Below are 57,671 nucleotides of genomic sequence, written 5' to 3'. Positions count from 1 at the left end.
TCGGTAGAGGTTCCTCTGCTCGAGGAGCTGAGAGGAGACGGAGAATACTATAGCGAGGGCGAGGTTCTAGATCTCGTTATGCTTAAGCGCCCCTCAAACCCTGGGAGAGAATCGATGCCTCCAGGCCAGAAGGCGGTTCCCAAGTTCATAATATACGCTGCAGAGGGGCTGCAGAGGATTAACGCGGGTAGCTGGCGCCTGAGGATAGAAGGGAGCGTTGAAAAACCTCTAGATTTTACTTACGTCGCCCTCCTGGAGCTAGCCTCTGACAGGGGCCAGTTCGACTTCCACTGTGTAACCGGGTGGAGCGTCATGGGGAGGCTCTGGGAGGGCATTAGCCTTAAACATCTGATACACATGGCGAGGCCGAATCCTGGTGCCAAGTGGGCTGCATTTGTATCGACAGGAGGCTACTCTACAATAGTTCCTCTAGAGGATGTAATGGAGGATGGAAACATGGTTGCACTCTTGTTAGATGGAAAGCCGCTGCCGAAGGAGAATGGCTACCCCGCCAGAATACTATTACCGTGGCTCTATGGCTGGAAGCATGCGAAATGGGTTGAGAGGATAATCTTGCTAGATAAATATGTGGACGGCTACTGGGAGGCCCTTTCCTACCATGAGAGGGGAAGCGCCATTCTTGAGGAGAGATTCAAGGTTAGGAATGTTGAAATAGCGCAGGAGGGCAGGCTCTTAGGTAAGCCTAGGCCATTAAAACATTAGCACCATATTAATTGTATAGGAAATCAATTGAATCGTATACGCGTTAGGAAATTGTACTTAAAATGTGAAAAATTCTATGAATTAGTATCACGGAGTTTATGACAACATTGGATGCTAGACTAAATAATAAAACTGGTTTATAAGTAATACCGTATTATCAGGGCCTCCATTTGCTTTTAAACTTCAATTCGATACTACAAAAGACTGGGAGGGAAAGGTTAAGAAGCCCAGAGGAGCATCGGCCTCAGAGCCAGCTATTCCTTAAGGGGGTATATTACCATGACAGGCCCAACACCCTCTCACACTGGTGAAAGATCGGAGGAACCAGCAGTGTACAAAGCAGGATTTATAGGCTTCGAGAATCCGGCTCAAGAAAGCTATCTCCTAGACCATTTGAAGCTGTCGAGAAAGTTGTCAGCAGTAGCATGCAACCCCATTATACTGGCCTTGTCAATGATCGAAGGCTCTGTGGTGGCTAGAGTCAAGGGAAAGACGCTAACATCGCTGATACCCCTAGTGGAGAAACAGCTATCACACCCGTCTGGAGAAGCTAATGCCATCCTGATCGTCGTAAACGGAGACTCGGGCAAGCGTCTACATATTATTCTGGATCGCCGTGAGAGAAGGCTCGGTTTATGCCTCAAAGAGCTCGGTAGCTTTATGAACGATCCCAGCATCGAGAAGAGAGCTGCAGTGAAGGGTTTGAAAGCCCTAGCCAACTATCTATCGAACATTACCGGAGACGTTCTAATTGTCACCGTCCCAAAGAGCGTTCTAAAGATATGATTCTTCTGAAACACTCTCGCTACTCTACAAACCCTCGCCCTGATAGTCCCCGGAGTAAATCCAGGTGTTGGGGCCTTCGACCCTGGCCACCACTAGTTGCGCTACCCTGGCCCCTATCTCGATCCTCAGCCCGTGAGGGTTTGCCACGAGAAGCAGGGCCTGACCACGCCCCATATAGCCCGGGTCCCATACTGCACAGCCGAGATATCCCCCCATTCTTATGAGACTGCTGCGAGGATAACAGAATCCCACACTATCTTGCGGTATCGAAACTACCTCATTAAACCTCACCCTGTACACTCCTGGCGAGAGTTCACAAACACCATTGCTGCAGGAAACATTCTCACCTCCAGGCACCGACTTAGCCTCCCTGCCCAGAAACCCCGGTTCGGAGAGCCGCTCTATCTCGCCTAAGCTTAGATCGACCCCTGCAGGTTGAACAGCCCTCTCAGCATGGCCCATAACGACGCCTAGCATTATTAAATCCCAGCCCCTCAAGAACAAAGCTAGTGCACACCCCATGTGAACTGGTATGTCCATGCTTGTTAAGGGGTGTAAAGCAGGTCCATCTACGGCTACAGGCTGTGAAACCAATCAAGTTCGATATAGGGAAAATATGGGGGAAGCAGCAATATGATGCTGGCCTCGCCCCAGGCTAGACCGTCAGGTTCTCCACCTGGCTAGGCTGGTTAAGGCGGCGACCCGCAATTATGGAGTTTTTCTCGCGTTATTCAATCTCGTCGGGATCTACAAGCCTACCCCAAGCGTATACCGAAAGCTCCGGTAGCCTCCCCTCGGAAGCTTTTTCCACGGCTGCTTTCAATACCTCCTCCGCTGGTGTTGAGGGGTCTGCAAACGCTAAGCTAACCCCTTCACCCAGGAAGAATGCTATGCTAGTCATGCATGCGCCGCCAGCTATTATTAGGTTTATATCGCTAAGAACTTTGTCCCTTAGGAACTTGTATTTACTGGGTCCATGAAACCCTCCATGATGGTGGTGGGAGTGCTCGCCTGCATCCTCATCCGGCATTAAGGCAAGAGGGTTCTCCCTCACTTCCTCAAGCTTTGGGGCGCCTTTTTCGAGCTTGTATATGAGGAACAGGGGGGCGTGGGCGAAATGTCCTCCCGCCACCCTATATCCCGTTTCCCCCGCTTTTTCCGATGCTATCGCTATCTTCAAACCGCCAAACCTCCTTTCTGCTATAATTACTAGTGTGCAGGTTCCGCAGGTAAATATGGCCGTTAAAATTTTTCTACGGGGGGATCTGGCCTATTTTCTCCGCCATATAGATGCAGGTGGACGAAGGCCCAGCCTCTCATAAAGGGGGGTTCCTACTGCGAGAAGGATAAGCACCAGAATGTAGGGAATGGCATCTGCGAGAGGTGGTATGCCTGTGGCTGCGGCCATCTGAGTCCTCATGCTGAACACCACTGAGACTGCGGTCGACGCCACTAGGACTCCTAGTGGAGTCCAGTAGCCAAGGATGACTATACCGAGAGCCACCCAGCCTAAGCCTGCAGTTACACCGCTGTACCATTTACCATAGCTAAGGCCGGAGACCATAATATACCCGGCAAGTCCAGCAGCCGCTCCTTGAAGTATAGCCGCTGAAACCCGTAGTCTCTCCACTGGTACTCCTCTTTCAGCGGCTGCTGCAGGATTCTCACCCACGATCCTAAGGGATGCCCCTATGACCGTGTTATAGAGGATAACATGGGTGGTTAGGGCAGCAATGCCTATTATCGCTGCAACGGACTCCAGGCTCCTGAGCACAGGTCCCGGCCGCCCTGCTATATTCGAACCGATGAGATCGCCTAGTCCAACTCCGGCGAAGAAAACCAGGAGGCCAGCCACAATCATGTTCACTCCCAGCCTATCCGTCAATAAAATGTAGGCAAGGCCCCCGACAGCTCCGATAATTGCCCCGGCGGCTAGCCCCGCTGCTAGGCTTCCGGTCTCCACACCCGCTAATGCCCCTGCCGCGGCTCCTAAAGCCATTAAACCATCTACTCCCAGGTTTACCCTGCCAGTACGCTCAAGGATAGCCTCACCCATAGCAGCCAGGCTCAGGGGTATAAGCGTAGTTAGCACGGCTGAGAAGACTATCTCCACCAATATCCTACACCCTCCTAGCTATCATGTAGACTGCTAGGGCTACGCTCTGGAGCAGGAGGACTAGACTCGAGGGCATACCGTAAGCCTGTAGGAGGAAACCTGCTCCCGCTATCCAGGCGAAGAGGAGGCTGACAGGTATGAGTGTAGCTGGCGAGAGCTCCGCCATCCAAGAGACGAGGACGGCTGCATATCCATAACCTTGAGGCTGTTTGAGGGCGGTGAAGCTAGTCTGCAAGCCCCCCAGGAGGATCAGACCTGCGGCGGCTGCCGCCAGGCTCTGTGGCAGGCTTGAGACCAGCATAGCCCTAGCCCTACCCATGGTATAGATATCAGCGGCTAAGGGCGCCGAGCCCGAGGCTCTAAGTGATATGCCTAGGCTGGTGCGCTCGAGCAGAGCCCATGATAGGGCGGCTAGGGCGAGGGCGGCAACTCCGGCCTCAAAAGGGCTGATGAATGCCTCTATGCTCCTCGTCTTCGTGAACGCGCCTTCACGGAGCGGCCCTGAAACAAGACCGTTTACAGTGTAGAGAACTACATAGTTTATCATAAGGCTAGAGAGGATCTCATTGACCCCCAGGTAAATCCTAAGTGCGGCGACCAGAATGCCTATCGCTAGAGATACAACGGAGGCCAGCAGTAGGGCGCCCGGTATGCCTAGGCCCGCGTAGGATAGCGCGTAGAGGGCGGCTACTGCAGAAGCTGTGATCTGGGCCTCAACACCTATGGTGATGAGGCCAGCCCTATAGGAGAGGACTAGGCCAGAGGCGGCTGAAGCTAGTATTGCACCGTAGACTACGCTGTATGATATGAGGCTTGGGGTGGTTGCAGCCTTGAGGAGACCCTCAATAAACGCTGCTGCACCTGGCCCTAGTATGGAGAATATGGCGCCAGCCGCTATTGTGCCAGCTACTGCAGCTGCAATACTAGCTATCCTGTTCACTCGAGCCCACCCATAGCGGTCATTATTCTTTTCTCTTCGCTCGGCATGTAAGGCCCTTTAACAACTCCACCGCTCGCCACGTATATCTTGTCTGCGGACCCGAGTAGGAAATCTAAGTCCTCGTCGATAACAAGTACGCCCCCCTTGCCCGCTGCCTCTCTAAGCAGCTTCGCCACAGCCCGCTGCCCCTCGAGGTCAAGACCTGCAGCCGGGTTCATAGCAACCAGTAGCCTGGGCCTCAGCCACAGCTCCCTAGCTATTATGAGCCGCTGCATATTACCCCCGCTTAACTCGTCCACTAACTGCCACGGACCAACAGCCTTAATACCCATCTTCTCTATCAACACTTCGGCAAGCCTCCCATAGTATCCCCAATCAACCAAGAACCCGTCCCGGGCTGTGTGTATTGAGAGGGCTACATTGAATGCTATGGACTCTCCCGGCACGAGCGCCTGGCCAAGCCTCTCTTCCGGAACAACCCCCATTCCCATCCTCCTACGGGCCAGGGATGAAGCCCGGGTCACGTCGACGCCGGAAAGAATTATCCTCCCGCTCACAGGCTTCTTAAGGCCTACTATTACTTGGAAAAGCTCTTCCTGGCCGTTTCCAGCAACACCGGCCACTCCAACTATCTCGCCCTGCCTAACCTCCAGCCTAGCCCTCTTCAGCCTAGGCGGAAGCGAAATATCCTCAACACCGAGGACAAGCCTCCCACCGGCCCTAACAGACCTATGTACACTAGGTTGCCGGGCTTTGAGGACCTCGCCGAACATAAGCCTTGCAACCTCCTCGGTGGACTTTGGTGGAGGACCTTCATACACCTTGACGCCCTTCCTCAGCACAACAAGCCTGTCTGCATGCACCATAGCCTCGGCTATCCTGTGGGTAACCAGGACTACAGCCGCCCCCGCTGAAGCCAGACGCCTGGCAGCATACAGCATCCGCGCGGCCTCATCAGGGGTGAGATGCGTGGTGGGCTCGTCCATTAGGACAGCTTTTGACCCTAGTGCTAGAGCCTTGATAACCTCGAGTCTCTGCCTCTCGGAGAATCCCATGTCACCCAGATACCCGTCGGGGTCTATACTGAGACCCAGCGCCTCGGAGGCCTCAGCCAGCATGGCTCTAGCCTGCTTGAGGCCAACCTTTCTTCCTGCTACCATGGAGGTTACGGCGAGGTCCTCGTAAGCCTTTATACCGGGGTATACTGGTGGGTTCTGGCTCGCCATGTATATGCCGTTTCTCAGGGAGTCCGCCGGGCCCCTGGGACGTAGCTCCGAGCCGTCAAGCATTATTCTGCCTCTTCGGGGTTTAACGATACCCATTATGGTCTTGAGTAGCGTCGTCTTTCCAGCTCCATTCTCGCCGAGAAGGGCGGTCACCAGGCCCGCTGGGAAGCTGGCCGTTACCCCCTTTAGGGCCTGTACTCCTCCAGGGTAAACTACGTGGAGGTCCTCGACAGCCAGGCCTTTCAACACCCTATTCACACCCTAGCCTCCGACCAGCATTCCTCGCTTCAGTGTGTAGACACAGTCAAAGTGGTTTGGGGCTGGAGGATAAAACGGTGGAGCCTGTGAGAGGCTAAAGCGTCTCGGCGTTCTCGTGTAGCCAGTCCATGGTCCACAATGGGTTCCTCCCTAGCCTCTCGCCCTCCTTCACCTTCATCCTAGCCTCCTCCTGCGGCCTTCCCTGGGCGTCTATCTTATATCCTCTGATAGGCCCGGTGAAGGGCTCGAAGAGAAGCTCCTTCATCTGCTCGTACCTGAGTTTGATGTGCTCCAGCATCCTCGGCGGTATTGCTTCGGTGTTTAGCGGGGCCAGATAGACAGCGCCCTCCGGAGAGCCTGCGCGGCTCTCGCTCGGGCTTCTCGCCCACCTTATGGGCGTGTAGTCGCCTAGTCTGGCCCACACATCCACCTTCTCATACACGCCCGCCGCTTGCTTGACCAGCAGATCAACGTAGATGGGCGCCCAGTTGGATATCTGGCCTGTTAGGTGGCTTCTAAGGGTCTTGCCCTGGCTCTTGAAGTATGCGTACATGTCCGTGTAGTGGCTGAAACTATAAACCTTCACCCCCTCATCCCAGTATGACTCTGCAGTTTCTAGCACTGCAGTCGTATCCTCGGTGTAGGCTATCACGTCTACATCATAAGTCTCCACTAGGAGCCTGGCAGCTTCTCTAGCCTTATCAGGGGCGAACCAGCTGTTGAGGGGCGGCGTCACAAGAACCCTTATCTTCCGCCCGCCGTCACACTTGCCCATGACGCGGGCACCTTCAACAGCGCCAATCACGTAGGCGTTTATGTGCCTAACAACCTCCGGGATGAGGAAGGCTGGTATGTAGCCTAGGTTGCAAGTCTCAGTCGCTCCAGCGGCGGCGAGCCCGTTGAGATAATAGAGCTGGTAGAACTCCGCGAAATATGTCGAGACATTGGGCAGATCCTTGAACTCCTCCCACGGCCCGCTGCAATGGTAGAACCTAACCTCCGGATACTCCGCGGCAAGCCTCTTAAGGGCATCCATGTATCCGTAGCTTGTGGCGAACACGGCATTATAACCCTCCGCATCAAGCTGCGCCTTGATAATGTCGTAGGCCTTGTCCTCTGACACGCTCTCAACGTATGAGGATTCTAGCCAGGGGAGCTTGCCGCGAGCTCCCATATGACCGTCGTGGTGGGCGCGGGTCCACCCGTAATCTTCCACCGGGCCCACGTATATCCAGAGGGCTTTGAGCCTTATACCCTCTCCTCCAGCACCCTCTGCCTGCTGCCTCCCTGCATTGGAGAGCAGGTACCCCCCGAAGCCTCCGACAACCAGGCCAGCGCCCGCGGCGCCGGCTAGCTTAAGGAAATCCCTTCTGTTCATGCTCAAACGGTGGCCCCCTCCAATATAACCTGCATTGTATGTAAAACCTTTATTGTCTTCTTACAACTGGATGCCCAATATTTTTACATTTTCTGTAAAAGGAGGGTTGGCTAACGAGCTATCTCAAGGATAGGTACAACCCTGCTTCTAACGAACCGCCTCCACTCACTGCCGACGGTAACCACCGCTGCTATAGCGGCAACCCTCCCTCCAACCGCCTCTACGATCTTCTCCATAGCATGCAGTGTCCTGCCAGTCTGGACTATATCGTCTACTATAAGTATCCTTTTGCTCCCCTTAAGGAGGTCCTTTCTGGCATAGAATATCATGCTCCTACCGCTCGCGGGATCTTCGAACCCAGCCTCAACGTACTCTGCCCACGTATACTCCTTGGTTCTCCTAGCAACTACAACATTGACTCCGAAGGCCAGACCCAAGGCCGTGGCGAGCCCGATACCAGCGGCTTCTGGCACGAGAATAGTGTCTATCCTCTCCCTAATCCTATCCAGGAAGAAAAGCTGGGCCATGAGGATAAATAGGGGGTCTCCAAGGGCCGCTTCAACGTCGAGCTTCCCCTTTTCCAGACTCTCCGCCAGGAGCCTGGCAGGACCTACTATTCCGAGGAGGCCTTTCCAAATCCTCTCCGCCTGTCTAACCCCGGGCACTACTTTCCCAGATACATACCTAGCTAGGAGCGTCTCGTCAACACCCGTAGAATCCGCTAGCTCCCTATAAGTGACTCCACGTGACCTTGCTCTCCTCAGTGCTTCAACAACAATCAGCCTCAGCGCTTCCTCCCGGTATCTGTACAAACCCTCCCACCCCTCCTAGCCCTCATCAAGACACACGTCCCCGGAGAAGCATGTACCCTAGGAGGCCGGCGATCACGGCTGCTAAGGCAGCAGCGACAGCCCATGGTGCGGTCGATCGGGCTTCTACGGTTCTAGTCTCCCACTGCGTGTATGTGACTGTGCTCTCTAGAGTCCTCTCAACCGTCTTTTCGATAGTGCTTTCCAGAGTCTCAGTGGTGGTTGACAATATGAACTCGGAGGTTGTTGTCGTCCTCACCAGTGTTTGAGTATGACTAATAGTCTCGGTTAAGGTCTGTGTGGTCGTTACTGTGGTTGTAGTTGTGTAGGTAACCTTCTCGACGTCTGGCTCGAGGTATTCCAAGGCTAAGAACAGCCTCGACGGCGTCTCCAAGACTAGACTTGAGGTTAACAGGCATCCACCGTCCTTTTCGATAGCCTTACCCACTCCTACCACATTGCCGCTTAGAGGATCCGCTATAAGTATATCTTTGCAATCCGTCGATGGGATCTCAAGCTCGAGGACCACATTGCTGCTGGGGGTTGAAACTAGAGCGACATATATATACCACCCTCCCACAGCGACATAAGATACCATATATTCTGGCCCTTCAGCTATTCTTAACAATAGCTCGCCCGAGGCTTCTTCGCTGGATCCCAGCCTCACGCTCCATCCGGTATAGTCGACAGTCTCCAGTGGAACGTTCACGCTGCAGCCATTGTTTACATCGGATGCCACAGACTCGATGATAGAGCCTTCTGCTATCTCGCATTCCCCAGCATTGAAAGTGCTTGATAAGAGTTCTAGCGACACTCCTCCAGAGACTATCGAGAGTTTATTGTCTATGTTTACTCTGGACGAGAGTGATACTAGATCCAGCGCCCCCTCCTGGCTGGCTGAGATTGTAAGGCTCTTCGACTCTAAAGTCGACGACACCAGGCTCAATATAGAATATGAGGCGCTTTCTACCTGGATCGAGGAAAGGCTTAGCGTCGACTCTACCGATATTGTAGTAAAACCGCTCCTGAAGTCAAGGATCATCCCAGGGCTCTCGGGCTGGCTGCCCAGGCTTGAATCAACGGCCACTACGAGGCCAGCTCCATATTCTATATCATACTGTATGTATAATTCTTCTGCCTTTACATCGGAGCTTACAAGATAAATCAGGGGCGACGCTATTGTAATTGCTGTCTCAGCATTCAACACCCCGGAGGATACTGAGACCTCATCCCCCTCCATCCAGAGTTCGCCCGCGTTGAGACTGGCGTTATAGATAAATACTTTTCCTCCGAGAAGCCTGATACTATCAGAAGTTACAATGCCATCCCTCACGGTTAAATAGCCAGTGCTCACCACCTCAAGCTGTAGGCCATGCGATGCTGAAGAGTCTTGAGGGAGCGTTATGACCGTGTCTCCACCGGTGTTAATAGACAAAGATACGTTGTAAACGTCGCTAAGGTTTACATCCAGCCCTCCTGTAGAGCTGATCTGTAGAAAGCCTTCGACTGGAGTTGATGCGATGGTTAAGTGCTGTGTTTCGAGCTTTCCATCGACGTTGATGTAGAGAGACACATATACGCCACTCACCTTAACGGACGCTGGAGAGGGTCCTTTTATGTATAGGTTGACAACGCCGTTGACTGTGGCGCTGCCGCTACCCCAAATGTTTAAGCTATTGCCGTTGACCTCAAGGTATCCAAGATCAAGTTGTGAAGCCTCTGAAAGCTCTGCCTCGAACCCGCCCTCTATACGGCCTTCGATAGTGAATGCCCCGGTTATTATAGCCGAGACTACATCGTCCTCACCGCCACAAGACGCGTTAAGATCTATATACCCTTCAACAGCCTTGGCCTCCATCGTGGTGCAGCCATCTACGTAAAGGCTCCTAGCTTCAAGGGTGCCGTCTCCGGCGTTGAAGGCGGCTACAGAGACGTCAGCTATCGAGACGTCTTTTAATGATAACCCCCGATCTGCGTCTACCTCTAGCATACCACCTTGTATAGCCACTCCCGTAAGGCTGATTGTCTGCCCTCCAATCTGTATATGGGTGCTCGTGAGGGTGGTTGAAGAGAGCGTTACCTCGACTCCATTAACAGCTATAGTCGAGTTTTCGCCCCCCAAAACTGTAGTGTTGTATGCTTCAAACTTCTCCGGAATATCTTCGGAAGTGTCTACCACAAGCTCACGGATGCCTGCCAACATGGCTTCCTCTAGTGCTATTCGACCCTCTGGAGCTGAGAGTGTAATGCTCGGAACCGAGAGGCGGCTACCGTTTCCTATAATCTCCAGTGTGGACCAGTAGGACGCCTCGACTACAGCTTCCTTTAATATTAAAACATCGCCAAGTATTTCAAGGCTTAGGTCGTCTCGCGTTGTCTTTATGGTGAGACTCGTTAGGGAGGATTTTTCTAACGATAGTGAACCGCCCCAGATGATTATGTTGACGTTTAGTCTACTCTCCGGAGCACTAACCTCCATGTTAGCCCAGCCATCACGCGCTATAGTAATTGATCCTCTAGCTTCGTAGGCTTCTAGCCTGAACTTGCTTGTAGTGGTTACCAGGTTTAGGTTTTCAATGTCAAGGCTGTAGAGCTTGAGCTCTTCCGCTATACTTAGAATTCCCGAGATTACAGAGGAACTGTTGGATTTCCCGTGGATTTCAAGCGGGGCCTGCGATACTGTTGCTATAAAGGTTATATTGGCGTCTCTCGCAAGGCCTATTCTACCGATAGCCGATGGGGCTATCATTACTGACGAGAAGAAGGTGGTGGAGCTTGAGGGAAGGTATAGCTCATTAATGCTCAGTATTGATGCCCCGATGCTGACTACAAGTTCATATGTCTTCCTACTAACTGAGAGTGCACCAGCCTTTATTGAGGACCCAGTTATTTTTACGCCACCAGCCCCCGCGTTAACGAAGATCTGATCTGTTATTATGCTTGAATCGTCTACTAGTAGCTCGTCGGCTTCAACTTGTAGACTGCCAACTCTTATGCTCGTAGGCCCCTCGGGGAGCTTGACAGGTAGAAGGCCCTCGGGGGGCTTTCCGATGATCACTCTTGAGCCTCCAACATCGAGGCTATCCGCATCTAGGTTAACGTATGATAACGCTGCTATAGACAGCTTTTGCTGGGACCCTATTGACACGTAGTCAGACTCGAGCTTAACGCCAGCAATGGAAAAGCTGCCGCCCGTGCCGCTATTCGAAACTACTTCCAACTCAGGTGTGAGTATTAGGGGCTGGTCCTGGGGTATTGATGTTGAGGCCGGAACTATTGCGGCTACGGGGAGCTGCGAGACTAGGTAGCTGCCCTCTAGTATGACATTCAGCGGCGTGTCAACCCTGAGAACAGAGCCGGGCTCGACTGCAAGAACTCCAACACCCCTTATGCTCAACTGTTGTAGGCGTGCATAGGGCCCTTCTACAATATACACCGGGACATTATGGTGCGTGGAGGCGAGTTCGAGGCCCGGCCATGGAGGGCCCGACAGTCCAAGCCTAACCGCCAGAACCTTCCCCAAATCAGAGTTAGTCTGCCTAACTCTGACTAGGCCATTGACACTATCAAGATTTATGTAGATGCCTGTTGAGAGAGCCTCTGAGAGCGAGCTGTATGAGGGTAGGTAGGCTTCAACAATGCCATTTGAGCCTGAGAGCACTGAGGAATCCTGTATCTCAAAGCCTTGTATGGCTCCAAGCTTTATCCCGAGTTTGCTATCTAGTGTTATGTCTAGGCTTGCTAGCTTAACTACAAGGCCTGCCTCCCCCTCACCTTCGAACCTTAGTACCGCTCCCGCGTTTATTATGAGGTTTACACGCTCGGCTGGAACTCCCCCGGAGGCGCCCATTATTATAAGTTTCTCTACACCTCTTTCTCGGGTGATTGTTGTGTCTACATTTATGATCACGCTGTCCTCTATGGTAATGCTGGTTTTCAAAAGAACTATTGCCTGGCCGTTGGAGGCCGGGGCCAAGGTCGTTAGGACCTCGACCCCCGTAGGCTGCTGGGAGCCTGTGAGTAGAGCTATAGCTATGAGCAGCTCCGTGGAGTCGTCTACAATCAAGCCTAACGGCGTATCACCTGATCTGCTTGGCTGTTGAACTTCTAACTGTGCCTGTGCAACGGTCTGAGAGCCTTGGTAGAGGGTGGCAGCATAAACTCCGGCCTCGACCGGGTATATGTAGAAAGTTGCGGAGGCATCTCTAGCCACGAACTCGACGGTTTTTCCGCTATAGCTCTCCACAATAACGTTGCCAGCCACGGCAGCGACGACGGCCTCACTACCCTCAACTTGCAGAGTGTATCTAGAGCCAGGCTCCAGGTTGCTTATAGAGGCCTCCACCAGTTCTCCGGGCTGGGCTAGGTCCTCAAGCTGTATCGCCGATTCAGAGGCTGCAGCCGATGCAGCGCCCGCCAGGGAGATTAGGATCATGGCGGAGAGTGCCACTGCAAGGTGAAAACTTCTAGCACCCAAAACCAAACAGAAGCACCCCTGAAAAAATTGTCGCCTAAATAGTCTTTATGAAGGAGTGGAGAGCAGGATAGTATAGACGTATACAGCTCTTTATTAACATATCCACCGTCGCACTATTAAGCTAACATCTGGTGTTCTGTTTGGAGCAGGCCCCTGTTGTTTATGAGGAGGTTAACGATGTTGCATTTATACGGTTTAATAGGCCTGAGAAGCTCAACGCCTTGAATGCTGAGGCATGGAAGCTGCTTGGAGAGTATTTTAGACGGGTGTGCAGGACCGGGATTAAGGCTATCGTGCTGACTGGGAGAGGGAGGGCATTCAGCTCTGGCGACGATATCTACAGTATGCATGCTCTGGACACTCCAACCTCCTCAGTCTCCTTCTTCAAAACACTCTACACCGCCTTAGAAGCCATGGCAACATGTAGAAGGCCGATAGTTGCGGCTGTCAACGGGCTGGCGGTAGGTGGAGGAGCCGAAATTCTCCTGCTGGCCGATGTTGTTATAGCATCGAGGAATGCTTGGTTCGCGTTCCCAGAATCTCACATTGGCCTCATCCCGCCCCTCCTCTCAACCATAGGTAGAAGCGTGTTCGGCCAGAGGAAGGCTAGAATGCTAGGTATAACAGGTGCAAGGCTCGATGTTGAGGAGGCTAAGGCTCTAGGTCTTATAGACGATATAGTAGACCCGGAAGACCTCGAATCCCGGGCGCTTGCCGTGGCTGAATCGCTGGGAAGCATACCCGACCAGTCGGTAATAGAGATTCGTAGGGCTACTCTCGAACACTACCGAGTCGAGCTTGAGAAGATGGTGGAGAAGCTGGCGGAGCTCGTGCTGACGAGAGAAGCTAAAGAGAGGATGGCCGCTTTCATAGAGAGCCGCAGGAAAAAGCAATAGGTTAGACTTAAATAGCTTGACACCATCACCGCCCCCAGGGAGCTGCTATGGACGTTCTGGCTGCTGCAGTATTCGCGGTCACCATAGCTCTTATAGTGTCAAGGTATGTGGACGAAGTGGCCGCTTCGCTTGCTGGAGTGACGGCGATGGTTCTTCTAACGGCCTACACTCCCGAGGAGGCTTTCAACTTCGTAGAGTGGAATGTCATAGCCATCCTGCTGGGGATGTGGATTATAGCGGGCTACATGATTGAGGGGGGCTTTACCGAGGCTACTATAAGGCTTGTGTCTAGAGGTGCAGGATCCTACAGGAGGTTTCTACTTTACATGGCTCTCCTATCCGGGTTTATCTCAATGTTCATCGACAATGTCCTCGTAATACTCCTGGTAGGGTCGCTGACCATAGCAGCCGCAAAGAAAGCCGGAGGAAACCCTGTACTGGCAATACTTCTAGTGGGATTCTCGGCAAACTTCATGGGCACCGCCCTGCTAATGGGAGACCTACCTCCCCAGCTGCTTCACAGCGTGGCGGGGGCTGAGTTTCTAGACTTTATATGGACCCGGGGGAAGCCGGGTAGCTTCCCGCTTCTAACAGTCACCTTCATCCTAACCCTAGCAGTTTTCTACATATTATTTATAAGGCGGGAGCCGGACTCCCTGCTCTCGTCTGTTGAGACTCCTGGGGCAGGAGAGAGTAGGAGGACGCTTCTCCTTGTCTCCCTCGCCTTCTTCTCAGCCACAGTCGCGGCGATGGCTGTCAGGCCTCTCATCGGGCTCCCTCTAGGCTTCATAACAATGGCCGGCGCCTCTGCTCTAGCACTAACTGTCGAGATCCTCAAGAGGATTGGTGTTGCCGGTATGAGAGGCTTTGATGATGCTCTCAAGCATGTAGAGTGGCGTGCTCTCCTCTTTTACGCTGCCCTCTTCGCCCTTGTCGGTGGTTTGGAGTCAGGCGGGGTTATAGAGGAGATAGCACTGAGGATCGTGGATAGCATAGCCGCTGGCGAGCTTATAGGCTACTCGATAATGTACTGGGCGGTGGGGCTACTATCTCTCGTGATAGAGCACGACGCTCTACTGCTTACATTCCTCTACATAGTTAGGGATGCGGCAACCATAGCAGGAGTTGACCCTTGGAGTATCTACTGGGGGATGGCGTGGAGTGCGACCCTCGCCAGCAACGCCACAACAGCGGCGGCGCCAGCTCTCTACGTTGCTGTTGCTATGGCGGATAGGGAGGGATACAGGGTTAAGGCCCTAGAATTCCTCAAATACAGCCTTACATTTGCTATATCCTCTCTGCTGATCCACTACCTATTAACGATACTGCTGTGGGTATAGGATGAGGGGATTCCTTGAATTTAGCAGGAGGGATACAGGTTACACACTTGTTACCATATATGTGATGGCTTCGTGAATTTTTTTGTATTTCACTTAAGTATTAATGGGGTGGGTTTTGATGGAAGTCATTGAGGCTATATTAATCTTTGCGTTAGTTGTTTACACCCCGTACATTGCATCAGCACTATACTATCTTCGGAAAGGTTCAATGAAGCTAGCACTCTGCATTCTGTCTCTAGCACTCCTCCTCACCTTACCATCGGCTCTCATCCCCATAGTGCCAGCGTCCTTGGCCTCAATCGCGCTCATAGGCTTTCTAGCAGCGTCGCGGCTGGAGCACATGACGCGCTGGCCTATATTGTGGGGGTTCTTCATCGCTGGGATCGTATCGGGACTCGTTACCGTGTTATTCTGGTTTGACAGCAGCGATCTATCCTTCTACTACAACCTACCTGCGGTGCTGCTGGGAGATTATCTCTACGAACTCTCTATAGCAACTATTGGAGATCCTACAAGCTCCTACGCACACTACACCATACCACCCCCCCTTAGAACTCCCTGGGTATACCTCCCAGCTTCAATTGTAGCCTGGAGCTCGGTAGGAGTGGTTATCGAGGCGGCCGCAAAGCTATTTAGAATAGGGCAGTGGTAGATAATCGTGAAGTGGGCATCCGGAGGCTAGAAGCCTGTAGACTCTGGTTTGGGGCGGAACCGCTGGTCCGCGTCTTTCTATTCATGTGATAGTGTATGCCCACCAGCTCGAATGGGCCCCCGGCTTCTAAGTTCTTGGTAACTAGGCGACAAGAAAGGGCCTTAGCTAGTCCCCGTGGGAGACTATTGTGGAGATGCATCCTCTACGGCCCTATTCGTTATAGGTTAGCGTGTGGAAGTATGGGTTAGAATATTGGGTAAAGCTAATCTCTGCGTCATGCTTACCTCAACTTGAGATGAGAGTATCGGGGTTGTGAGTTTGAGTAAATTCTTTGTTGGGGCGGTCCACACGCCCCTGGGGCCTTTGATAGGTTTGTACAACGCTCGCAAGGAATGTATAGAGAGTGTAGAGGGTTGGGCACACGAGGCGGTTGGCGGGCTGAGGGGCTTCTACTATAACCCCTATGCCGCCTATGAGAAGCTGTCTAAAAGCCTCACAGGCGAGTGTATTTCCCTCGGCAGTCCTCTAGCCCCGCCTGTCTCTCCATCGTCGGCGTGGGGTGTTGGAAGGAGTTATGGCGAGCACGCCAGGGAGATGGGTATGGAGAAGCAGATCGCCTTTTTCGCTAAACCCGTATCTAGCCTTACAGGCCATCTCAACAGGATAATAGTCCCCCCGGTGTCGGAGAAGCCGGATTATGAGGGGGAGATAGTCGTGGTCATAGGCTCGAGGATTAAGAATGCTTCTCCTCGTGAAGCCGCCTATGCCATCGCCGGGTATACCGCGGGGGCTGACATAACGGATAGGCTTCTCCAGGAGACTATGAGCTGGAGCATGGCTAAGGGCCTAGACACCTATGGTCCTGTCGGGCCGGTCGTAGCCATAGCTGATTCGCCTGGGGATATTGAAGGCTTGTGTGTCGAGACAAGGCTCAACGGGGAGAGGGTGCAGAGGGGGTGTACCAGTGATATGATAGCGAGTATACCGGAGATAATCAGCAGGCTATCAACATTGGTGACGCTTAGACCGAGCGACATAGTTTTCACCGGGACACCGCCGGGCGTCGGCCACGCTAGGAGGCCACCCCGCTATCTTAGACATGGCGACGAGGTTAAGGTGACCGTCTCCGGACTACCCTCTCTAAGGAATGTTGTTGAGGCCGTCCTGTAGCCGCATAGTCGTGGCTGGGTTTAGTTGAGGGAGAGATATTGTAGAGCGGAAATTAGCGCTCTAACACAACTAACTATATCAAGAGGTTGGCTGCTGGGTGCCCAGCCTTGGCTATGCTTAGAGCCCTTGTAATCGCAGCTATTCTGGCAGGGGTCTTCCTAGCTATAGGGGGCTACGCTATATACACATCAGGCTACAGTGACGTATCCACACTAGAATCCCTATCTAGGCCTTCAAGGGTAACGGTTCAGGCTAGGGTCGCCTATCTGGGCTATGGTTCAGCCACTGTAGTATATGGGGGTAAGACTTACATACTCGACTCCCGAGGTGCATACGGAATCCTCAAGACGGTCGACGGCACGGGGGACAGCTATGCATTCTTCATAATGGAGGGAGAAGACGGGTTCAGGGCTGCAGCTCTTTACAAGCTCGAGTCGTTCACCTCTAGGTACGGAGGCAGCCCAGTCTTCGAGGACACTGTGGTGGTGGACGGCGTGTATAGGCCGGGAGAAGAGCTCACGCTGATAACACCGGTGGGCGAAGAGTCTCTGCCAGTTGTTACAGTCAACGCTATACTTAAGGGATGTCACGCAGCCTATGAGGGTGAGAAAGCTGTAGTCAGCCAGTGAGGAGGGTTTATCAAGGTGCTATGTTGAAACGCCCCATCTCATTATTTGCCGACTTTAATGCACTAAGTGTCAGAAGCGATATAGCTCTCTGGCTCACCGCGGGGTATCCAGGCACCACGCCTGGTGTAGAGGGTTGCCGCGGGTTATGCTCTCCTCACCTTAGTTCTGCCTGCCTGGCTATGTAGACTGCGTGGTCTGCAATCCTCTCAAGGTGCCTTATTACGAGGAGGTCCACAGCCTCGGTCTGGCTCAGGGACTCGACCTTGCCGATCTTCTCTAACATGCTATCGTATATATTATCCATCATGTTGTCGGTCTCCTCCACCTTCATCCGTAGGCTGCTATCCCTAGTTCTAAAGGCTTTGTAGGCATCGCCCACCATGGAGGCAACTATCTCTGCAGCCCTCTCCACCTGCTGGGACGGCTTTAGAACCCGGCCTCCCCTGCTAGTGTATGCTATTACCCTGTTAATCTCTCTGCAGTATCTTGCAATCCTGTATAAGTCGTAGGAGGTTCTTATCAACGACTTGGCCTCTAGGAGCTCCGGGCCGAGGGGCTGGTACTTAGCTATGAAGAATGTAGCCTGCTCCTCGACAACTGCAGAGAGGTTTTCAGCGAGGTAGAGGTGGTCGTCGAGCGACTCGTTCACCCTCCATTCACTCAGGCTTTTGAGAGTGTCTGCGACGACCTTTGCAACTACATTGTACATCCTGTCTAGGTTGGAGTATATGGCCTCCAGGTCCCTTCTAGCGGGATCTACACTCACTACACCTCACCTCCCAGGAACTTCTTCGTCAGCTCATGCCGGGGCCTGAGCACTATCTCCTTAGTTGGACCGTACTCGATTACCCGGCCTTCATATATAAATAGTATCTGGTCGGATATCCTTGCAGCCTGCTGTGGAGTGTGGGTTACTATGATCACTGTAGCCATCTCCTCTGAGGCATATTCAACTATGGATTTCTCGATTTTGACGGTTGACACTGGGTCAATGTTTGCCGTGGGCTCGTCGAGGAGTAGAACCCTGGGCTTTAGGGCTAGGGCCCGGGCGAGGCTTAGCCTCTGTCTCTGGCCCCCGCTGAGCTGGTGGGGGTAGTCGTTCAGCCTGTCTTTAACCTCGTCCCAGAGGTGGGCCATCTTGAGAGCCCACTCAACTATCTTGTCCAGCTCCTTCTTGCTCTTAGCTAGCCCGTGTAGCCTAGGCCCTATGGCGACGTTTTCGTAGATGGTCATGTGGGGGAAGGGATTTGGCTCCTGGAAGACCATGCCCGTATACCTCCTTATAACATACGGGTCCTCTTTAAGAACGTTCATGTTGTTGATCCACACTTCCCCTGTTACCCGAGCCTCTGGAATTAGGTCTATAAGCCTGTTTATCACCCTTATTAGAGTGCTCTTGCCGCTGCCTGAGGGCCCCATGATGGCTGTTACCGTGCCCGGGTGTGCTTTGAAGCTGATACCTTTTAGTATGTGCTTATCCCCTATCCAGACGTTCAGGCCTGTAACCCTCACATCCATGAGCTTCACTAAAGCCTCACCTCCCTAACGAGAATCCTCATTGCTATGAAGGTTGTGAGAACTATGGCGGTGAGGATGAAAGCGGAGCCCCAGGCGAGCTCCTGCCAGTTCTCATAGGGTGTCTGAGCAAACTGGAATATGAGGAGGGGGAGGGCGTCTCCCGGCTTGAGGAGGTCTAGGGGGGTGAGGGGGTAGTTGCTCCTCGCGCTCCCTATTGTGAAGAGGAGTGGCGCCGTCTCGGCGACGACCTTTGAAATGCCTATGAGCACCCCCGCAACCATGCCTCTCCTCGCTATTCCCGCTACGACTCTAACCGCCACCTGCGCCCTGGTCATGCCAAGGGCGTAGCCAGCCTCCCTGTAGGTTTGGGGTACGTTCTCCAGAGCCCTCTCCACATACGACACAGTGTATGGGAGCATCACTATGGCCAGTGCTATACTCCCCGCCAGGAGGCTGTAGTGGCCCATTGGCGCTACTATCACTAGGAAGACCAGCATGCCTATAAGAACCGTGGGTATTTCTAGGAGGGATCCGGAGAAGACCATGGCTATTCTGGCGAGGGGGTGGCTCTTATACTCCACTATGAACATGGCCGTCAGGACGGAGAGGGGCACTCCGACAATTGCTGTGGTCACCGCTAGCCAGAGGCTCCCTAGTATGGCCGGGCCGACTCCGCCAAGGACCTCTGAGCCCGGGGGGCCAGGGGTTGCAGTAAAGAATTCTATCCCGGACTTTACTATGGTTTTGGAGCCCTTTAGAGCTACCATACCTATTATGTGGAACAACGGTGCTACGGTGAGTATGGTTACAGCGGTGACGGTGACTATGAAAACCCTCTCCTTCACGCGCCTCCAGTCAAGCATGGAACCTCACCCTCCGCAGGTAGGATAGTCCGAGGATGTTTGTGACTATACCGAGGGCTAGGAGGAAGAGTCCACCCGCCACCAGCACATTTGTCATGTAGGGGTAGAGGGAGGCGTTTGCAAACTGGTTGGCTATCAGGGATGAAACCGTGTAGGATGGGGCTAGAAGGCAGGTGGGCATGTTGAAAGTGTTGCCCACTACAAGGGCTACCGCCACGGTCTCGCCAGCAGCTCTGCCGAAACCTATCAACACGCCGGCGAGTATGGCGGGCTTCACCATTCCAAGCATTATCCTGGTGTATTCATACTTCGTCGTCCCCAGGGATAGGGCAGCCTCTCTATAGGTTCTGGGTATCTGCCTGTAGGACTCCCTTACCACCGCGTATATGAAGGGCACTATCATGAGCGAGAGTAAGAGGCTGGCTGTCAGGATCGTAGTCCCAGTTAATGGCTTGCATGAGAATAGGGGTATGAAGGAGAGGTAGGTATACAGCCACTCCAGCAGCGTGTCCTTGAGTGTTGGGGCTAGGAAGGTGACACCCCATAGGCCGTAAACGATTGTCGGAAGCCCTGTCATAACGTCCACAATAGTGTTGAAAGCCTCTCTAACCCTGTGCATGGAGGGGGGTATTATCTCCTCCGCGAAAATCACTGCTGAGAGAGAAGCCGGAAGCCCGATAGCTACTGCGAGAGAGGCGGAGACCAGGGTCCCGGCTATTGGGACCAGCAGGCCGTAGTCCCCGGGGCCTGTCTCGAGAGATTTCCACGCCGAGCGGATGTAGACTCCAAAGCCGTACTGCTGGAAGGCTGGTATTGAGTAGTATGCTAACACTATAAAGAGGATAACCAGTATTGAGGCTGATATGCTGGAGGCTATGAAGAGTAGGGTGAAGAATGGCCTGTCGCGGGATAAGATGCTGGCCAAGGCTGGGGCCCCGCTAGCCCCTGTAGTATATCATGTCTACAGCCTTCATGTTTATCTGTCTAATCTCGTTGGGTATTGGTATGTAACCCTCAACAACCTTCTCCTGGCCTTCAGTGTTTATCCATTCTATCAGCTTCTTGATAGCCTCCGCTTTCTCCTTGTCGTCGTACTGCTTATAGAATAGGAGGAAGGACCAGGATGTTATAGGGTAGCTGTTCTCCCCGGGAGCGTATATTATAGAGTCGAAGCCTTCGCTCCAGTCGGCGTCCGGAGAGCCGGGTAGCGTTGAAGCCGCGCCTGAGGCCGCCGCCTGGGCACCCTCCGGCGTGGGTTTCAGGAAGACTCCCTCACGGTTCTCTATCATGGCGACCTGTACACCCCCTCCGGCCTTCGCGACGTAGGCGTACTCTACATATCCGATGCTGTAGGGAGTATTCTTGACAACCTCCATGACGCCCTGGTTGCCCTTGCCTCCAACACCTCTTCCAGTACCGTCTACGGGCCAGTTTATAGCCTTACCCACGAGGTCCGCGGTCCAGACGTTCGGGGCAGCCTTGTGGAGGAATATTGTGAAGACGTGGGTTGTACCGCTAGAGTCGCTCCTGTGGACTGCAACTATCTTCTCGTGGGGGAGGCTGGCACCCGGGTTTAAAGAGGCTATCCGGGGGTCGTCCCAGAATTCTATCTCACCCTTGTATATTAAGGCTATGACTTCGGCGTTGAGCTTGAGGTCCTCTAGCCCGGGTATATTGTAGACTATAGCTAGCATTCCGATTATAACTGGCATTTGTATAACGTTGCCCTCCAGCGAAGCCCACACCTCTAAAGGGAGGGGCGTGTCGCTTCCTGCGAAGTCGACAACACCTTTTATGAAAGCGCTCTGGCCGGCTCCACTGCCTGTCGGGTTGTAGTTTATCGTCATCCACGGGTACGTCTTCCTTATCTCCTCGCTCCAAGCCTGTATCTGGGGGTAGATGAACGTGGAGCCTTCACCCTGGAGAACAACCTTCGACCCTCCAGCCGGCCCGCCGCTCTCACCGCCCTGGCTGCTGAACAATCCGGAGGCGAAGCCGAATCCGGTTATGGCTATTATAATTATAATGAGGACGGCTGGAATGACGATCCTCTTATCCATCTCCGCTCCTCCGGTTGTAATTGGTTCTTTATAGTGGCTATATTCTCCCCATAAATAACGCATAGACCATCCAAAATTCTATATAGAGCTATATACAGAATTTGCTCCTACTTGCTATACGTGCTGCTTTAACTCAATATGTGAGGCGGGAAAACTAGTACGGGTTGTCCACAAAGTTCCTCAGGATGTCTAGGCCATATCCGGTTCCAATGCTTTCAGGGTGGAATTGAACGCCGTGTATGGGGTGCTCCACATGCCTCACTCCCATGATCTTCCTATCATCAAGGCTACCCGCGTTGACCTCCAGGGCCTCGCTGGGAACCTCGTCGATCACCAGGCTGTGGTACCTCATGGCTCTGAAGACCCTCGGTATACCTCTATAGAGGTTGCCGGAATAGTGTTCCACTGGCGATAGCTTGCCATGTCTTATAGTCCTTGCCCTCCTTATCTTTGCTCCAAACACCAACCCTATCACTTGGTGGCCGAGGCAAACACCTAGCACCGGCGTCTTGGGCCCATAGATTCTTACAACCTCTCCCGAGACTCCTATGTCACGCCTGTTGAGGGGGTTTCCTGGGCCGGGCGATATTATTATCATGTCAGGCCTTATCCTCTCCACTGCCCTCGGTTTTATCTCATCGTTTCTAACCACTATGCTTTTTATGCCAAGCCTCGCTAGATAATCTACTATGTTGTAAACGAAGCTATCGTAGTTGTCTAAAACCAAAGCAAGCACGGAGGGCTACCCCTGGTTCGAACCGTTCTTCAGTATCCTTCTCAGCGCTGCGAGCTTGTACTCTGTCTCCATGAACTCTCTCGAAGGCTTGGAGTCGTATACAATCCCGGCGCCAGCCCTAATCTCGAGAACTCCTTCTCCAACAGTCCATCCACTCCTAATGATTATGGCTGCCTCCCCCGCGTTGGAGCCCCCTATGCCGACGGCCCCTGCATAGGGGCCGCGGGGCTCTGGCTCCAGCCTGGATATTATCTCCATGGCTCTCGGCTTTGGGGCCCCGCTCACCGTGCCGGCGGGTAGTGTATGGGAGACGGCTTCGTAGAAGGCTAAGCCTGCTCTGGCCTTAGCCTCGACCCTTGACACTATGTGCATTACATGGCTGTACTTCTCAATGTCCATGAAGCTTGTGACCTCCACTGTGCCGGGTTCTGCTATTGATGCGAGATCGTTTCTAGCGAGGTCGACCAGCATTATATGCTCTGCAACCTCCTTCTCGTCCCCCAACAGCTCTTCCTCGAGGCACACGTCCGACGAGCCCCTGGCCCTAGGCCTTGTACCGGCTATGGGGTGTGTCTCAAGCCTTCCCTTATCTAGCTTGATGAGGAGCTCCGGGCTTGTGCCGAATATCTCAAGGTCCTCAGCCTTCATATAATACATGTAGGGGCTGGGATTCACGCCTGCCAGCCTTAGGTATGCCGTGAAGAGGCTCCCCTTATAGTACAGCCTCTCAACCCTGGAGAGAACTATCTGGAAAGCCTCCCCCCTCTCTATCTCGCCGATGGCCTTCGTCACGCGATCCTCGAAGACCTCCCTCGTGGTGGAGTAGATCTTCCCCTCCACCCTAAAACCGCCTTGGCCTCTCGCTGGTGAGAGTGTGGGCGATCTAGGGCAGGATATGACCCGTTCCGCAGCGTGGTCATAAATCATGAGCTTCTCAGGCTCGAAAGCCAGGGCTATGGGCCAGTGGTGACCGCCCAGCCGTGGCGCCAGCCAATCCTCCTTGTCTCCGACAGAATCGTAGCTGAGGGTGAATACTGCCATATCTCTGCAGGGTATTGTGTCGCAGCGCCTATCCTCTAGAAACCTACCGAGATTCCTATAGACGCCTGGGATGCCCTCCTGCCTGAAGGCGTCCCTGGCACCGAGGGCTAGGAAGGTGAACCTAGACCTGTTTTGCAGGCCTCCCCCGCTCTCTAACAGAGCTACATACTCCTCCCCCGACAATATTGCCGCGGCGGCGAGTCCCCGGGGGCTGGGGATGCTATGGATCGACTCTTTAACGCAGCCGTCCCAATGTAGGAGGGGGCTAGGCACTCGCCTCACCCGTGCAAAGCTTGTTAGCCTCTATTATATTGTCTAGATGCCTCCTGGCCGCTCCGCCCTCTATAGCCTGGAGGGAAATCTCCACTCCATCCTTGAGATCCCTTGCCATGCCGTAAGCGTAGAGTGCTGCGGCAGCGTTTGCGAGTATAAAGTCCCTATCGGCAGGTCTCCCCCTCCCCTCGAGAACCCTAACTATCCTTGCGGCGCTCTCCTCAACGCTTGAGACTCTAACGTCTGACAACCGGTGTTTCCGGAGTCCCAGGTCCTCGGGCGATACGTGGTACGATTCCGTACCTCTTCCAACTTCATAGACTAGCGTATCCCCGAAGACGCTGAACTCGTCTATGCCTGGAGATCCGTGGACAACCACTGCCTTCTCATACCCTAGGTGAGACGCTGCCTCGGCGATGAGGGGGGCTAGCTTGGCAGTTGCCACACCGATAGTCTGCCTCGAAGCCCCCGCGGGGTTGGACAGGGGGCCCACTAGGTTAAACACTGTCCGAACGCCGAGCGCCCTCCTCACGGGCATGACATTCCTCATAGAACCGTGGTAGCGAGGCGCGAACAGGAAGGTGAACCTGGCCTTCTCGAGCATGCATCTAGCCTCCTCTGGCCCGTGGGATACATTGTATCCCAGTGCCTCGAGGACGTCCGCACTGCCCGACGCGCTGGTTATGGCCCTGTTACCGTGTTTTGCAACGTAAGCTCCCGCCGCGCTCGCAACTATAGAGGCGGCGGTCGAGACATTGAGAGTGTGGCTGCCATCTCCTCCGGTCCCTGCAGTATCCAGGAGGGGCTTGCCGAAAGCCACCCGGATGCAAGTTTCACGTAGCGCCCTTGCAAATCCAGCAATCTCATCCGGCCTCTCCCCTTTGACCCTAAGCCCGAAGAGTATAGCGCCCACAACAGCTTCGGGAGGTGGCGAGGTTAGAAGCCCGATCCCGACTTTGTACGCCTCATAGAGGCTGAGGTCCTCGCCGGATGCTAGTTTCTCCAGGATCTCCTTGTAGAGTCTACCAGCATCACGGCTCAATGCTCAGCACCCCCTTTCCGCTGTCCGATGGTGGACACGCTTCGACTACAGTGTGGTGAAGCTCTGGGTTTCCACTGGCGGCTTTTACCTGATCGACTCTACGCCTCAGGCGGCCTGGGATGGCGGTGTTGGGGCTATGCATGGAGGAGGGAGGCGAGGAGGTGTTTGAGGAGAGGATTACCATTGGCTCATCTTGAGCACCGGGGGTCAACGTAGAATGGAGCGAGAGCTAATATAGCTTCCGGCCTGATATTCGATTCATAATGTTTAAATGGGACTTGCCTATCTAGAGTAAAGGCCGGGGTGAGCGTTGCCGAGCCAATGGACCTACCTAGACCCGGCTCGTCAGCATATCTAACTATAGGGTGGCCTTCGCCCCACACGTTCCTCTCGATAATATCTAGTATAGGAGGCTGCATCGACTTTATGGAGCTGGGTATACCAGCTAAGAGGCCGATCTACGACGGCCCGGTTATAAGGCTTACACACAGGGAAGCCTCGGGTCTCGCCAGTGGTCTCAGAGGCGCTGTTACCTTGGCGAGGGAGGCTGGTATCCGGCTTGGAAAGCCGGTTATCTTGATGTCGTACCTCTCAGAGTTCGGTGGGGATGTGAAAGCTCTGGTGGAGGCCGCTGCCCAGGCTGAGGCGATATCTGTACTCTCTCCCGACCTCCTCTTCGAGTATTTTGACAGGATTGGCGATTACATAGATGTCATTAGGATGTATGGGATGAAGCCTTCGTTTTTTGTGAGCAGCAAATTCCCCCACAAAATACTGTCTAAGCTTGCATCCACCAACCCCCTCCTAATATACCTTGGGCTCCAGCCGGCCACGGGCGTTAAACTGCCTGTAGCTATATACAGGAACCTGAGGCTTGCTAGAAGCATCATAGGCCCTAGGACCTATCTCCTAGCGGGCTTCTCTATAAGGACGCCTGAGGCTGCGGAGAGCGTTGTTATGGCTGGAGCCGACGCCGTTGTTGTGGGCTCTGAGGTTGTTAGGAGGTATAGGTCTGGGGGGCTTGATAGCGTTGCCAACCTGCTCTGCTCTATTAGGAAGGCTTTGGTGGTGAGCGTTGGCTAGGCTTCCTACACGGTGGTATAATATAGCAGCGGACCTGCCCGAACCCCTCCCACCCATGATAGACCCGCTTGATGATGAGGGCTCCAGGATTGCCAGGCTCGTGGAGATACTCCCCTCCCGCCTGATAGAGCTGGAGTACACTCTAGACAAATACATCGATATACCCGGCGAGGTCCTCGACGCCTACATGAAGATAGGGAGGCCTACGCCGCTCGCGAGGGCCAAGGGGTTTGAGAAGGCTCTAGGCGTTGGTGGAGGAGTGAAGATATTTTACAAGTTCGAGGGGGTTCTACCCACGGGGAGCCACAAGATAAACACCGCTATACCGCAGGCCTACTATGCGAGGCTCGATGGCGCCTCAGAGGTTGTAACTGAGACGGGGGCGGGCCAGTGGGGTCTTGCAGCTTCTACTGCAGCCTCCATGTTCGCCCTGAAGACCACTGTATTCATGACAGCGTCTAGCTACAGGTCGAAGGCTGGTAGGAGGAGGCTCATGGAGGTCCTCGGCGCAACCGTCTACTCGAGCCCAAGCAGTGTCACCGAGAACGGGCGGAAGGCTCTGGCGGAGATGGGGGAGTCCCACCCAGGCTCTCTGGGTCTTGCAATAGCGGAGGCGGTTGAATACACGCTCTCAAGCCCCGATAGAAGGTATCTACCTGGCTCTGTGATGGAGGCCGTTCTAATCCTCCAGACGGTAATAGGCCTCGAGGTCCTCTCCCAGCTTAGGGACGAGCCTGACTACATGATAGCCTGCGTCGGGGGAGGGAGCAACTTCGCGGGCTTCACTTACCCTGCTATAGGTGCTTGGCTGCGGGGCGAGGGTTTCGAGAAGACCCGTTTCATAGCGGCCGAGAGCACCGCCTCCCCCAAGCTTACGGGCGGGAGGTACATGTACGACGGTCTCGACGCCGGGACTGTTCTACCATTAGCCAAGATGTACAGTCTAGGCAAGGACCATGTCCCCCCGCCTCTCCACTCGGCTGGGCTGCGCTACCACGCCGCTGCCCCTAGCCTCAGCCTGCTTAGGAAGCTGGGTATAGTCGAGGCGGTCGCCCTAGGGGAGTCCGAGGTCCTCAGGCACGCCATGCTATTCGCCAGGAGCGAGGGGATCATACCGGCTCCAGAGAGCGCGCATGCAATAGCGGCTGCTGCTATGGTGGCCCGGAGAGAGGCTGGGAACGGCGGGGTCACCATTGTTTTCAATCTTAGCGGCCACGGCCTGCTTGACGTTGACGCCTACACAAGATTCGTGGAGGGGGGTGGTGATGGTTAGGGTTAAGGTCTGCGGCGTATCTAGGGTTGAAAGCGTGGCGATGCTAGACGGCCTGGTCGACTACATTGGGTTCGTGTCTTCAAAGAGGGTATCATCACCCAGGGTTTTACCGCCAAGCCACATACGAGACCTCGCATCTCACGCGAGGACCTCGGCTGCTGTCGCTGTGCTACACGGTTATAGCCCGGGCGAGGCGGCCCGCGTAGCGTTCTCATCCGGAGTCGAGGTCCTCCAGTACCACTCACCAATAGACCCGCTTGAGGCAGTCAGGCTATCGCAGGTCCTCGAACAGTATGGCCTGTCCCTAGCACTTGTTATCGAGTGGACGGAAAAGGTTTGGAGACCCATGGACCCCTGCATGTACTGGAGAGTATTGAAGAGTGAGGGGGTTAGGCTGGAGTACCTCCTGCTGGACGCCGCTAAGGGCTCGGGAGCCCCGCTCCCACTCCGCATGGCCGCCAGGGCGGCTGGCTGCATTCCCAGGCTGGGGCTGGCGGGAGGGCTCACACCAGCCTCGGCCTGTGAGGCCGCCTCGACGGGCGCTTTCCTCCTGGATGTAAGCAGGGGTGTGGAGAGCGGTGTTCCTGGGGCTAAGGATCCTGGGCTTGTGGCCTGGTTTGTATACAGCGCTAGACGCTGCTCAGCCGCCCTTTAACGGCCTCTATAATCTCCCTGGCGAGCTCGGGCTTCTTCATCATCGCAGTACCCACGAGCACGGCTTTGGCACCCCTCCCCACAGCCTCCGCAGCCTTATCTGGAGCATCTATCCCACTCTCAGCAACATACAAAGCTCTTCCAGGCCCCTTAGACGAGGCTAGCTCAAGCTCCACCAGCATCCTCATATAATCTACCTTTAGGGTGGAGAGGTCTCGGGAGTTAATCCCCACAGCCACCCCCGGGTAGGAGCCTGCCACGGCTGCTGCATCTCCGCCTCTGAAAGTCTCAACCAGCAGGTCCAAACCCATATCCCTCGCCTGGCTGTAGATATTATCTAGACTCCTCCACCCGACGGTGTCGAGAATCACTAGGGCGGCTGAGGCTCCGTGGCAGGCCGCCTGGAGGAGCTGGCCGCGGCCGACGACGAAGTCCTTATGCAGCACAGGCAGACCTGTCTCTAGGAACACTTGTATTATATCGGGTGACCCGCAGAACCAGTATGGCTCGGTCAAGACCGAGAAGGCCGTGGAAAACCCGGCGACGAGGCTGGAGTAGGTCCAGGGCTCGATATACGCTACAAACCGCCCCGGAGCACACCTTTTATACTCCGATATGAGGGCAATCCCCCTCATCTCCCAGCCTCTCCATAGCGCTTGGACAAAGCCTCCCTGCGATCTGCAACCCAACGAGCTATATATTCTCTCGAGGACTTCGCTCCTAGCCCTCGCCCTTCTCACAGCCTCCCCGAGGCTCCACAAGGCCCGGCACACCTGGACCCGGCTCCCATGAGTTTTGGGTTGCCTCGCGTGTTAAAGCGTATTGGGATGCTGCGGCTTGCGGGGGATGCTGTATCACCGCACTAATAGCGGCTGCCGCGGCTCACGCCAACGCCTCCCCAGTCTTGTAGTCGAATATCTTGATTTTGCTCCAATCCATGTTGAGATAGACCTTCTCGCCGGGGGAGAGCTTCTCCTTCGGGCCGAGGATCTTAGCCTTGACGATCAGCCCGTCCCCTATGTCCACGTTTACAATATACTCGGAGCCAAGGGGCTCGACTACATAGACCCTGCCCTGTATTGAGCCCTCGGCCTCATGCTTCGACACCGAGATAAACTCGGGCCTTATACCCAGGTACACTTTCTTCACTCCAGCAGACTCTATAGCCTTCCTGGCCTCATCCGGAACCCTCCTCGAGAATCCTGGGCACGAGATCCAGAGGTCCTCGCCCACAGCGTCTATGGTACACTCTATAAGGTTCATTGGAGGCGCTCCGATGAATGTTGCAACGAACACGTGCTTCGGCCTCAGGTAGACCTCCTCCGGCGTGCCGACCTGGACTACCCTACCCTTATTCATAACGGCAATCCTGTCCGCCATGCTTAACGCCTCAGCCTGGTCGTGTGTAACGTAGACAGTGGTTATGCCCAGGTCCTTCTGAAGCTTCTTCAGCTCCGCCCTCATGGCAAGCCTCAGCAGGGCGTCTAGGTTGCTGAGGGGCTCATCCATAAGCCAGACCTTCGGCCTCCTAACCAGGGCTCTAGCCAGGGCCACCCTCTGCTGCTGGCCCCCACTTAGCTGGCCCGGCTTCCTGTCTAGGAGATCCTCGATCCTGAGGAGCTTCGCCACCTCTAGAACCCTCCTCCTGATATCATCCTTCGTCAGCCCCATCTCCTTCCTCCTCAGGTATAGGGTGAATGCTATGTTGTCAAACACTGTCATGTGAGGGTAGAGGGCGTAGTTCTGGAAGACCATGGCCACGTTCCTATCCTTCGGATCCTTATAGGTGACGTCCTCACCGTCAATCAGTATCCTACCCTCATCCGGGTACTCGAGCCCCGCTATCAGCCTGAGTGTCGTCGTCTTCCCGCAGCCGCTCGGGCCTAGGAGGACGAAGAACTCCCCATCCCTTATCTTGAGGTCTACGTGGTCTACTGCGACCACCCTGCCGAACCTTTTAACCACGCCCTCCAGCACTATCTCTCCCATTCCAAGGTCACCCCTTTACCGCCCATCCGACGAACCCCCGTATATAGTATCTCTGGAGGAGCATGTATACCGCGAGGGGAACCGCCATCGCGAAGACGGAGCCAGCGGCTATCAGCCCCCAGTCGACAAAGTAGGTTCCCTTCATGTTAGCTATCCTCTGGGTTATGACCCACTTCTCAGGGTCTATCAGGAAGATGAGCTCGAAGAAGAAGCTGCTCCAGACCCATGTGAACTGGAGGACTGATGCCGATAGGATTCCTGGGAGGCTCATGGGGAGCACTATATTGTAGAATATTTTGAAGTCCGAGGCCCCGTCGACCCTCGCCGCCTCCTCTACCTCCCGGGGGAGTATGTCGAAGAAGTTCTTCATAAAGAACGTTATCCACGCCATACCCCAGGCGCTGTGGACGAGAATTATGCCTGGAAAGGTGTTGATTAGCCTGAGGTCCTTGAGTAGGAGGAAGAGGGGTACAACTACAATCTGCTGGGGGAGGGCCATCAGCAGTATTATCAGTAGGAAGAGGTAGCTCCTCAGGGGGAAGGAGAATCTGGAGAACCCGTAGGCGGCTAGCGACGCCGCGGCCACGGGTACTATGGTTGCAGGTAGCGCTACTATCAGGGAGTTTATATAGCCGCCTGAGACGGAGTACGGGTCGTAAGACCAGGCTTTAATATAATTGTCCATGGTGAACGTGGCGTCGAGTATGTTCCACCACCCCTTCACAATAACCTCTCCGTAGGGCCGTACAGACACCATGAACACTCCTATGAATGGGAGCAGCCACACCAGAGCGAAGCACCATGCAATGATGTTTATGAGGATTATGTCCACCCTGAGGAGCCTCATCAGCCTTCTAGACTGGAGCCTAAAGCGCATAGCCTCTCACCCCCCTCTCCTAAGGCGTAGTGCTAGCCAGAGGCCGGGCGGGAGTGTTAGGAGGGTTAGTATGACTGCAACCGCCGAGGCGGCCTCGTAGTCGAGAGCCCTGGCCATATACTGGTACATGACTAGGGCGAGGACGTTTGAGGAGCCCCCGGGCCCGCCTAGAGTAGCCACATATACTATGTCAAATATCTTAAGGTCCCAGAGCATAGTCATAACCACAACTATGATGGTGGCTGGTCTGACCAGTGGGAACACTATCTTCCAGAATATGTGCCAGTGGCCAGCCCCATCGATCCTGGCTGCCTCTATAAAGCTGGAGGGTATAGAGCCAAGGGCGGCCGAATAGACTGTAAGGCTGAAGCCCGTCCAGAGCCAGACTGACCCGAGAATCAGAGCCAGGAGGGATAGTTGGGGGTAGTTTGTCCACGTTTTAGCAAGGAAATCGACTCCTAGTGCATTAAAGACCAGGGGGACCACTCCAACATGCTCGTCGAACATGAACCTTATAATAAGGCCCCCCACAACCATGGGTATGACCATTCCTATGAAGACTATTGTCTTAACGACCGAGGAGCCGAAGGTGTATTTGAGAAGGTAGGCTAGTAGGAGCCCTAGTAGAGTTACAAGGGGTATGTGTATGGCCATCCATATTATATTGTGTACTAGGGCTCCCCAGGGAGGGGACTCCGGCCTACTTGTTATCATGATGAGAGCTTTGTCGGGAGACCTCTCGCTAACAACCTCCACATACTTCGCCACGCTGAATTGCCCGTCAACGTAGAGGCTAAGAAACACTGTTGCTATGGAAGGGGCGATAACGAATACAGTTATGAAAGTGAGGGCTGGTAGGAGAAAAACGAGTGATCTAAAATATCCTCGGGGAGGGCCGGACAAGCGGCTACACCTGGTTAACCGCCGCCGGCTGCGGGATGCTCGCTTGCGAGAGTCTGTAGGACCTCGTTCAGCCTGTCAGGCTGGACCCACAGCAGCTTCAGCTGGTCCCAGAACAGGACCTGCCAGTCTCCACCGATGGTATCGTCGAGATCTGGAACTATAGTCATGTTTAGCTCCTTAATCTTGGCGAACACGCCCTGCATCGGGGGCCACAGCTGGTCAGTATCCACACCGAGCCAGGTGGGCACCTTCCCGGCGGGCGTGGACACGTGGACTGCCTGCCCTTCGGTTGCCAGGTACTGGAGTAGCAGCTTCGCCGCATCCAGGTTCTCAGTGTATTTGGGTATGAAAGCGTAGTCCGTACCCCCGACAACCCCTCTAGCACCGGGTAGGGGGAAGAACGCCAGGTCGTTGGGATCCTCAACCATACCAGTTATCCATGTGCCCATGAAGTATAGTGCATACTCTTCAGCCCACCACTTCTCCACAGCGCCTGTCCACTCTATCGGCTCGCTAAAGTATCCCTGCTCTATCAGCATTGTAAGCCTTTCAAAGATCTCCACTACCTGCGGGTCAGTGAAGGAGACCTCGCCCGTTATCAGCTTGTACTGGAGCTCGGGGCCGCCGAAGGCTATGATAAAGTGCTCGGTAACGTCGCTGAGCGGCCAGCCCACGCTGTCTCCCGAGACTATCGGGTTCTTTATACCCTCGATACCCTTTATCTGGTCGAGCAGCTGTAGGAACTCATCCCAACTGTTCGGTTCTGATAGGCCGTGTTTGGCGAAGAACGACTTCTTATACCAGAACCCGGGTTTAAGCCACATTGTGAAGGGGACTCCCCATAGCTTGTTATTCCATTTCACACTGTCAAGTATTCCGCCTACATATTCGTCCTCGTTGATTAGACCGGTTACCTCCACTACATGACCCTTCTGAGCCATCTCAACAATCCACCAGGCCCAGGGGGTTATCACGACGTCTGCGGGGGTGACTCCAGCCTCGAACTGGACTGAGAGAGTCCTTGCTACCTCCTCAGCCCTCATCGGCACGTACTTGATGGTTATGTTGGGGTTCTCCTCCATGAACTTCTCCAGCACTGTCATGAAGTACTCCTGCTCCTTGCCAGACCAGGGGCCTATGACTGTGAGTGTAACTTTTTCCACAACAACAGTCTCTGTCTTCGTCTCGGTCTCTATTGTCGGTGTCGTAGTCTCGGCTCCAGCCGCCTCCTTAATCCCTCTGACCTCCTGCTCTATATTGGAGATCTTCTGTTGAACCTCAGATATGTCCTCTTGGACGCTGCTAATACTTTGCTCAATCGACTCTATCCTGGATGTTATAGAGAGGTAGGAGAAGAGGGATATCAGTATGACAACTATGAGTAGGCCTGCGGTTATGGCTATCGATCTAGAGGCCTCCAATATCCCACCATCATAAAAAATAATCTATTGCTGTAAACATAAATAATATGCTTGAAATGGAAAAAAGAATATATTCAACCCCAAGACTCCACGGGTAAGGGGCTGCAGTATAATATCGGGTAGGAGGTTTAGACGTAGCTGGCTAGAAACTCTAGGCCGGCTATTGAGCTGAGGAATTGCATCCTCTCCCTCCGGAGGGATTCGGCGACGCTACTGTATCTCTCCCCGTATAGTTCTCTAGGGTTATAATCGGAGAGGCTAAGCCCCCCTGAGTTAACAGCAACCTCGAAACCCATATGATCGTCAGCATCCCATTCTACAGTATCTCTTGCCAGGGATAGTAGAAGGTGTTTCGAAAGCTCAGGAGGTATCTTCCTGTTCTTCGCGTGTCCAGTGTTCATGACGTAAACGTTTATATCTAGACTCTTAACAATGTCCAGGAGACTGTAGACAGTCCTCCACTTGGGCTCCAGCATGAAGGGATCGAAGCCGGGGACCCTGACGGGCTCCGGCTTCCCCGCCTCAGCACTCGTCCTGAAGCTCTCTCCCAGCATGAAGTATGCAACCGCTTGGTAGGGGCTTGTGAGGCGGGCTAGCGGGGGCATCTCCGGCCTCCTCGTAAGGAAGACTAGGGCATCGGTCTTCTCGAGATCCACGGTCCCGCTGGCTGTTGGTATGGCCTCTCTGATCGCCAGGGCGCGGGCATTTCTGGTGAGGCTTAGATCCAGGAAATCCGGGGTTCCATCCTCTCTAACCACAACATTTTCCAGCACTGCGTCGGGGTGGAGTACCGCAGGCTCTAGCTGTCTCAACTCTGGCACGCTATCCGTCTTAGGATAGAGGTTCATCTCCGTTCCATAGGCAGTGCCCCCCCAGTCTAGGATCACTATGTCGTCCTGCATTACCCTAACGGTCTCGGGAGGGCGGAGACCGTGGTCTTCCACTGTTAGGGTTGTTTTCCCCGTTCCGCTGAGTCCGAACACGAGAACGCCGAACTCCCTCAAAGACCCCCGTATCCTAACCCTGTATAGCTTGCTCGCGGCATGCAGACCCAGGCCTAGATGCCTGTCCCTCGCCTCGTTCATAGCCAGCCTTAGGAAGCTCATCTTAAGCTCGCCATAATAATCACTACCGAGGACTAAGGTGGAGTTAGACCTCCTCTCCACCAGCATCCACGTGTACTCATAACTGGGGACATCTATAGTTACCATATCATAGCTGCCCGAGGAGCCACAGGGGAAGAAGTTCTGGTGGGACATGAGTGCCAGATGTGGATAGGACCTCTCAACCAAAGCCAAGACACGAAACCTACGGGCACCCGACCCTACGCAGCGCTCCACAGCATAGTAACTCCTCTTAACAACATAGCCCCAAGCCTCAGAAACTAGACGGTCGAAAACCCCATCACTATCATACTTGACACGCGTCCTATCTGGCCTACGGGCCCTGGCCTTACTAGACACCACGGCAAGCGACCCAGTTTTTGTAGCCCGAGCATACATCCTCGATTCTCCTCGCAGAAGCGCTGGCGGAGGATTCCAGTCTATATCAGATGAAGAGAGAACCTCCTTAGTAAGGGCTTTTATAACATCATTCATTATCCTCGCCACACCCCAGCCTCTCAACTTCTAGAATAATCTTTGACGCTCTATCTATAACTATAACCATGTTGCCGACCAATTCCTTGCAGGGAAGGATACAACAGCCAGCGATACCGTGGCCAGCATCATTGGAAACTAAGATGATGCTACTGTGAAGCCAAACTGCAATATAAAGGACCTAAGGACCAAGTAGAAGTATTTGGTGATTTGAATGGTTTTGATCACGCAAGTATGAGTACATTAAGAATATAAGAAAGAATATAGGACCACCTGTTGATGGTTCTAATACAGAGCCTAGTGAACTAAGGAGAGTGTTTAGGCTCGTCGTAACAAACAGGTATAACTTATATGCAGAGTAAAACCGCTATGATGATAAGCAAGCTGTTTATATGAGCCATGTCTATAAACCCAAAAGAAAAGAAAGGTACCTTCATAAAGGACCTAAGTGGCTTGACTCCAGCCGCTAAGAAGCTGTCTTCTTATAGTAATGATCCCGTGTGGGCCATTACCCTCATACTTCTCCTTATAAAAAGGTTACCAGCAAGATGTCGATTTGTTATAAGGTAATTAGGTAATTATAAGATAAATCTAGATGAAACTGAGAGTGTAAGAGTGGTCGCTAGGCAGCTGGGAAAAGGAAATGCACACTAATATTATTACATAATGTAATGTAATAACGTGGTCCTGTATTGTACATATTCTTCGTCATTAGATGGGACTTACGTGCTACATGCTTGTGTGGTAAAAAGATATAAGGTATTAGAAATGAATTATAATGGAGGATCTGTAGTTATAGCAGAGAATTTTTTACAAATTCCCTTTACCTTTTAGGGTTGTCGATTTTGATGGTTAAATGTTTGTATCTACTAGCTACAGGAACGATAATGATTATACTAAATTAACGTGGGAATTTGGGGTTCGTTCCTAAAATCGTCTAGTAGTTTTAAATTTTCTTTCTATTTTTATTTAGCTCCTACATTGATAATATGCCACCTTCTATTGGGATAATTGTTCAGGGTCTGGTGCCAGTATTTGGTAGTTGAACATTTTATAGGTTTATATATTGGCACTCATTTAACTTTGATACTATCAAAACCTATTTTAAGTGTGTTAATATTTAAAAATATTTTATTTGTAAATATCAACGGCATTAAACTATTGGTGACTAGTGAGAACAGGCCATTCTTTTATGAGGTGTAGTATTTGGGGGAAGTAGTTAGAGAGGAGTCTGGCGATAAGCTCCTCATAACTGTAGTCGCAATAGCGGTATTGTTTTTCGTAGCCTCATCAGTTGCATTCGGATATCTAGTGGTCTTTGGGGAAAATCTTTCAGGCCAGCCTGGCAGTGTTTACACGATATCACTCAGAGAATACGAGATAGAGCCTAATCCTGACCCAATAATTGTGAGGGTCGGAGAGCCTGTCATTTTCAGACTAGTTAACGAGGGTGCTGTAGAGCATGAGTTCATGTTTGTTATGGACATAGAGCAAATGGCTTCCATGATAGAGAAGGCTGCAATAAGGCTCGCAAATGAGAGGCCCGACCTAAGTGAAGAGGAGATTATAACGATGGTACTTGAGGTTCATGATGAAGCCATGTTAGAGATGATAGAGAAGACACTGGGTAATGTTATAATAGCTGATACTTACATGGTCGAGCTGGAACCTGGAGAGAGTGAAGTTTTGCGAGTGACTTTTAGAGAACCAGGAATATATGTTGTAGCGTGTTTCGAGATGGAAGGCACGTTCCCCAAACCACATGCATCCTCAGGCATGTTTAACCAGATAATCGTAGTTGAAGGATAGGAAGGGGGGGTGTAAAACGGAATGTTCCACTACCCTTTTAACCCAGCGGAACTCTCTAAAACTGCAGAACTATGGTGGAATCTTTTCGGTTTCTATCTCCTAGTTGCCATCATAATAGGAGCATTAGTTTACGCTGGCCTTATCTTTATACCACTATATTATGCTCGACGCAGAGGAGGTGGAGTAGACGAGATCCAGCCGGGCGTTATCCCAGGTGAGAGAGGAAGAACGATAATAGTTGGTGCGATAGTGCTCCTAATACTGGGATCTTTTCTAACTGTATTCGTGGAGAGCTATATATCTGTTAACAAGCTTTCCGAGCCTCTACAAGAGCTTGAGATAGTTGATGAAGTGAAGAAAGCTGAAGACATATCAATTTTTGACGGCCGCGATGACATTCTTGTTGTAGAAGTCGTCGGCTTCCAATGGGGATGGACCTTCAGATATCCCAACGGTATAGAAACGGACAAGCTATACTTACCGCAGAACAGACTGGTCTTGTTTAGAGTTGTAAGCGAAGATGTCTTCCACACATTCACAATTCCAGATCTACGGGTTAAGATCGATGCGATACCTGGACAGGTAAACGTATTTTGGACCCTACCTGAAAAACCAGGTACATATAGAGTACAGTGTTACGAGCTGTGTGGAGTCGGCCATGCAGAGATGATAACGAAAGCAGTTGTTCTGCCTCCCGAGCTGTTTGAGTTTTGGTACGACTCCCTAGGTGAAGTTATTATAGAGTCTTTGGAGGTGAGGTAGTTTGGGTGGTGAAGGTAGATTATACTCTATAAAGAGGTGGCTCTTCACAACTAACCATAAGGACGTTGGCATACTTTACCTAGTTACATCGTTGTATTTCTTCATAGTGGCTGGTACACTTGCACTACTCTTCAGGATTCAGCTTAGTGTTCCAGAAAACACTTTTCTTGATGCCGCAAAATTTAATCAAGCTGTCACGAATCATGGCCTCCTTATGGTATTCTGGTTCATCAGCCCCCTGGGATTTGCGTTTGCTAACTACTTTGTCCCTATACAGTTGGGAGCAAAAGACATGGCCTTCCCCAGGCTGAACGCCCTAAGCTATTGGCTACTCCTCTTCGGAGGGCTCCTAATGCTTGCTGGTCTTTTCTTGCCAGGAGGAGCCGCGGACTTCGGGTGGACTGCATATGCCCCCTTAAACACGGACGAATTCACCCCCAATTATGGTGCAAACCTGACTGCATTCGGGCTACTCTTCATGGTGGCATCTGTTACTGTAGGGACTGTTAACTTCCTTGTTACAATATTTCAAAATAGAGCGAAGAATTACAAGTTAATGGGGCTTCCGATATTCACATGGGGCATATTTCTAACAGTGCTAATGATGTTATGGGCCTTCCCGTCTCTGCAGGCTGCACTAGTTCTTCTAGGAGTTGACAGGCTATTCCAGGCAGCAATATTTAGCTGGCCAGAGGGGGGTTCACTATTATGGAACCACCTGTTTTGGTTTTTCGGACATCCGGAAGTCTATATAGTACTATTCCCAGGCCTCGCACTAGCTCTAGACATGATAATAGTTTTCAGTAGACGACCTCTATTAGGAAGGAAGGTTATAATAGGAGCACTAATAGCTGCTGCCATTCTGAGTTTTGGCGTCTACGCACACCACATGTTCATGACGGGCATCGACCTTATGTATCTAAAATTGCACATGTTCAACACCGAACTCATATCAGTTCCATTCGGAATAATAACGATCTTAGCCATTCTGTCACTACTAGGTGGAGCTATAAAGCTATCAACTCCAATGTTGTTCGCTCTGGGTTCAATAGCTGTATTCATCATTGGAGGATTCAGCGGCGTATTCAACTCTAACCCACTTCTAGACGTAGGAAACAGAGGAACATACTGGATCGTCGCTCACTTCCACTATGTCATGGTAGGAGCAGCGCTATTCGCTTTGTTCGGAGGCCTGTACTATTGGTTCCCAAAAATGACGGGAAGAATGTATAACGAGCGTCTCGGCAAGATACATTTCATCGTATCTTTCATTGGGTTCAATATTCTCTATTTCCCAATGTTCCTCTTAATAGAAATGCCAAGACGTATCTTCACATACCCAGCTTGGACTGATTGGGGACCACTGAATTTTATTGCAACTGTCGGCGGTTTCATATTCGGGTTAAGTCATTTGATAATGTTCGCGAACCTGATTTACTCCGCAAAGTACGGGAAGCCCGCCGAGAAGAATCCATGGAGAGCTTGGAGCTATGAATGGCTCATAGACTCGCCGCCATCAGAGTTTAACTTTGATGGCATACCTGTTGTCCAGAACGGTAGACTTATGGTAGTATCTACAGACGGTGCGATACCTTCAGGCAACGGCCACCATGGCAACCATTTGAGCCCATGGCCACTCCTAATAAGTTTTGGGCCCTTCCTATTCTTACTTGGCCTTGGAATGTGGATAGCCCAAGTACCTTTTTCACTACCGATTATGATAGCTGGGGCTATAATATCAGTATATTCAGTCTATGGATGGTTTAGGGATGACTTTAGCGAGAGGTTCCAATTTGAAGAACCACCTGAGACGAAGGAGAGGTGGCCTTTCACCAAGATCCACAGAGTCAAGTTGGGAATGTACTTCTTCCTGTTCGGCGATGCAGTCTTCTTTGCAGGGCTCCTAGGCTCATATGTTTTGATGAGACTGGAAAACCCCTCACTGCCTGGCGGGCTCTTCCTGCATAATATATATCTAGGGCTACTTGGTGTGTTGACAATGATATGGTCCTGGCTATTTATATACATAGCAGCGAGGGCCGCCAAGATTGGTGACAGGAGTCTAAGCCTGGCAGGTCTATCCCTTGGAATCCTACTATCCCTCGGATTCCTTGCCCTAACAGGCTTTGACTGGCTAACCACAGTGCGTCTAGGCCAGGGCCTGGAGAATCCCCTAGTGGCCACGACATTCACCGTACTATTATCACATTCACTGCACCTCCTGGCGGGCGTATTGGTTCTCTTCTATCTACTAATGAAAGTCTGGATCCGAGGATTCACCGGGCATACTAAAGAAACCATTGACACAATGGCATTATACTTCGGCTTCTTAGCAATAGTGACAATAGCAATATATGGCTTGTCTTACTTGTTCTGAGGTGGGAGGATTGGAGGCAAGAAAAGAGGATGTTCCTAAGCTGGAACGGACTAAAATATATTGGGCTATAGCAGCAGCTTTCATAACCTCAGGTTTAGTAATAATACTGTCAATTGGAGTCTTGACAGGAGCACTACCTATAGGCCCAGTCTTCGCCATATCCATCCTTGCCATAACTTTATTCGCAACTTTCTTCTTTATGGATCTAGCTTGGGAAAACTGGGCTGTGAAAGGCTTCGCGCTAATAACTGTTATTGTAGTTCTCATGATGTTTGCCAACATGATTTTCGGAAGAGCATTAGGGCCGTAAGAGGTGGTGTATATGGCAGGTGAAAGAGACGATCTACCTCTAAAAGAGAGGTTGTGGGCATTAATAGATAGGTACTATCTAGCAGCGACAGTTTTAGGAGCATTCTTACTATGGATTCTGGTAGTAGCTGCTATAGTGGCAAATGTTCAGCTACCCCAAGTTCAGGAGGAAGAATTAGGCCAGGCTGTTGGAGGAGGGGGGGCAACCCCTCTTGGCCCGCCAGAAGTAGTCATCACTCTGTATGCAGCTGAACTTCCAGGAGGAAAATTCGGTTTCGGATTTTCACCGGACGAAATAACATCCCCAGGCCCAGAGATAAGGGTAAAACAAGGGCAAGTTGTAGAAATAAGGTTAATAAATCTAGGAAATGTTAGACACGCTTTTGCTGTTGTACAAGAAGTGGCGAAGACGAATCCAAAGATACTTTTCAACTCTGCTATAGGAAGTCCAAACAACCCTATTCCACCAGGTAGTGAGGGTTCTGTTATTTTCGTTGCTTCACAAGCTGGGACGTTCTATTATCAGTGCCCAGTATCAAATCATGGACCAAAGGGTATGTGGGGAGTTTTTACTGTAGAGCCCTAATAGAAGTTTTCAATAAAAATTGTTTTCCCTCTTCAATTTAATAATTTTTCTACTCAAGATCTATTCTAGCGAATCTTCTCTCCTTGTTTAAAAATATATAACTAAATACACAATCAACACTTTAGCATTTCCTTTATCTCTTCTACATCCTTGGCACCATAAAACCTAGCCTTTTCTTTCCCATCTTCATATAAGATGAGTGTAGGTAATCCTAACACGCTAAACGTGAGAATTGCTTCTGGCGTCTCCACTGCATTTACTTTTATGATTGTCATATCCTTGCATTCCCCGCTTTCTATTAGCTGGAGAAGTATCTTGTCTATGATTTCACATGGTTTGCAGTAGGGGCTCCAGAAGTCGATTACAACTTTCTTTGAAGAGTCTAATTCCCTCAGTACATCCTTAACATCTTTTGCAGTAACTATCTTTGTCATCCGCCCATCCATCCCACGATCACCTGCCAGTAGATTATGTAGGAGCCTGCTGCTATCATCACAAGACCAGCGAGTCTCATAGAGTAGGGAAGTATTCTCCAGACGTATCTTTGGGTTGTGTGACCCATTATAATGAGTGCCAGTATGAACGCAGTCATCGCTGCTCCCATTCCGAGGGAGTATGATGCAAATACCGTGAGGGCGCTGATTATCCCGCCAAGGGATATGGCCTGGAGGGAGATATATATGAAAACCGGTAGGGTGCAGCTGAGAGAAGCTACAGCGTAGACTGCTCCAAATATCGGAATATACCTTCTGGACTTTACGGATAACCTGTAAACGTCTATAGTTAGAGATGGTAGAGGGTTTTTCCCTGCAGCCAACAGAATTCCGAGGAGCAGCACCACGGCACCTATCAGGCCTGAGATCCAGGGGGCGGCCCTAAGTATCCAGACCCCCGTGCTTGATATTATAAGCCCTGCGCTTATGAAAACAAGGATAAAGCCCAGAGTTGCCATAGCACCAATCCAGGTTCCTCTTATGAGCAGTCCGATATTGATACCACCATCTAAGCTTCCAGGCCTTGAGCCAAGGTAAAAGGCGGCGTAGGCTGGTAGTAGGGCGAAACCGCACGGGTTAACGAAAGATAAGAGTCCCGCAGTGAACGACAGGCTTAATAAAACAGTTAATACGTCTTGCAATGCTGGAGGCACCCTCGTGCTACCCTATGTTAGAGGCTTCATATCAAGGGCCCTGGCTAGCTCTTCGCTGCTAGCTGATGGCACGCCCTTGTATATTACGCTGCCGTCCGGCCCTAGAACCACAACACCCATTTCTGGGATCTCGAATTTAACACCTAGCCCTTGATTGTCTATAGCTGCGATCCATCCTGGCATTCCATTCTTTTCGAGAAACTCACGTATATTATCCTCAACACCCTGATATTTGAGCACGGATACTGCTATGACCACTACCTCATCGCCGCCGTACTCCTCTATAAAATCTTTTATCTCGCCAGCTTGGTAAACGCATGTCGGGCAACCTACAGGGAGCATTAGCCAGATTATCACATATTTACCCTGGAGGTCCTTAAGGGCAATAGTTTGCCCATCTATTGTCTCGATAGTGAAGTCTGAGAATTTCTGTGTAGTATATACCTCTGAATATTGTTGCGTAGCATTTATTCCCTCCCTAGTGTCTGCCATTCCGTTTCCGAGCTGAAACAGTACTAACCCTACACCCGCTGCTATAATAGCGGCTAGCCCGAATAATGTTAATGCCTTAATGTTCATTGCCTCGCACCCCACTGTAATAACTCAAACTCATCCAGTTGGGTATAATGTGGTCTATGTATCTATTTAAACAAATTTTTTCGTAGATATACATGACATGGATCCACAGTATGCAAGCGGATAGTATAACCCACTGGAAGCTAATCCACTCTTCCTTCCCTAACACTATACATCTCTATAATTAGGTAGGTGACGACTAGGGCGAATGATGCAGACAATCCGGCTGGTGGCGCTATGAACCTAGAGCCTTCCACTAGAAGGGCCGACAGCCCTCCCACAGCGTTTATCACACCATGGGCCACGGCAGCCGCTGCCACCGTGCCGGAGTGCTTCACCAACGCTGTGAGTAATAGACTAGTTGCCGTGGTGTAAATTATGAAGGCGGTGAGGGCCCAGATTCCCCGTACAGCCTCCCCGCAATCACCGGGTAGTGAGCTATAGTTGTATCCATGTAGTATCAATGGAGCGTGCCATAAGCCCCAAATAACGCCTATGATCAATGCCGAGGCTCGCCATCCGAAAAGTTTCTCGAAGCGACTAAGTAGATACCATCTCCAGCCTATTTCCTCGCCAAGGGCTACGACAGCATTTAGAGTAGACCCGGCTATCAATGCTAGTATGAAGAGCCCGATGACTGCAAACATGAAGATTATCGGTCCAGATGATGCAAAGAAAGCTCCTAGGGGACCGCACGGTGACAGGCTACCCCCCATCAACACTGTAAAAGGCACGGCTATCAGGTATCCCAGAAGAGGAAGCCCTGCTGAAAAGGGAAGCCATTTCGAAGGTCTTCCCATTGATAGAGACCTGAATGCTTCTATCGGGTTAGACCCCTCTACCACAAGAGCTCCGGCGACGCCAGCTCCCGGTAAGAGCATCCTGACTACCAGGAGAAGCGGTAGGGCTAGAGACGTGTAGTAAGGATTGTCCGCTGAGAGTAGAGGGATTATGGCGATATAGTCTAGAACATAAGCCCCCAGATACGCCACCGCCATGAACGTGGCGAGGCCTCTAATCAAGATGGCAGCCCTGGTTAGATGTATAGATGCCAGTTTATAAAACCTATTTAGGGTTAGAATCTACAACTCCTCAACTGTACCGTAAGCCTCTGTAATGGTGTTTCAACTCCATAGCTTGTGGGTGCAGAGGGTTTGGGGGCCACTCCCGTTCTAACGATTAGCGGCTCGATTATACTTCTTCAACTGCTCACAAGCCCGATATTCCTTGGAGTAGTGGCGGTGGTGCTCTTATTGAGTGTTGCCGGATTATTTTTCTCGCGCAGGAAAGGGGGCTTGTGGATTTCAAGGCTTGCAAAAGCCCGGGGGGTCATAGCAGTTGCCGCCATTCTTTTGCTGATAGCGGTTTTACTCTATAGCGTGAGGCCCTGGTACGATTATGGATTATATGTGGAGGTGATAGACCAGTCTAAACAACCTAGGCTGGTTTTTCTGTATATGGCTGGCTGGCGGGAGACCTCACCCCTCTGCGGCTCCATTATAGAGGTGCGAGATAAGGATGAAGTGCTTGGAGAGCTATCCAAGAGGGATCTTGGAATAAGCGATCCGCTTGGAGATGTCTATATTGGCGTGTATGAAACACGCGATGGAACCAAAGCCTACGTCCTAGTTGTTCAGAAGTCTAGTCGTGCACTCTATATTAAAAGGCCGGATGGAAGCGTATTCGTAATAGGAGTTGACGGGGTGGAAAAGGCTTACCGAACATTATCTGAAATAGAAGCCGATTACTGCTCTTGACTCCACTGGTGTTACCAATGGAAAATAAGTGGAGAAATAGGTGGCTTCTTCTCCTCGATCTAGACGGCACTCTCTGGGATCACCTAGACGTGAGCTCGCTCAATCCACCCTTCTCCCGCGTTTGCCACGATATTATTGTAGACTCTAGCGGCGTAGAGGTCAGGCTATATAGCTACATGATAGCCCTGGGTTTGTGGGCGAGGAGGACTGGTGGTGTGGTCTCGTCTCTCAGCTGGAACGTCCCCTTCAAGGCTCTGGAGGCTTTGAGAGCTTTCGGCGTGGCTCATATATTCCACTATCACGTTATAGAGCCTCACCCGTGGAAGGGTAGGATGTTGGCTAAGCTTCTCAGGCTACTGCGGGTGGAGCGCAGGCTTTACTTGACGCCCGACAGAATAGTTTATTTCGACGATAGGGAGATACATCTCGACGATATACGTGAGAGCGTTGGGGAAGTGAACTATATCAAAAGCCATGTGGGCTGTAGGGGGCTAAGAGAGTGCTCCCGCCTCGTACAATCCCTCCTAAAGACGGGCGGAGAGGGGTAGAGGGTATAAGCCGGCGTGGAAACCCACTTTAGTGGGCATGAGACATGGAAGCCGGGGAGATCAAATCTAGGCTGGCCCAAGCCCTCCGGGAGCTCGCCCATCTAGCAAGCAGGGACATAGACCCTTGGACCGGCCGGGTCTTCACCCACGTCTACGATCCAGGGATTGATGAGGTGCGTGAGACCGCTTCAAAGGCTATGGAGCTTTACAGGGATAAGACGATGCTAGACTTCACCGTCTACCCCAGCATCATAGAGCTGGAGAAACAGCTCCTAGGATTCGCCGGACGCCTCTTCCACGCCCCTGAGGGGTATACAGGAACATTCACCTACGGCGGTACAGAGAGCATCATACTAGCCGTCCTAGCCGCTAGAGAGAGGTGGAAGAGGGCCGGGGGGTCTGGTGTAGGGAAGGTTGTAATGCCTGCTACGGCCCATCCCGCTTTCGCCAAGGCCGCGTACCTACTGGGGCTAGGGTTGGAGAGGGTTCCTGTGAATAGAGAGACTATGCAGGCCGATCCAGGCATCATCGAGGAGAGGGTTGGCGCAGACACGGTCATGTTGGTAGCCTCAGCAGTGGACTATCCCTATGGCTCCCTCGACCCCGTTGAGGACCTCGGCGATATTGCAGTAGCGAAGGGCGTCTGGCTCCACGTGGACGCCTGTATCGGGGGCATGGTGCTAGCATTCGCCCGGGAGGCGGGTGAGAGTGTGGAGATGTTTGACTTCAGGGTTGAAGGGGTTAGGAGTTTCATCGTTGATATGCACAAGTACGGATACGCCCCGAAGGGGTCCTCCATACTTCTGTTTAGAAGGGCCGAGGATAAGAAGCCCACGATATTCGTGGACTCCTCATGGCCCGGCTATCCCCTGGTAAACCAGGCAATACTGTCGACTAGGAGTGCTGGCACCCTGGCTGCATCATGGGCCGTAGCAAGAACGTTAGGGGTTAAGGGGTACCGAGAGCTGGCTAGGATGGTGTTTGAGGCACGGAGGCGCATCCAGAAGGGGCTGGAATCTCTCGGTCTGGAGGTGCTGGGCAGGCCTAAAGCAGGTATACTCTCATTCGCGAGTAGCGACATCGACGTTGTGGAAGTAGCTTCAAGACTGGGAAGGGCTGGATGGGTTGTGCAGCTTCAGCCTGGGAACAAGCACCTAGGCTTCCCCGCTAGCATACACCTGACTATCAGCCCGATTCACGCCAGAGTCGTGGACGGTTTCCTCGCTGCTGTGGAGGAATCCCTCCGCGGGGCGCCAAAGCCTGAGTCTAGGTTTGAATCCGCCCTCATGGAGGAGGGTTTCAAGGCTGTGGAGGACCTCTTGAGGAGGATAGAGAGTGTGGGGTTCGACGACAAGGTTGTTAGGGCGGTGAACGAGATGATTTACCTGCTGGAGCCCGATGTTGTCGTGGAGCTTATTAGGGAGGCGATGCTGGAGATCTTCAAGCCAACCTGGCCAGACTGGTGAAGGCGGGGGGTAGGCGGTGGGGGGTTGCGAAAGCATACTATCAATAGACATAGGTACGACGAGAATTAAGGCGGGTTTGGTCGACTGCAACACACTCGAGATAGCTGGTGGGGGGAGTGTTTCCACCCCTATTAGCTACCCGAGGAAGGGATGGTCGGAGCAGGATCCCGAGGAGCTTTGGAAGGCTATTGTACAGGCCGCATCGGCGGCTTTAGAAGGGTTTGAGGCGAGCCGTGTATCCGGTGTTATATTCTCTACGTACCTAGCTGGTGTAGTGCTTCTAGACCGGGACAACTACGAGTTAACACCGATAATAACCTGGCTGGACGAGAGGGCCCACGGCCTCCCCAGGGAGCTATTCAGCGGGGTATTGAAGGTTTCGGGATATAATATCCTCCACTTAGTGGACCTGCTAAGGCTCACCGGAGGAGCACCCAGCAAGACGGGTAAAGACCCTCTTTCCAAGATGGTGTGGCTCCGGGAGAATAGGCCCGACTTGTTCGCCAAAGCCCACACTATAGGGACGCTCAAGACTTGGGTCCTCGCAAAAGCAGTCGGAGCACGCATTGTGAGCCCGGACGACGCCCATCTCACATGGCTAGCCGACACCCGGGGGGGCAGGGCGGTCTGGAGCCCCAGGCTGGCGAGGCGCTACGGCATACCCCTGGAAAAACTTCCAAGGATAGCTAGTCCGACCGACGCTGCTGGTAAGCTGGAATCAGGTGCGGCAAGAGACCTTGGCCTTCCAGAGGGTATACCTGTAATTGTGGGGGCAGGCGACATCGCCTCAGCAGCAGTTGGATCCGGGGCTCTTGCCGCCGGGGAGTATCACATATACGTGGGGACCAGCAGCTGGATAGGGGTGCACAGTACCAGGAGGCTTCTAGACGTTCGACACTATATAGGGAGCCTCCTCTCAGCCAAGCCAGGAGAGTATCTCGTGATAGGCGAGCAGGAGATAGCTGGCGGGATGATAGACTGGATACTGGATGCAACTGGCATGGACTACAGCGCAGTGGAGGACGCCCACTCGATACCACCAGGCTCTGAAGGGTTAATCGCCACTCCATGGCTATACGGCGAGAGGACACCGGTGGATGATCCCCACGCCAAGGGGGTGATCATCGGCCTCACACTTAGACACACCAAGAAACACCTAGTAAGTGCGGCAGTAGAGGGGGTAGCTTTGAACATCGCCTGGGCGATGGAGCATATGGTGCGCCTCGCCGGCAAGCCGAAGCTGGTGAGAGGCGTTGGGGGAGGTTTTAGGCTCAGAACGCTGGCCAAGATTATAGCCAGCGCACTCAACACCACCATCGAGATCATCAGCCAGCCAGAGATGGCGGGGGTTAGAGGCGCAGGAGCCCTGGCTGCCGCATCCCTAAAGGGGAGCAGCATAGAGTCGGAGGCGGGGAAAATACCAGTGTCGTGGAGAGCTGAAGCAGATTCCAATGCTTCCAGGGTATATAGAGATCTCCTGCAAGTATACCGGGAGATATACAGCCGGTTGAAAAGCGTGTTTAGGCGGCTCTCCTAAGGTTCGGAGGCTCGAGCTATTCCCAACACCCTTGTGCATCTGCTTAAACAATAATTAAGCTCTTCTCCCCGTTATGTTTATAGCTGTATATCCGTAATATATACAATTATATGCTGGTGGCCTCTGCATGCCGCAGAAAATCCTTCCAAGCCTTAAGATTCTTAAAGTAGTTGTCATCTCAGCCTTGCTACTATCAATTGTCCTCTTCACAGGTTTGGCAGCACAGAGGACAAACATTCTGTACCTAAATGGTGATGAGGAGGACAATGGGGAGGGGGGCGTATTATTCCTCCCTGGTGAAGACTCCGGAGAGGAGTTAGGCGAAATAGCTTGGAACCTAGGTGTTCCAGCTATTCTTGCTTTTGTCATTGCCAGGGAAGCCTACATCTGGAGCGCTAGGAGAGGTGTGAAGTGGCCTGTCAGCTACAATACCATACTAATCATTCACATTATTTCAGCCTTAGTCCTGGGGTTTATGGCACTGCTTCATGGCATTGCTAACATAGGTAGAGCCACTCCCTTAGAATACGCCCTAGGAGTACTGATAGCTCTCCTGCTGTTAAGCGGGGCTACACTGTATCTTGGGAGAGGCAGAAGGGGGGGAAGGATTGCTAGGCTTATACACGCGCAAAGACTCCTAGCTATTGCACTGCTACTGCTCGCTGGTATGCATGTAGTGGCCGTCGACTAGCCTCTGATAGCGAGGTGTCACTGGGTAACAGCTCCCTCGTCAGCTTGTGTTACAAGCTTTGCATACTTTCGAAGGAGACCCTTCGGGGGGAGGGGTGGAGGCGACCATTTATCCCTTCTCCCGGCCAGCTCATCCTCGTCTAGTAGCGCGTCGAGCCTCCCCTTTTCACCGTCTATGACTATTTCGTCACCGTCTTCGACTAGAGCTATAGGTCCTCCAACGGCAGCCTCCGGCGCTACATGGCCCACCATAATCCCCCTTGTAGCGCCGCTGAACCTCCCGTCTGTTATGAGAGCGACCTTCTCTCCCAGCCCTGCCCCCACTATGGCCGCGGTTATTTTGAGCATCTCAGGCATGCCGGGCGCGCCTTTTGGTCCTACGTAGCGGACTACAACAACATCCCCCTCCTCGACGCTGCCCTTCTCTATCGCCTTGAAAGCTTCCTCCTCGCTGTTGAACACTTTTGCGGACCCCCTGAACGTCAAGATGCCGCTCGCCCCTATCTTCATCACCGCACCCCGCGGCGCCAGGGAGCCGCGGAGTATCCTGATGCCAGCGTAGGGCTTGTAGGGTTTATAGAAATCATAGAGTATCTTATAGTCAGTCCTAGGCTCCCACCTGCTAAGCAGTTTCCCTATCTCCACTCCCTCAACCGTTAGAGCCTCACCGTACAGCAAACCCCGGTCTAGAAGCTTCCTAAGGATAATGGGGGCGCCTCCCACATTGTGCAGATCCACCATAGTGTACTTTCCGGCTGGGGCTAAAGCCGCTATCACGGGCACCTTCCTGCTGGCCTCGTCGAAATCGTCGAGAGTCAGCTTGACGCCAGCCTCTCTGGCCAGAGCCAGGAGGTGGAGAACGGCGTTTGTGGAGCCGGATATGGCCATCAACGTCACTATAGCGTTATGGAACGCCTCGTAGGATAGTATCTTTCTTGGGGTGAGGCCGGAGTCAACAAGCCCCACCACAAGAGCGCCAGCCCTAGCCAGCTCCCTAGCCCTCTCAGAGCTTGTCGCCGGTGGGCTGGCGGAGCCGAGGGGTGAGAGGCCTAGGGCCTCGGCTAATATGGCCATAGTATTGGCGGTGAAGAGGCCCTGGCACGTGCCGGGAGTGGGCATAGCAGCATTCTCAATCCGGGCTAGCTCCCTCTCGCTTATAAGCCCCCTGAGGTAGGCGCCGACTGCCTCGAAGGCGGTCTGAACAGTGACAGCCTCTCCATCAACCTCCCCGTGCTCCGCTGTGCCACCGTAAATGTAGACGCTGGCCAGGTCTAGCCTAGCCATAGCCATCATTATGCCCGGCTGGGTCTTGTCACAGCCCCCGATGCCGACCCAGCCGTCGAAGCCGTGGCTAGCAACCTGGGCTTCTATAGTGTCTGCAATGAGCTCCCTACTTATGAGGCTGTAGCGCATCCCCGGGGTTCCCATGTTAATTCCGTCGTTCACAACGATAGTGGGGACAGTGAGTGGGACTCCGCCAGCGGATCTAACACCCTCCTTCACTCGAAGGCTGCCCGGCAACACGTTAAAGTTGCACGGCCCGGCCTCGCTCCACGCTGCCACCACGGCAATAAGGGGCTTCTGGAAGTCGTCGCCCGTAAAACCTATAGCCCTCAGGTAGACCCTGTGTGGTGTGTTCTCCAAACCTTCATACCAGAGCCTACTCCTGGGCCTCCTCATAACACCCACCATAAGGACACTATAATTCTCTATTGGAGAATGCCTGATATTAAAAAGTTCTAGTATAGCCGAGGATAGGTGCAGGCTTGCTCTCCGCTAGCTAACAACAACGCGAAACTGCATTCTAAACAATTTCTATCCACAGTAGTCGGCCTACAACTCAAGACCGATTTCCCTCGCCCTTTCAACCACCTCCTCATGCGTGGGCGCAGCGTTTGACCCGAGCCTAGATACTTTGATCGAAGCTACGATAGTGGCGTATAGGGAGGCCTTCTCTATAGTGTAGCCCCTAAGGAGGCCTGCTATAAACCCAGCGGCGTAAGAGTCGCCAGCCCCTGTGGTGTCCACCACCTTCTCGGGCTTTAACGCTGGTATATACGCCTCGCCATCCTGAGACAAGATGTATGATCCGCTGGCTCCAAGCTTCACGACCACGATTTTTGGGCCGAGTTTTATGAGCTGCCTCGCAGCCTGCCTGTAGTCGTGAGACCCCGTGAGATTCCTCGCCTCCTCCCTATTAACAAAGACTATGTCAACGCTAGATATTATGGTGGCGAGCCTCTCGGCCCCCATTCTAGATAGGACCCTTCCCGGATCCCACGAGACGGTTGTGGAGTGCTTCTTGGCGATCTCGAGTGTTCTGAGAGTTGTGTCCGGCCTCAGGCTGGCAACGTGCACATGCCTAGATTTACCTATTATATTTTCGTCAAGCTCCGCCGGCTCGAGGGTCTCGGCAGCCCCTTTATAGCTGTAGATAGTTATCGACCCTTCCCTATCGCGCACAACTATAGAAAACCCCGTCCTATCTTGGAGAGATACTCTAAGGCCGGAGATCACCACCCCCTCCCTCATAAGATTGTCCACCGCTATCCTCCCGAAGTCGTCCAGGCCTATCTTGCCGATGACGCCTGATTGGATCCCCAGCCTCCTCAAAACTACGGCCACGTTAGCCGCAGAACCCCCCACACCCCTCGTTTCATCCCTTATCACCGCCTCCTCATCCACGCCTGGGAGCCTGTCTACCTGCACCCTAAGATCGACTAGGACGTGGCCTACGGAGACGGCCTGCAGCTGGTCCTCCGGCATTATTATCTAAGCCCCGCTCCCGTCTAAAAGCTTCGCTGCTTCCTCAGGATCGGCCCCCTCATGCACTACCGCCCTAATTGCCCTAACCATCCCTCTGATATCACCAGCCTGGAAAACATTCCTCCCAACAACTACCCCACTACCCCCAGCCTCCATCACGGAGTGAACCTTACGCAGGAATTCCTGGGGAGAAGCTGTTCGGGCCCCGCCGCTCATAAGGACGGGAACCCCGCCAGCCGCTTTGACCACCTGCCTGAAGGTTTCCGTCGAGCCGGTGTAGTAGGTCTTTATAAGGTCGGCTCCGGTCTCCATTGCCGCCCGGGCTCCATAAGCTACTATATCGACTGCGTACCTGTTCTTGATGTGAGGTCCTCTGGGGTATGCTAGCTGGAGGGCAGGGACACCGAGCTCTTCTGCTTTCAGGCGTATCTGCGTCCATCTCTCCAGCATCTTATCCTCATACTGGCTCCCCCAGTAGACAGTCGCCGCAACCCCGTCTCCGCCCAGCGCGACGGCCTCAACCACGCTCGATATGATGCTCTGGAGGAGTTGGTCTTCAGCGGGCCTCAGGCTAGTCTTCCCGCTCACCTTAATAATCATTGCAACTCTGTTAGCCCAGATATCCCAGGTCATACGGGCTATACCAGGGGTGGTCATTATAGCGTCGACACCCGCTTCGACAACCTCTCTAATCAAAACCCTAGGATCCAGCCTCCCCTCCGAGATCTCGCCAGGCCCGTGTTCAACTCCATGGTCGAAGGCGAAGATGACAGATTTACCGTCTGGAAGTATTCTGGAGAGTCTCACACGCTTGCCAGCATACTGAGAGGAGATCAATCTCGTAAACCCCTCGGCTGACATCAAGATATATTATCAAGACATAATGTCAAATATTAGTTTCTAAAGGCAAGGGTTCGCTGGCCTCTAGACCCAGCGTCAAATTGCCTCTCACACTCAAAATAAACATTCTCCTCAACGATGTATAATGACCCGGCTCTAGTCAGAGGGGTATAAACTGTGCTCTTGAAGGGTTCGCCGAGAAACGGGTGACCAGCGGTTGGCAGGAAAAGGGGGGGAGAAGCTCGGTTTCTGGGAGGTGTTTAGCATTGGAGTTGGAGGTATGATTGGGGGTGGCATATTCGCTACTCTAGGCTTAAGCCTTGAGCTGGCTGGCGCCGCCGCCCCGCTGGCGTTCTTATTCGCAGGCTCCATAGCTATTATAACGTCTTACTCGTACGCTAAGCTGAGTTCCAGGTATCCTAGCGAGGGAGGCACAATAGAGTTTGTTGTTAGAGCCTATGGTGACAGTGTTTTCACCGGCGGGTTAAACCTCATGCTACTTGCATCCTACATTGTCATGATATCTCTATACGCCCACGCCTTCGGCAGCTACGGCGCTAGCATGATTCCCTGCTGCCAGAGAGGAGCCTACATAGCCCTGGTACTCCTTGTCATCTCTGGGCTCACACTTGTTAACATGCTAGGGGCTATATTGAGCGGGAGAGTCGAGCTTGGGCTCGTCGTCTTCAAACTCCTAGTCCTCCTGCTGGTGGCGGTAGTTAGTATCCCGCTTGTAGACTGGAATAGGCTGGACACGAGAGAGTGGCCCTCAATCGTAAGGGTTATAGCGGGTGGGATGATAATATTTCTGGCTTATGAAGGCTTCGAGCTGGTGGCCAACACGGCAAAGGACGTAAGAGACACCACTACACTAAGGAAAGGACTATACGCCAGCGTCATCACAGTAATCACCATTTACGTTTTGATAGCTCTTGTATCCGCAGGCACTCTAAGCCCGGAGACCGTTCAAAAGGCTAGGGACTACGCTCTAGCCGTGCTAGTGGAGCCAGTGCTGGGGAAGATAGGCTTCGCCCTCGTAGTAGCCGCAGCCCTGGCCTCGACCAGCAGTGCGATAAACGCAACCTTGTACGGCTCAGCCCGTGTCAGCTACATTATAGCAAAGTATGGAGAGGCACCACAACTCTTGGGAAAGCGTATCTGGAGGGGGGCTTACGAGGGCCTGCTCGTCATAGGCGCTCTAAGCCTCATACTTGCCCTTTATGCGAGCCTGGAGCAGATTAGCACTGCCGGGAGCGGCGGGTTCCTAATCATATTTACAGCGGTAAATCTGGCCGCATACAGGCTTCGCAGGCAGACGGGCGCAAACCCCTTGATAACGCTGGCTGGCTTCACTCTAAGCCTCACAGCACTCGCCGTCCTGGTCTACCAGATGGCCTCAATAAACTCTAGGGAGCTCGCCGTGCTAGCGGTTCTCCTGGTCGGAAGTATGGCTGTGGAAGCCCTATACAGAGGGCTCAGAGACAGGAGGCTGCCGCGGATAATAGACCCCTCTCTAAAGGCCAGGGAGGTCCTGATCGGTGAGTGGAGGAGCCTTGTGGCTAGGGCAGCAGAGGTCATCAAACGTGAGATAGCTGATGCAGAGGTTTACGTGACAGGTAGCCTAGCGAGGGGGGAGTACGAGAGGTCTGGGGACATCGATTTAGTCGTATCAACACCCGAGCCCCTCTCACCTCAGGAGGTTAAGCAGTTAGAGGAGAAGCTGGTGCAGGAACTAAACCTACCTCCCTCCCACCCCCTACACATACACGCAGTGACTCGTGACAGGCTAGAGAACTTCAAACACAAGATAAAAATTGAGATGGAGAAGAGCTGATCGATCAAAAACAATCAGATCAAGCATTTAGGAGTTCAACTAAAACATTACCACATTTCGATGGAAACCTCATCTTCTACATTTGTAATACTTATTTATTAGAGCAGGCCTTGAGTTCTTTACAGCGTGATTTGTGATCTTTAAAGTCACTCACATACCATTTTATTTTGCGAAATAAATCATGCACTATAGCAGTAACCGTCTAATAAATCTCAGACTGTACAGACTCTAATCTCAACAATATAATAATAGGATCTTGTCTCTGGCAAGTTCCCAATGGAGATTCTGTATTACTGAACTTCCATTTTATAGTTTTATAATTCGTATGCTATAGTTGGGTGTATTAACTCTAGGCTTTAGATAAAGGTCATGAATAGTGCAGGATAAACTCCCGAAAGGAGTATAGCTAGACCTGCTAGGGCCTGGAGTGTATATGTCGCCATTACGATTTTAGGCCAGTACCTCGTGCCCACGGATACCGTTATTCTGTTAGGCACTAATACATGGACTGCTAGTAACACGGCCATAGTGATTGTGAAAATCGTAATTATGAAAGCAGTATTTATAGGGCCTAATGGCAGTGATGATGCGAGTAACCCTATTATAATTGGTATAGCGCAGCCTCCTCCCACTATATTGTAAAGGAATCCGTAGGCAAATAATGATGGCTTTACTCCGCTTATTTTAGCCACTCGCCTTGAAAGGATTCTAGAAATTTTAGATGCGATCATTCTTCCCCTTAATGAATCAACTGCTACAACCATGACTAAGACTCCTAGTAAAATTTTGAAGAGCCTCATAGGATAAGACCAAGGGTCAAGTACTTGTTGGAGAACGCTGCTAAATGCAAGTGCTGGAAGGAGAACCAATGCATTGAACAATATCAAACCCATAGGACCCTTTAATGCCCCCACTAAGGAGTCTTCTCTCGCCGCCCTAGCAATAACTAGGGGGAGAAAGGGTAAGGCACATGGGTTATAAAAGGCGGCTATCCCAGAGAATACGGCTGTAAAGGCGGTGAGTTCTGCTAAGCTTGCTGGTGAGCTGTATGAGGCCCAGAAGACTCTACCTACAAAGATAGTTATTGATACTATAATAACCAGCGATAGAATAGCTTGCCTGGCGTTCACCTTTGTTTCCCAATAATATTAACGTGTTTGCAACTAAAATTTTTTTAAGACAGAACATTCCCACCAAATATGGGTTATTAAATATGGTGAAACGCGCTATCCTAAAAATTGAGGGCATGTACTGTGAGGGATGTGCGTACACCATCGAGAGATTTCTCAAAGAGGTAGACGGCGTCATAGAAGTAGATATCACCTATCCAACGGGAATCGCAGCCGTAGTTTATGATGAGAACAATGCAAAAATTGAAGATATATTAAATAATAGCATTTTCAGTGGGAATTCTAGCTATAAGGCTAAGCTTTTGAAAATAGAGTAGACTACATCATCGCATCCTTATTTACACGAAGAGAACCATCTAAGAAATTATAACATAGCTAGGTGAGAGTACTAACATTTCCTTACTGACCCATAGCAGACACAAGTATGTACTTGTTGTTAAGGGTCTTCGATACCACTTTGTTAATGATCCTGATAAGAGGTTATGTATTTGAATAGTTTTAATTTATCCCCAGTGGTTTTGGCGGCCATAGCTGCCGTCGCGCTGTTTGCTGGGGGCGTATCTGGATATCTCTATGCATCCTCAACCATAGGGGGCGAGCTAGTCCAAGCTGAGGAGAGGCTTTCGAAGGCAAATGAGCGGGTTGAGCAGCTCGAGTCGTCGCTAAGCCAGTTCTCATACCCGAGAAGCGTGAGCCTGCCTAAAGACTGGGTTAGGGAGGGTCCTGTGATTCCTATGATGGGACAGCACGTGGTAAACTATGGCAACATGCCATTAGGCCCTATACTCTTGTTAGGTAATGACGGATCGCTGATAGGGATGGAGTACATGTTCACCCTGGACATGCTTGAAGAGGCGACTGTTATGACTCCAAACGGGCCAGAGAGCATACTAGAGCTTGAGGGGCTCCCCGTGACCATACCCGATCTAGGCATAACGCCGGCAGTGAACCATATGAACATCGAGTACCTACCCCACGGGCATGAAGGCTTTGACCAGCCCCACTTCGACATTCACATATACTTCGTCGACGAGGAAACCCTAACAAACCTCACCACGTAGCAGGAAGCCCTCAGCAAGCGTTGAAACATCCTAGCGGAGGCGCTGAAAACCCGCCTACACCAAGGCCAGACATGGGCCAGCTACCCCGAGAGAGGCGAGACACCTCTTAACCTCATTTTTAACAGCCCCCACCCCGGGGGTGAACTGGAGACCCCTAAAGGAAGGCAAGTTGTAGAGCGCTGGACACTATAGGCCACTCAATCCTAGCCTAGAGCCACTGAGATTAGTTGGGCCTCGGGCCCGTTGTAGATGTACAGTGTTGTGTCAACCATAACCATAACTGTCGTGGTATCGGGAGTTATGAAGGGTAGGAAGGGGAAGAGGATTGGGGCCGCGATTATGGCTCCTAGCACCGCCTCAGCAGGGAGGCCCTGGGGCCCGAGATCCGCTAGCATCTCAGCAGTCCCACTAGGGCTTGTTTTGTAGATGTATCTTCCATCGGTGAAGTAGAGGCTACCGCTCTTGAACCCCAGGAGCTTTCCTCCCTCAACCGCCGTGGCGATCTCCCTAGACCACAATATCTCCCCTTCTGGTGTGAGAGCCTCGAATACGAGTATAGGCGACTCTAGCCTGGTAGCCGCACCTCCCATTGTGACCTCCACTATCCTCCTCTCCACAACGTAGCCGACGCCTATTCCTCCATCACCCACGAACAGGTAGAGAGGGAAGTAGTTCTCGTTAGGCGGAACAGCCACCTCCCGCGAGAGAAGCCTCCCCTTTCTCCCGTCCAGCCCTAGATAGTCGAGGGCAACCACTCCATGGTACTCGCCCTGATAGCCCCAGAGGAGGCCTGTGAACACATAAACCCTTTCACCGTCAAACCCTACTCTGATATCGTAGCGAGTTAAGTCTGTCTTCACCCTAAAGGCCTCGAGGTAGGACTCGCCAACCCCCTCCTCCGAGGCTACTATGAGGCCATAGACCCACACCAGCTCGCCCGTAGCCTGGTCCGAGTCCTGGAGGAGTAGAATGAGCTTCCCTCCGTCAACCCAGGCCCCCTTCAACACCCCGCTGAACACCCTCCCAGGCCCAGGTGGTTGGGGGAACACGTAGCTCGGGGTGATACTATAGCTCCAGAGGACGCGGCCCTCCAAAACGTCCACCGCCGTTACTGCGTTGTCCCGATACATGTAGGCAACCCCATCCTCAACAGCGGCGAGCCAGGAGGTGTCTATGCCTGTGGCGACCACCCTAGACTCCACAACATCAACCACGTACAGGTAAGGCACGTCGGGGCACTTCCTAGCATAATATGCAAACCTACCGTCAAACCCCAGGACCCTATACTCGGGTAGACCAGAGCCCCCTCCACCCTCCACAACACACGGCCTAGCCTCGGGGGGGCTCAAGCTATACTCCTCTAGGACGACGCTAAACTCCTCCTCCATGCTGCCGAGATCTACAATATGCAGTGAGACCCTTTGAACCGCATCCTCACCTCTACCAACCCCGTCACTAGCTGCTATGTATATGAACTTGCCGCCGTCAAAAGCAAAGCTGAGGGGCCGGGATGCCAGAGAGAGCGAACTAACATGGGTTTCTATAGCCGCAGTACCACCGGTAGAACCACCAGCCACATCCTCCCCGAAAGGTGTTTGGGCCTCCTCTACACCCCGAGACTCCTCTCTGGTGCCGAAAAGGCCGGTAACGCTGGCGAGTATAACCCCTGAAACAACTATTAACAGAACCAGCAGCAGGACACCGAGTATCCGCAGGAGGCCCAATCCTATATGCCCCTGGAACAT

Annotated in this window: 54 protein-coding genes (1 of these 54 running past the window's edge); 23 read left to right on the top strand and 31 right to left on the bottom strand. The window is 52.4% G+C overall.

The genetic code is table 11. The annotated features are described in order from the left end of the window. Both ACAM_RS08425 and ACAM_RS00265 read left to right on the top strand, forming a co-directional pair. Nucleotides 1-723, top strand: the 3' portion of a protein-coding gene (locus tag ACAM_RS08425; RefSeq protein WP_022540804.1) for a molybdopterin-dependent oxidoreductase. It extends 318 nt beyond the left edge of the window; the window shows 723 of its 1,041 coding nt (coding positions 319-1,041); its start codon lies off the left edge, out of view; its stop codon occupies nt 721-723. A gap of 330 nt (nt 724-1,053) precedes the next feature. Next, nucleotides 1,054-1,509 (top strand): hypothetical protein, encoded by a 456-nt coding sequence (locus ACAM_RS00265; RefSeq protein ID WP_062661359.1) that lies wholly within the window; start codon nt 1,054-1,056, stop codon nt 1,507-1,509. A gap of 24 nt (nt 1,510-1,533) precedes the next feature. Here ACAM_RS00265 and ACAM_RS00260 read toward each other — a convergent pair whose 3' ends face one another. The 8 genes from ACAM_RS00260 to ACAM_RS00225 form a co-directional block, all read right to left on the bottom strand. Beyond that, on the bottom strand, nt 1,534-2,013 hold the full coding sequence (locus ACAM_RS00260) for a deoxyuridine 5'-triphosphate nucleotidohydrolase (RefSeq protein WP_022540802.1): 480 nt from the start codon (nt 2,011-2,013) through the stop codon (nt 1,534-1,536). Between the two features lie 223 nt (nt 2,014-2,236). After that, nucleotides 2,237-2,689: a NifB/NifX family molybdenum-iron cluster-binding protein gene (locus ACAM_RS00255; RefSeq protein WP_022540801.1), complete on the bottom strand. Its 453-nt coding sequence runs from the start codon at nt 2,687-2,689 to the stop codon at nt 2,237-2,239. A 90-nt stretch (nt 2,690-2,779) separates the two neighbouring features. After that, the gene (locus ACAM_RS00250) at nt 2,780-3,622 is read right to left on the bottom strand and encodes an ABC transporter permease (protein ID WP_232502353.1); all 843 of its coding nucleotides are present in this window, start codon (nt 3,620-3,622) and stop codon (nt 2,780-2,782) included. 7 nt (nt 3,623-3,629) lie between these two features. After that, a complete protein-coding gene (locus ACAM_RS00245) occupies nt 3,630-4,565 on the bottom strand; it encodes an ABC transporter permease subunit (protein WP_022540799.1) in 936 nt (311 codons plus the stop codon). Then, nucleotides 4,562-6,040, bottom strand: a complete 1,479-nt coding sequence (locus tag ACAM_RS00240; protein ID WP_022540798.1) for an ATP-binding cassette domain-containing protein — start codon at nt 6,038-6,040, stop codon at nt 4,562-4,564. The genes ACAM_RS00245 and ACAM_RS00240 overlap by 4 nt, the downstream gene beginning before the upstream one ends. A 103-nt stretch (nt 6,041-6,143) precedes the next feature. Further along, a complete protein-coding gene (locus ACAM_RS00235) occupies nt 6,144-7,427 on the bottom strand; it encodes a BMP family ABC transporter substrate-binding protein (protein WP_232502352.1) in 1,284 nt (427 codons plus the stop codon). Nucleotides 7,428-7,537: 110 nt separating this feature from the next. Continuing rightward, nucleotides 7,538-8,239, bottom strand: a complete 702-nt coding sequence (locus ACAM_RS00230) for a phosphoribosyltransferase family protein (protein WP_022540796.1) — start codon at nt 8,237-8,239, stop codon at nt 7,538-7,540. Nucleotides 8,240-8,264: 25 nt separating this feature from the next. After that, on the bottom strand, nt 8,265-12,719 hold the full coding sequence (locus tag ACAM_RS00225) for a hypothetical protein (protein ID WP_022540795.1): 4,455 nt from the start codon (nt 12,717-12,719) through the stop codon (nt 8,265-8,267). Between the two features lie 134 nt (nt 12,720-12,853). Between ACAM_RS00225 and ACAM_RS00220 the strand changes: the two genes are divergently transcribed. The 5 genes from ACAM_RS00220 to ACAM_RS00200 all read left to right on the top strand — a co-directional run bounded on the left by ACAM_RS00220 (nt 12,854) and on the right by ACAM_RS00200 (nt 17,400). Beyond that, entirely contained in the window at nt 12,854-13,609 is a 756-nt protein-coding gene (locus tag ACAM_RS00220) for an enoyl-CoA hydratase/isomerase family protein (RefSeq protein ID WP_022540794.1), read from the top strand. Nucleotides 13,610-13,656: 47 nt separating this feature from the next. Next, the gene (locus tag ACAM_RS00215; protein ID WP_022540793.1) at nt 13,657-14,949 is read left to right on the top strand and encodes an ArsB/NhaD family transporter; all 1,293 of its coding nucleotides are present in this window, start codon (nt 13,657-13,659) and stop codon (nt 14,947-14,949) included. 118 nt (nt 14,950-15,067) lie between these two features. Beyond that, complete coding sequence (locus ACAM_RS00210) at nt 15,068-15,601, top strand: hypothetical protein (protein ID WP_022540792.1); 534 nt, start codon at nt 15,068-15,070, stop codon at nt 15,599-15,601. Nucleotides 15,602-15,919: 318 nt separating this feature from the next. Beyond that, nucleotides 15,920-16,771 carry a fumarylacetoacetate hydrolase family protein gene (locus ACAM_RS00205; protein WP_022540791.1) on the top strand — a complete coding sequence of 284 codons (852 nt, stop codon included), beginning with the start codon at nt 15,920-15,922 and terminating at the stop codon, nt 16,769-16,771. Nucleotides 16,772-16,878: 107 nt separating this feature from the next. Next, nucleotides 16,879-17,400 (top strand): hypothetical protein, encoded by a 522-nt coding sequence (locus tag ACAM_RS00200; protein WP_062661340.1) that lies wholly within the window; start codon nt 16,879-16,881, stop codon nt 17,398-17,400. Between the two features lie 154 nt (nt 17,401-17,554). Here the strand turns inward: ACAM_RS00200 and ACAM_RS00195 are convergent, their stop codons facing one another. The 8 genes from ACAM_RS00195 to trpD form a co-directional block, all read right to left on the bottom strand. Further along, on the bottom strand, nt 17,555-18,166 hold the full coding sequence (locus ACAM_RS00195) for a phosphate signaling complex PhoU family protein (RefSeq protein ID WP_022540789.1): 612 nt from the start codon (nt 18,164-18,166) through the stop codon (nt 17,555-17,557). Next, on the bottom strand, nt 18,166-18,927 hold the full coding sequence (locus tag ACAM_RS00190; protein WP_022540788.1) for a phosphate ABC transporter ATP-binding protein: 762 nt from the start codon (nt 18,925-18,927) through the stop codon (nt 18,166-18,168). The genes ACAM_RS00195 and ACAM_RS00190 overlap by 1 nt, the downstream gene beginning before the upstream one ends. Further along, nucleotides 18,927-19,781, bottom strand: coding sequence for a phosphate ABC transporter permease PstA (pstA, locus tag ACAM_RS00185; protein ID WP_022540787.1), 855 nt, complete (start codon nt 19,779-19,781; stop codon nt 18,927-18,929). Before pstA ends, ACAM_RS00190 begins: the two co-directional genes overlap by 1 nt. After that, nucleotides 19,774-20,706, bottom strand: a complete 933-nt coding sequence (gene pstC / locus ACAM_RS00180) for a phosphate ABC transporter permease subunit PstC (protein ID WP_022540786.1) — start codon at nt 20,704-20,706, stop codon at nt 19,774-19,776. Before pstC ends, pstA begins: the two co-directional genes overlap by 8 nt. A gap of 13 nt (nt 20,707-20,719) precedes the next feature. Next, complete coding sequence (gene pstS, locus ACAM_RS00175; protein ID WP_022540785.1) at nt 20,720-21,841, bottom strand: phosphate ABC transporter substrate-binding protein PstS; 1,122 nt, start codon at nt 21,839-21,841, stop codon at nt 20,720-20,722. A gap of 154 nt (nt 21,842-21,995) precedes the next feature. Next, nucleotides 21,996-22,577 (bottom strand): anthranilate synthase component II, encoded by a 582-nt coding sequence (locus ACAM_RS00170; protein WP_022540784.1) that lies wholly within the window; start codon nt 22,575-22,577, stop codon nt 21,996-21,998. Between the two features lie 6 nt (nt 22,578-22,583). Next, entirely contained in the window at nt 22,584-23,891 is a 1,308-nt protein-coding gene (locus tag ACAM_RS00165; protein WP_148706300.1) for an anthranilate synthase component I family protein, read from the bottom strand. Then, entirely contained in the window at nt 23,884-24,933 is a 1,050-nt protein-coding gene (gene trpD, locus ACAM_RS00160) for an anthranilate phosphoribosyltransferase (protein WP_022540782.1), read from the bottom strand. The genes ACAM_RS00165 and trpD overlap by 8 nt, the downstream gene beginning before the upstream one ends. A gap of 321 nt (nt 24,934-25,254) precedes the next feature. On the opposite strand from trpD, the gene trpA reads away from it, so the two are divergent. From trpA to ACAM_RS00145, 3 genes are read left to right on the top strand one after another with little or no spacing between them, the layout of a single operon-like run. Continuing rightward, complete coding sequence (gene trpA, locus ACAM_RS00155) at nt 25,255-26,016, top strand: tryptophan synthase subunit alpha (protein WP_148706299.1); 762 nt, start codon at nt 25,255-25,257, stop codon at nt 26,014-26,016. Next, nucleotides 26,009-27,289 carry a TrpB-like pyridoxal phosphate-dependent enzyme gene (locus ACAM_RS00150; RefSeq protein ID WP_022540780.1) on the top strand — a complete coding sequence of 427 codons (1,281 nt, stop codon included), beginning with the start codon at nt 26,009-26,011 and terminating at the stop codon, nt 27,287-27,289. The genes trpA and ACAM_RS00150 overlap by 8 nt, the downstream gene beginning before the upstream one ends. After that, nucleotides 27,282-27,944, top strand: coding sequence for a phosphoribosylanthranilate isomerase (locus ACAM_RS00145; RefSeq protein WP_022540779.1), 663 nt, complete (start codon nt 27,282-27,284; stop codon nt 27,942-27,944). The genes ACAM_RS00150 and ACAM_RS00145 overlap by 8 nt, the downstream gene beginning before the upstream one ends. Here ACAM_RS00145 and ACAM_RS00140 read toward each other — a convergent pair. The 6 genes from ACAM_RS00140 to ACAM_RS00115 all read right to left on the bottom strand — a co-directional run bounded on the left by ACAM_RS00140 (nt 27,919) and on the right by ACAM_RS00115 (nt 34,731). Then, entirely contained in the window at nt 27,919-28,704 is a 786-nt protein-coding gene (locus ACAM_RS00140) for a beta/alpha barrel domain-containing protein (RefSeq protein WP_062661334.1), read from the bottom strand. The two genes, ACAM_RS00145 and ACAM_RS00140, sit on opposite strands and share 26 nt — an antisense overlap. Nucleotides 28,705-28,825: 121 nt before the next feature. Further along, the gene (locus ACAM_RS00135; RefSeq protein ID WP_022540777.1) at nt 28,826-29,932 is read right to left on the bottom strand and encodes an ABC transporter ATP-binding protein; all 1,107 of its coding nucleotides are present in this window, start codon (nt 29,930-29,932) and stop codon (nt 28,826-28,828) included. 7 nt (nt 29,933-29,939) lie between these two features. Then, nucleotides 29,940-30,809 carry a carbohydrate ABC transporter permease gene (locus ACAM_RS00130; RefSeq protein WP_022540776.1) on the bottom strand — a complete coding sequence of 290 codons (870 nt, stop codon included), beginning with the start codon at nt 30,807-30,809 and terminating at the stop codon, nt 29,940-29,942. 6 nt (nt 30,810-30,815) lie between these two features. After that, on the bottom strand, nt 30,816-31,712 hold the full coding sequence (locus tag ACAM_RS00125; RefSeq protein WP_022540775.1) for a carbohydrate ABC transporter permease: 897 nt from the start codon (nt 31,710-31,712) through the stop codon (nt 30,816-30,818). Between the two features lie 14 nt (nt 31,713-31,726). Beyond that, nucleotides 31,727-33,133, bottom strand: a complete 1,407-nt coding sequence (locus tag ACAM_RS00120) for an ABC transporter substrate-binding protein (protein ID WP_022540774.1) — start codon at nt 33,131-33,133, stop codon at nt 31,727-31,729. A gap of 128 nt (nt 33,134-33,261) precedes the next feature. Further along, nucleotides 33,262-34,731: a phosphoenolpyruvate carboxykinase gene (locus ACAM_RS00115; RefSeq protein ID WP_022540773.1), complete on the bottom strand. Its 1,470-nt coding sequence runs from the start codon at nt 34,729-34,731 to the stop codon at nt 33,262-33,264. A 1,206-nt stretch (nt 34,732-35,937) separates the two neighbouring features. Here ACAM_RS00115 and ACAM_RS00110 point away from each other — a divergent pair. From ACAM_RS00110 to ACAM_RS00090, 5 genes are read left to right on the top strand one after another with little or no spacing between them, the layout of a single operon-like run. After that, complete coding sequence (locus ACAM_RS00110) at nt 35,938-36,540, top strand: cupredoxin domain-containing protein (RefSeq protein ID WP_022540772.1); 603 nt, start codon at nt 35,938-35,940, stop codon at nt 36,538-36,540. Between the two features lie 21 nt (nt 36,541-36,561). Continuing rightward, nucleotides 36,562-37,302 carry a cytochrome c oxidase subunit II gene (gene coxB, locus ACAM_RS00105; protein WP_022540771.1) on the top strand — a complete coding sequence of 247 codons (741 nt, stop codon included), beginning with the start codon at nt 36,562-36,564 and terminating at the stop codon, nt 37,300-37,302. A 1-nt stretch (nt 37,303) separates the two neighbouring features. Next, nucleotides 37,304-39,679 carry a cbb3-type cytochrome c oxidase subunit I gene (locus tag ACAM_RS00100; protein WP_022540770.1) on the top strand — a complete coding sequence of 792 codons (2,376 nt, stop codon included), beginning with the start codon at nt 37,304-37,306 and terminating at the stop codon, nt 39,677-39,679. 10 nt (nt 39,680-39,689) lie between these two features. Next, nucleotides 39,690-39,989, top strand: coding sequence for a hypothetical protein (locus tag ACAM_RS00095; RefSeq protein ID WP_022540769.1), 300 nt, complete (start codon nt 39,690-39,692; stop codon nt 39,987-39,989). A gap of 12 nt (nt 39,990-40,001) precedes the next feature. After that, nucleotides 40,002-40,574 (top strand): multicopper oxidase domain-containing protein, encoded by a 573-nt coding sequence (locus tag ACAM_RS00090; RefSeq protein ID WP_022540768.1) that lies wholly within the window; start codon nt 40,002-40,004, stop codon nt 40,572-40,574. 113 nt (nt 40,575-40,687) lie between these two features. On the opposite strand, the gene ACAM_RS00085 is transcribed toward ACAM_RS00090, so the two are convergent. The 4 genes from ACAM_RS00085 to ACAM_RS00070 form a co-directional block, all read right to left on the bottom strand. Beyond that, entirely contained in the window at nt 40,688-41,008 is a 321-nt protein-coding gene (locus tag ACAM_RS00085; protein ID WP_158318566.1) for a thioredoxin family protein, read from the bottom strand. Beyond that, complete coding sequence (locus ACAM_RS00080; RefSeq protein ID WP_022540766.1) at nt 41,005-41,709, bottom strand: cytochrome c biogenesis CcdA family protein; 705 nt, start codon at nt 41,707-41,709, stop codon at nt 41,005-41,007. The genes ACAM_RS00085 and ACAM_RS00080 overlap by 4 nt, the downstream gene beginning before the upstream one ends. 24 nt (nt 41,710-41,733) lie before the next feature. Then, the gene (locus ACAM_RS00075; protein ID WP_022540765.1) at nt 41,734-42,300 is read right to left on the bottom strand and encodes a TlpA family protein disulfide reductase; all 567 of its coding nucleotides are present in this window, start codon (nt 42,298-42,300) and stop codon (nt 41,734-41,736) included. Nucleotides 42,301-42,440: 140 nt separating this feature from the next. Further along, entirely contained in the window at nt 42,441-43,319 is an 879-nt protein-coding gene (locus ACAM_RS00070; protein WP_022540764.1) for a CPBP family intramembrane glutamic endopeptidase, read from the bottom strand. Nucleotides 43,320-43,451: 132 nt separating this feature from the next. Here ACAM_RS00070 and ACAM_RS00065 point away from each other — a divergent pair, with 132 nt between their 5' ends. From ACAM_RS00065 to ACAM_RS00045, 5 genes are all read left to right on the top strand, one after another. Further along, nucleotides 43,452-44,054, top strand: coding sequence for a hypothetical protein (locus ACAM_RS00065; RefSeq protein ID WP_022540763.1), 603 nt, complete (start codon nt 43,452-43,454; stop codon nt 44,052-44,054). A 17-nt stretch (nt 44,055-44,071) separates the two neighbouring features. Continuing rightward, nucleotides 44,072-44,602 (top strand): magnesium-dependent phosphatase-1, encoded by a 531-nt coding sequence (locus tag ACAM_RS00060; protein WP_022540762.1) that lies wholly within the window; start codon nt 44,072-44,074, stop codon nt 44,600-44,602. 44 nt (nt 44,603-44,646) lie between these two features. Further along, nucleotides 44,647-46,068: a pyridoxal phosphate-dependent decarboxylase family protein gene (locus ACAM_RS00055; RefSeq protein WP_022540761.1), complete on the top strand. Its 1,422-nt coding sequence runs from the start codon at nt 44,647-44,649 to the stop codon at nt 46,066-46,068. Nucleotides 46,069-46,084: 16 nt separating this feature from the next. Continuing rightward, complete coding sequence (locus ACAM_RS00050; RefSeq protein ID WP_022540760.1) at nt 46,085-47,605, top strand: xylulokinase; 1,521 nt, start codon at nt 46,085-46,087, stop codon at nt 47,603-47,605. A 127-nt stretch (nt 47,606-47,732) separates the two neighbouring features. Then, nucleotides 47,733-48,296: a hypothetical protein gene (locus ACAM_RS00045; protein WP_022540759.1), complete on the top strand. Its 564-nt coding sequence runs from the start codon at nt 47,733-47,735 to the stop codon at nt 48,294-48,296. A gap of 17 nt (nt 48,297-48,313) precedes the next feature. On the opposite strand, the gene ilvD is transcribed toward ACAM_RS00045, so the two are convergent. The 3 genes from ilvD to fba form a co-directional block, all read right to left on the bottom strand. After that, nucleotides 48,314-49,975: a dihydroxy-acid dehydratase gene (ilvD, locus tag ACAM_RS00040; RefSeq protein ID WP_022540758.1), complete on the bottom strand. Its 1,662-nt coding sequence runs from the start codon at nt 49,973-49,975 to the stop codon at nt 48,314-48,316. 153 nt (nt 49,976-50,128) lie between these two features. Further along, on the bottom strand, nt 50,129-51,061 hold the full coding sequence (locus ACAM_RS00035; protein ID WP_022540757.1) for a carbohydrate kinase family protein: 933 nt from the start codon (nt 51,059-51,061) through the stop codon (nt 50,129-50,131). Between the two features lie 6 nt (nt 51,062-51,067). Next, nucleotides 51,068-51,898, bottom strand: a complete 831-nt coding sequence (gene fba, locus ACAM_RS00030) for a class I fructose-bisphosphate aldolase (protein WP_022540756.1) — start codon at nt 51,896-51,898, stop codon at nt 51,068-51,070. Between the two features lie 220 nt (nt 51,899-52,118). Here fba and ACAM_RS00025 point away from each other — a divergent pair, with 220 nt between their 5' ends. Then, the gene (locus tag ACAM_RS00025) at nt 52,119-53,735 is read left to right on the top strand and encodes an amino acid permease (RefSeq protein WP_022540755.1); all 1,617 of its coding nucleotides are present in this window, start codon (nt 52,119-52,121) and stop codon (nt 53,733-53,735) included. 356 nt (nt 53,736-54,091) lie between these two features. Here ACAM_RS00025 and ACAM_RS00020 read toward each other — a convergent pair whose 3' ends face one another. Further along, on the bottom strand, nt 54,092-54,865 hold the full coding sequence (locus ACAM_RS00020) for a hypothetical protein (RefSeq protein ID WP_148706298.1): 774 nt from the start codon (nt 54,863-54,865) through the stop codon (nt 54,092-54,094). A gap of 86 nt (nt 54,866-54,951) precedes the next feature. Here ACAM_RS00020 and ACAM_RS00015 point away from each other — a divergent pair, with 86 nt between their 5' ends. Both ACAM_RS00015 and ACAM_RS00010 read left to right on the top strand, forming a co-directional pair. Then, nucleotides 54,952-55,182, top strand: coding sequence for a heavy-metal-associated domain-containing protein (locus ACAM_RS00015; protein ID WP_082398139.1), 231 nt, complete (start codon nt 54,952-54,954; stop codon nt 55,180-55,182). A 201-nt stretch (nt 55,183-55,383) separates the two neighbouring features. After that, entirely contained in the window at nt 55,384-55,926 is a 543-nt protein-coding gene (locus ACAM_RS00010; protein ID WP_148706297.1) for a hypothetical protein, read from the top strand. 203 nt (nt 55,927-56,129) lie between these two features. On the opposite strand, the gene ACAM_RS00005 is transcribed toward ACAM_RS00010, so the two are convergent. Further along, nucleotides 56,130-57,650, bottom strand: a complete 1,521-nt coding sequence (locus ACAM_RS00005; protein WP_148706296.1) for a hypothetical protein — start codon at nt 57,648-57,650, stop codon at nt 56,130-56,132. Between the last annotated feature and the right edge of the window lie 21 nt (nt 57,651-57,671).

The organism is Aeropyrum camini SY1 = JCM 12091, assembly GCF_000591035.1.
GTDB classification, from domain to species: Archaea; Thermoproteota; Thermoprotei_A; order Sulfolobales; family Acidilobaceae; genus Aeropyrum; species Aeropyrum camini.
This window is presented reverse-complemented; position numbering and strand designations above follow the sequence as displayed.

What these genes read in the sequence shown, in the direction of transcription:
- ilvD (WP_022540758.1), bottom strand. Translation starts at nt 49,975, where the DNA reads ATGAGGAGGCCCAGGAGTAGGCTCTGGTATGAAGGTTTGGAGAACACA.
- ACAM_RS00215 (WP_022540793.1), top strand. Translation starts at nt 13,657, where the DNA reads ATGGACGTTCTGGCTGCTGCAGTATTCGCGGTCACCATAGCTCTTATA.
- ACAM_RS00085 (WP_158318566.1), bottom strand. Translation starts at nt 41,008, where the DNA reads ATGACAAAGATAGTTACTGCAAAAGATGTTAAGGATGTACTGAGGGAA.
- pstA (WP_022540787.1), bottom strand. Translation starts at nt 19,781, where the DNA reads ATGCTTGACTGGAGGCGCGTGAAGGAGAGGGTTTTCATAGTCACCGTC.
- pstS (WP_022540785.1), bottom strand. Translation starts at nt 21,841, where the DNA reads ATGGATAAGAGGATCGTCATTCCAGCCGTCCTCATTATAATTATAATA.
- ACAM_RS00035 (WP_022540757.1), bottom strand. Translation starts at nt 51,061, where the DNA reads ATGCCGGAGGACCAGCTGCAGGCCGTCTCCGTAGGCCACGTCCTAGTC.
- ACAM_RS00055 (WP_022540761.1), top strand. Translation starts at nt 44,647, where the DNA reads ATGGAAGCCGGGGAGATCAAATCTAGGCTGGCCCAAGCCCTCCGGGAG.
- ACAM_RS00075 (WP_022540765.1), bottom strand. Translation starts at nt 42,300, where the DNA reads ATGAACATTAAGGCATTAACATTATTCGGGCTAGCCGCTATTATAGCA.
- ACAM_RS00145 (WP_022540779.1), top strand. Translation starts at nt 27,282, where the DNA reads ATGGTTAGGGTTAAGGTCTGCGGCGTATCTAGGGTTGAAAGCGTGGCG.
- ACAM_RS00115 (WP_022540773.1), bottom strand. Translation starts at nt 34,731, where the DNA reads ATGAATGATGTTATAAAAGCCCTTACTAAGGAGGTTCTCTCTTCATCT.
- ACAM_RS00130 (WP_022540776.1), bottom strand. Translation starts at nt 30,809, where the DNA reads ATGCGCTTTAGGCTCCAGTCTAGAAGGCTGATGAGGCTCCTCAGGGTG.
- ACAM_RS00235 (WP_232502352.1), bottom strand. Translation starts at nt 7,427, where the DNA reads ATGAACAGAAGGGATTTCCTTAAGCTAGCCGGCGCCGCGGGCGCTGGC.
- ACAM_RS00210 (WP_022540792.1), top strand. Translation starts at nt 15,068, where the DNA reads ATGGAAGTCATTGAGGCTATATTAATCTTTGCGTTAGTTGTTTACACC.
- ACAM_RS00045 (WP_022540759.1), top strand. Translation starts at nt 47,733, where the DNA reads ATGCCGCAGAAAATCCTTCCAAGCCTTAAGATTCTTAAAGTAGTTGTC.
- trpA (WP_148706299.1), top strand. Translation starts at nt 25,255, where the DNA reads ATGGACCTACCTAGACCCGGCTCGTCAGCATATCTAACTATAGGGTGG.
- ACAM_RS00060 (WP_022540762.1), top strand. Translation starts at nt 44,072, where the DNA reads ATGGAAAATAAGTGGAGAAATAGGTGGCTTCTTCTCCTCGATCTAGAC.
- ACAM_RS00090 (WP_022540768.1), top strand. Translation starts at nt 40,002, where the DNA reads ATGGCAGGTGAAAGAGACGATCTACCTCTAAAAGAGAGGTTGTGGGCA.
- coxB (WP_022540771.1), top strand. Translation starts at nt 36,562, where the DNA reads ATGTTCCACTACCCTTTTAACCCAGCGGAACTCTCTAAAACTGCAGAA.
- ACAM_RS00135 (WP_022540777.1), bottom strand. Translation starts at nt 29,932, where the DNA reads ATGGGAGAGATAGTGCTGGAGGGCGTGGTTAAAAGGTTCGGCAGGGTG.